This window comes from Streptomyces sp. NPDC013455 (genome assembly GCF_040632975.1).
Lineage (GTDB): Bacteria > Actinomycetota > Actinomycetes > Streptomycetales > Streptomycetaceae > Streptomyces.
The window spans coordinates 220,976-277,738 of record NZ_JBEYCX010000002.1 but is presented as its reverse complement, the minus strand read 5'-3'; the positions used below and the strand labels follow the sequence as shown (position 1 = coordinate 277,738).

The following is a 56,763-nucleotide window of genomic DNA, read 5'->3' as shown; positions in this document are numbered from 1 at the left end:
GCCGGCCCGAGCAGCCGCTCCAGGGCCCGGCGGGTGCGCTGGGGCGCGCCGGGGGCGGCGAAGAGCTGGATCTCCTGGTTGAGCGCCATGTAGAGGCCGACGAGTTCGTAGGCGACCTGCTCCGGCTCCGTGTCGGCCGGGAGCTCGCCCGCGGCCACGGCGATGCTCACGTCCCGGGCGAGCCGGCGCCGCCACACCCGGAAGAGCTGGGCGACCCGGTCGTGCAGCAGGCCGCCGCGGGCGTCGAACTCGACGGAGGCGGTGGTGAAGAGGCAGCCGCCGGGGAAGGTGTCGCGTTCCGTGACGAGGTAGCCGATCCATGCCTCGCAGACGGCCCGCAGCCGGGGCAGGCCGGGCCGCTCGCCCTGCGCCGGCTCCCACACCGCCCGGGAGAAGACCTCCGAGGCGCGCTCCAGGGTGGCCAGCTGGAGCGCCTCCTTGGTGCCGAAGTGACCGAGCACCCCGGCCTTGCTCATCCCCAGGTCGGTGGCGAGGCGCCCGATGCTCAGCCCTTGGAGGCCGTCGACCGAGGCGATCACCATGCCGCGCTCCACGATGCGGTGGCGGGTCCGGCGGGCGCCGGCGACGGAGTTACGTGGGCTCATGGCGCCATCCTAGCGAGCCACCCGCGCATTTAACTTCCGATCGGTCGGTTGCTATATTCCGGGCACTGCTGCCAAGCCAAGGAGAGTCAGCCGTGCAGGGAAGCCACATCGCAGCCCTCGGCCACTACCAGCCGGCCCGGATCCTCACCAATGACGACCTGGCCTCCATGGTGGAGACCAGCGACGAGTGGATCCGCCGCCGCACCGGAATCGCCACGCGCCACATCGCCGCCGACGACGAGTCGGTGACCGACATGGCGGCGACCGCCGCGAGCAAGGCCCTCGCCGGCTCCGGCCTGGAGCCCGCCGACATCGGCCTGGTCACGGTGGCGACCTGCACCTCGATCGACCGCAGCCCCTCGACCGCGGCCCAGGTCGCGGCCCGGCTCGGCATCCCCTCCCCGGTCGCCTTCGACCTCAACAACGCCTGCGCCGGCTTCTGCACCGCCCTCGCCTGCGCGGACCACGCGCTGCGTGCCGGCGCCGCCCGCCACGCGCTGGTCATCGGCGCCGAGAAGATGTCCGACGTCACCGACTGGAGCGACCGCAGCACCTGCGTCCTGCTCGGCGACGGCGCCGGTGCCGCCGTGCTCAGCGCGTCCGGCGACGCGGGCGTCGGCCCGGTCGCCTGGGGTTCCGACCCGACCCGCAGCGACGCCGTCCGCCTGGTCGACGACTGGCACCCGCACTTCGAGCAGGAGGGCCAGGCCGTGTTCCGCTGGGCGACCAGCCAGCTCCCCGCCATCGCCCGGGAAGCCTGCGAGCGGGCCGGGCTGACCCCGGCCGACCTGGCCGCCGTCGTCACGCACCAGGCCAACCTGCGCATCATCGAAGCCGTGGTCCGCCAGCTGGAGCTGCGCGAGGACGTCGTGATCGCCCAGGACGTCACCGACTCCGGCAACACCTCCGCCGCCTCCGTCCCGCTCGCCCTGTCCAAGCTGACGGAGCGGAACGCCATCCCCTCGGGCGCGCCGGTCCTCCTGCTCGCCTTCGGCGGCGGCCTGTCCTGGGCCGGCCAGGTGGTCACCTGCCCCTGACCCGGAGAGCCGGGGCGCATAGCATCCGCTCATGACCAACGTCCTGAATGTCGAGATCGACGCCCTCACCGGCGGCCCCGCCGACCTGGCCCAGTACGCCGGCAAGGCGGTCCTCATCGTGAACGTGGCCTCCAAGTGCGGCCTGACCCCGCAGTACTCGGGGCTGGAGAAGCTCCAGGAGCGGTACGCCGAGCGGGGTTTCACCGTGCTCGGCGTACCCTGCAACCAGTTCCTCGGCCAGGAGCCCGGCACCGCCGAGGAGATTGCCGAGTTCTGCTCGGCGACGTACGGCGTGACCTTCCCGCTCACCGAGAAGGTGGAGGTCAACGGCGCGGGCCGGCACCCGCTGTACGAGCGGCTGACCGGTTTCGCCGACGCCGAGGGCCACTCCGGCGACATCCGCTGGAACTTCGAGAAGTTCCTGATCGGCCGGGACGGGCAGGTCGTCGCGCGGTTCTCGCCGCAGACCGAGCCGGAGTCGGCCGAGGTCGTCGCCGCCATCGAGGCCCAGCTCGGCTGAGCGCGGCTCGACCTTGCCCCTGGGGCAACCGGCAGTGTCCTCCGCGCCGGGCGGGACGGCCCGCCCGGTGACGGAGGGGCGGGCGCGCCGTGGGGGCGCGCCGGCGGAAGGGGCCGACGACGTGAACGAGGACGCGGACGAGGACCTGCTCACCATCGGCGCCTTCGCCGCGCGGTCCCGCCTGTCGGCCAAGGCCCTGCGGCTGTACGACCGGCTCGGCCTGCTGGAGCCGGCCCGGGTCGACGTGTCCAGCGGCTACCGCTACTACCGCGCCGGTCAGGTCGAACGGGCCCGCCTGGTGGCGCTGCTGCGGCAGCTGGACATGCCGCTCGCCCGGATCGCCGAGGTGGTGACGGCCGAGGGGCCCGAGGCCGCCGGCCGGCTCGCCGCCTACTGGGCGGACGTGGAGGCCCGGGTGGCCGGGCAGCGCGCCCTCGCCGAGTACCTCCGTGGACGACTGTCGGGCGGGAGCTGCGCGATGTACGAGAAGTTCACGATCGAGACCGTGGAGGTGCCGGCGCGGGTGGTGATCACCGAGTCGCGGCGCACACTGGCGGACGAACTGCCCACCTGGATCGGGGCGTCCCTGGGCCGCCTGGAGGCGGCCGCCGGGAAGTGCGGCGGGGTCACGGGGGCGCCGTTCGTCGTCTACCACTCCGAGGTCTCGATGGAGAGCGACGGGCCCGCCGAGTCGTGCGTGCCGGTCGCGGACGCCGAGGCGGCCCGGGCGTGGGCCCGGGAGCACGGGCGGGTCTGGGGGACCCGGGTGCGGGAGGAGCCGGCGACCCGGCTGGCCTACACCCGGATCACCAAGGCGCAGGTGGCGCACCCGCAGATCCTGGCCGCGTTCGAGGCGGTGGAGCAGTGGCTGGCCCGGGAGGGGCTGGAGCCGGCGGGGCCCTGCCGGGAGATCTACTTCGCCGACTGGGCCGCGGCGGGAGCCGGGGACCCGGTCTGCGACGTGGCGTTCCCGGTGCGGTAGCCGGACACCGGTGAGCCCTCTCGGCAAGGACGGCGACTGGACGAGAGGGCTCTCCTGGTGGTGCTGTGCAGTGGTGCGGTCAGCGTCAGGGGGAACCCCTCACGCCTTGACCGAGGCCACGAAGGCGTTCCACGCGTCGGCGGGGAAGGCCAGGATCGGGCCGTCGAGGGTCTTGGAGTCGCGGACGGCGAGTTCGGCGGCGGTGGGCGCCTTGATCTCGACGCAGGCGCCGTTGCCCGCGGAATAAGAGGACTTCATCCACGTCTCCGAAGCGCCCTGAATCAGTGCCATGTCCACTCCTGTTGCGAGTTGCGTAGTGCGGTTCACGCCAACCATGTCGTCTGATTGGCGTGATCGACGCTACCGGGCAACTGGTCTCGGTGGAGCGGGTGTTCACTCGACCGGATGGCATATTCCAGGTGGGCCTTCCACGGCAGTGGACCGACGGTGTACGATCCCTCGCCCCCGGCGGATCCGCCTCAGTCCGCGTAGTCTTTCGCCCGTTCGGCGATGAATTGCCGGGACGCCTCCACATTGAGGGACTGTGCCCGCAGATGTTCGTACATCACGGCGTACTTCTGCACGTCCTGCGCCTTCTCCAGGTACAGGTCGCTGGTGACGCCCTCCAGGTACACCACGCTGGAGTCGGCCGCGTCGGCGAACTCCAGGATCGCGTACTGGCCGTTGAGCCCCGGGTGCGCGCCCACCTCGAAGGGCAGCACCTGCACGGTGACGTGCGGCAGCTGCGACATCTCGATCAGGTGCTCCAGCTGCTCGCGCATCACCAGCCGGCTGCCCACCACCCGGCGCAGGGCGGCCTCGTCCAGCACCACCCACAGCCGGAGCGGGTTGTTCTCGGCGGTGATACGTTCCTGTCGCCGCATCCGCACCTGGACGCGCTTCTCGATCTCGTTCGTCGACGTCTCCGGCAACGCGCCCTGCACCAGCGCCTCGGCGTACGCCCGGGTCTGCAGCAGGCCGGTCACCAGCTGGGGTTCGTACACCCGCAGCGACTCGGCGTCGGTCTCCAGCCCGATGTAGACGCTGTACGGGATGTCGCCGAAGGTGTGCCACCACCCCTGCTGCCGGGAGTCCCTGGCCATCTCCATCAGCGAGTCGACGATCCGCTGGTCCTCGACCTCGTACACCCCGCACAGGTCGCGCACATCGCGCTGGCTGATGCTCCTGCGGCCGTTCTCCAGCCTGCTGATCTTCGACTGCGACACGAGCAGCCGCTCCGCCACCTCTTCGGCCGTCATGCCCTTGAGCTCGCGGAGCCTGCGCAGCTCCTGGCCCAGCCGGCGCCGCCTGACGGTGGGATTGACATTGGACGCCACGGGACGCGCACCTCCGGCTGCCTGCCTGTACTTGACACTTTCCGTATCTGCTGTTGAGCAGACTGCCACCAAGGTGCTTTCTACCGCTGGAAAACAAGGGATATGCGGCGCCTCCTCGAACTGTTGCCCGCCGGATCACCCGCCCCGCGGACGCAGTCGAGCGGGGCGGCGGGACCTGGGGTCCCGCCGCCCCGCTCGGACGAGCGACTGCCGAACCGGTTCGTGGGGACCGGTTCAGTGGGCCACGACGCGTGCCATGGAGCCGCGGTGCGGCTGCATCGGAACCGCGCGCGCGGGTTCCGCCCTGGCACCGGCCTGGCCCGGCCGGCCGGCCGCGGCCGGTCCGCGGCGCGGCTGGGCGGCGGCGCCGTTCTGCACGTCCATCACGGCGTGCGCGACGAGCCCGCCCATCGGGTCGTGCCGGATCAGATCCCGCAACCGGGAGCGCGAGGACCGGCCCTCGTTCCCCGGGTACAGGTGCTTGCCGAGCCCGACGGCGTGCGCCAGGGCGGCGAGCGCCGCGGTCCGCGGGTCCGGCGGAACGCCGGTGCGGATCGCGGAATCCAGCCGGGCACGGATCTCCCGGCTGATGGCGGTGTCCGTCGCCTGGTAGCGCGTCGTCGGCAGCACCCCGCACATCTGGCCGGCCACGGCGGCGACCATGCCGCACCGCTCCAGATGCGAGAGATAGGTCTGACGGAGCCCCAGCCGGGGCCCGCCGATCCAGTGCACTGCCCGCACGGGAGCGCCACGCCGTCGCAGCAACTCCAATGCGCAGTCCAGAGTCGGATCTCCTGTCGGCCGTGGCACCACCACGGCGATACGATCCCCGTCTGGGGCTATCCGTCCGGCCAGCGCCAGCTCCACTAGCTGTGCACCGGCCAGACCGAGGTCGAGCGACTGCGGCTGCGCAGTGGTACCCGTGGTCGGGTCCAGTGCGAGCAACAGAAGCTCCTCCGGAAGTGTTCTGCGGCTCCTGCCCATCCATGCCTCCCCGCGTGGATGAATGACAGGGTGACCCCTCTCACATTGGTCTGTCGAGGGTGCGTGACCGGTTCGTGAGGGAACCGGCAGGTATGTCGTTCTCGTCTACCGCAGGGGCCAAGCCCTCACACAGGACACTGGTACATGGTTCGGACAGGGCGCACCCAGGGGCGTGCGACGCATGGAGGAGGCATCGGTGGCGGGCGAGTCCCCCGACAGGTCGAAGCAGCGTGAGGCGTCGGCGGAACCGACGTCGGGGAACGCGGGTTCGGTTCCCGAGGCGCGCGATCCGCGTCTCGCCGTGGCCCGCGAGGAGGATGCCCCGGACAGCGGCGGCACGGACACGGCGACGAAGGTCCTGACGGTACGACCGGCCGACGCCGACCCCGAGGACACCGCCCTGCGCGCGGCGGTCTCGTCATGGGTGCGCGACCCTCACCCCGACACACCCGCAAACACAACGGAGAAGCCGACACCCGACACCGCCGGGGAAACCAGCCCGGCCACGAAGGCCGCCGGGGACGCGAAGGCCGCCGGGCAGACCGGAGCCGACGAGAGCACGAAGACCGACGGGAAGACCGGGTCCGACGCGAAGACCGAGGCCGAAGGGGAGACCGAGGCCGACGCGGAAACAAAGGCGGGCGCGGGCACGGAGACTGACGCCGAGTCCGAAGCCGACACGGACAAGAAGAAGGCCGGCGCGGAGACCGGGGCGGACGCGGCCGCGAAGACCGACGCGGACGCGAAGGCTGACCCGGACGCAAAGGCTGACGCCGAGGACGCCAAGTCCGAGGCCGACGCGGAGGACGCCAAGTCCGAGGCCGACGCGGAGGCTCACACCGAGTCGGAGGCCGACGCGGACGCGAAGGCCGACGCCAAGTCCGACGCGGGCGTGGGCGGAGCCGTGAAGGCCGACGCGAAGGCTGACGCGGAGTCCGCCACCAACGCGACGACTGCGAAGGCCGGCGCGGACGCCAAGGCCGGCGCGGCTCGCAAGGCGGGTGCGGACGCCGGGGCCGGCAAGGCTTCCGGTGCGGGCTCCGAGGCGGGCAAGGCTTCCGGTGCGGGTGCCGGCAAGGCTTCCGGTGCCGGTGCCGGTGCCGGTGCCGGTGCGGGTGCCGGCAAGGCTTCCGGTGCCGGTGCCGGTGCCGGTGCGGGTGCCGGCAAGGCTTCCGGTGCCGGCGCGGAGGCCAAGGCCGGCGCGGCTTCCGAGGTCGGTGCGGACGCCGATGGCGGAGCCGAGGCGGGTGTGGGTGGTGGCCGGTCGGCCGCCGACGGCGAGGACGCCCCTCAGGGGCCACCCACGGCCGACGACGAGACCCGCACGGGTGGTGCGGGTGGGGACGCGGACGCCGAAGGCGAAGCCGAGGCGCGCGGAACCGAACCCCGCGGGGTCGATGAGGCGACCACCGTCTTCAAGGCCATACAGCCCAAGAAGCCCGCCGTGGACCAGCCCACGACCATGCTCAAGCTCGGCGGCAAGCCCAAGCCCCAGCCCGCCGAATCCGCGTCCGAGCCCGAATCCGCGTCCAAGCCCGAGTCCGCGCCCCGGACCGAGACCGCGTCCAAGTCCGAGTCCGCGCCCCGGACCGAGACCGCGTCCAAGTCCGAGTCCGCGCCCCGGACCGAGTCCGCGTCCGAGTCCGAGTCCGAACGCACCAGCAAGTTCGTCGCGCTCAGGGACGACATGCGCCCGGCCGCCAGGCCGACGGGCAAGCCGGCAACCAAGCCGACCGGCGCCCCGGCAGCCAAGCCGGCAGGCGCCCCGGTGGGCGAGCCGGCCGCGCCCGCCGCCGACGCCACCACCGCCCTCCCCCAGATCGGCCCCGAGCGCACCACCCAGCAGCCGGTCCCGCCCAAGCCCCCGCTGGACCTGCTGGCGGAGCTGACGAACACGCCCCCGCCCCCGGAGACCCCGGTCCGCACGGTCGTGCGCCGGATCAAGATCTGGACCCCCCTGGTCCTGCTCCTGGCGATCGTCTTCGCGGTCGTACAGGCGTTCCGCCCGCTGCCGCCCCCCACCCTCGCGCTCACCGCGGAGGACAGCTACACCTTCGACGGCAGGACGAACCTGCCCTGGCCGGGCGAGGGCCAGGGCTGGATCGACGGCGACGGCATCGGCACGGTGGGCAGCTTCGGCAAGCAGACCCCCGTGGCCATCGGCTCGGTCGCCAAGACCATGACCGCGTACATCATCCTCCGGGAGCACCCGCTCAAGCCCGGCGAGGAAGGCCCGAAGATCGAGGTCGACCCGACGGCGGAGAAGGAGGGCGGCTACTACAAGGACGGCGAGTCCACGCTCGACACCGTCAAGGCCGGTGACCACCTCACCGAGAAGCAGGCCCTGTCGGCCGTCCTGATCCCCTCCGCCAACAACATCGCGCGGCTCCTCGCGCGCTGGGACGCGGGCTCGGAGGCGGCGTTCGTCAAGAAGATGAACGCCACCGCCAGGGAACTGGGGATGACCCACACGAAGTACACCGACCCCTCGGGCCTGAAGGAGACCACCGTCTCCACCGCCGAGGACCAGGTGAAGCTCGGCCGCGCGTTCGTGAAGGTGCCGGCCCTGGTGGCCATCAGCAGCGCGGCCAGCTGGACGGACCCCTCCGGCAAGTACTGGAACAACTACAACGAGCTGCCCTTCAAGATCGGCGCCATCGGCATCAAGACCGGCAGCACCACCGCGGCCGGCGGCAACCTGCTCTTCGCCTCCCGCAAGAAGGTCGACGGGCAGACGGTCACCCTCGTGGGCGCGATCCTCGGCCAGCACAAGCCGAAGATCCTGGAGACGGTCAACGCGGTGAGCAAGACCGCGCTGCTCGCCGCCCAGGACGCGCTGACGTCGGAGAAGATCCTGAAGAAGGGCGACGTGGTCGGCTACGTGGACGACGGGCTCGGTGGCCACACCCCGATCGTGATCACGAAGGACGTGACGGTGTCGGGCTGGGCCGGCCTGAAGGTCGAGCTGTCCTTCGCCGCCGGCACCGTGCCGCACACGGCGAAGGCCGGTACCACGGTCGGCACGCTCACCGTGGGTGACGGCACGGCCGGTGCGGTCAAGGTCCCGGTGGCCCTCCAGAAGGATCTGGCGGAGCCCGGTTTCGGCGCCAAGCTGACCCGTCTGGGCTGACCGTCCCGCCCGCCGGCCCACCGCGCACCCCGCTGCCGGAGGCCCCCACCCCGGGGCCCCGCGGCGGGGTGCGTGCTAGCGTCACGAAACGGGGCAGGTCGCCGGTACGGGGACACGGCCGCGAACTGGACGGGAAGCGGCCGGGTACACAGAGGAAAGCGGCCGAGAACAGAAGACGGGACACGGGGAGTGCCTTCAGGTGGCCACAGCGGAGCCGACACACGCCGACGACGCAGATCCGGGCCCGGGCTCGGGTGCGCGAATATGTCTGTCCACGACTGACACGGCGACTCGCGCAGCGCGCGACACGACGGGCGAACCGGCGGGCGGCGCGGACCACCACGCCACCGGCACGGACCACCACGCCACCGGCACGGACCGCGGCGCCACCGGCACGGACCACCGCGCCACCGGCACGGACCGCGGCGCCACCGGCACGGACGGCACGGACGGCCAGGGCGGCGGGACGGACCGCACCGGCGGGCGTTCCCGGCTGTCGGCCGCCGTCGAACCGCTCCGGCAGCGGCTGCTGCGGCATCCCGTGCTGTCCGTGACCGCGCTCGCGGGCGTGCTGCACATCATCTGGTTCTTCACGTTCGCCAACAGCGGCGGCGACCTCGCGGCGCAGGACGCCTGGGCGGAGTTCGTCGGCCGGCACCCGGACTCGGCGTACAACCTCGCCTGGTACGGGGGCATGCACCCGGTGTCGTACAGCGTGGTGTCGCCGTACCTGATGTCGGTCCTCGGCGTCCGTACGACGATGATGATCGCCGGGACGGTGTCGGCGGGCCTGCTGACGCTGGTCCTGATCCGCAGCCGGTCGGTGAAGAACCCGCTGTGGGCCTCGCTCGCCGGGGTCGCGGCGTTGCTGTGCAACGCGATTTCCGGGCGGGTCACCTTCGGCCTCGGCACGATGTTCGCGCTCGGCGCGGTCGCGGCGGTGTTCTGCTGGCCGTACCGGTGGCGGTACAAGCGCTGGGCGAAGGCGCTGGTCGCCGCCCCGCTGGCCGCGCTCGCCACGATGGCCTCGCCGGTGGCGGGACTGTTCACGGGCCTGATCGCGGCCGCGATGTTCCTCCAGAAGCGGCGGCCGGGCGCGTGGGCGCTGGGCCTCGCGCCGTCGGCGGTGGTCGCGGTGTCCGCCTGGCTGTTCCCCTTCTCCGGGACCCAGCCGATGGGCTTCGGCTCGGTGGTCCTGCCGCTGCTGTACGGCCTGCTGTGCCTGTTCCTGGCGCCGAAGGACTGGGTGACGGTCCGCCTGACGGCCGCCGTGTACAGCGTCGCCGTCGTCCTGGTCTGGCTGATCAGCTCGCAGATCGGCTCCAACATCTCGCGGCTGCCGATGCTGTTCGCGGGCGCGGCCCTGGTCGCCGTCCTGCCGTACACGGTGCCGAGGTCCCGCAAGTGGTACGTGACCGTGCTGGCGCTGCTGGGCTTCGCCGGGTGGGTCGGCTTCAAGTCGGTGGACGACATCATCCACACCACGCCGGCCGCCTCCTGGGCCCGGGAGCTCGCCCCGCTCGTCAACGAGCTCCAGAAGGTCGGCGCCGAGAAGGGCCGTGTCGAGGTGGTCCCGGCCCGCTCGCACCGGGAGGCGTCGGCCCTCGCGCCGTACGTCAACCTGGCCCGCGGCTGGAACCGGCAGGCCGACATGGAGCGCAACCCGCTCTTCTACGACGACACGCTCAACTCGGCGAACTACCACGAGTGGCTGCAGCGGTGGGCCGTGCACTTCGTGGTGCTGCCCAAGGACAACCCGGACGGGGACGGCGGCGAGCGGGAACGTGAGCTGCTGCGGCGCGGGATGCCGTACCTGAAGCAGGTCTGGGGCGACGCCAACTGGCAGCTGTTCAAGGTGACCGACCCGGCCCCGCTCGCCGAGCCGAACGCGGTGGTGGAGCGGGCCGAGCAGGGGGAGATGACCCTCCAGGTGCGCAAGGCGGGGCGGATCCTGATCCGCATCCCGTACTCGCCGTGGCTCAGCGTCGTCGACGAGCACGGCAAGAGCCGGCCGTACGAGGAGAGCAAGGCGTGCCTGATGGCGACGCCGGAGGACGTCGACGGCGACAAGTGGACGGTGCTGCACGCGCCGAAGGCCGGGACGTACCGGCTGGCCGCGCCGTACCAGCTGCCCCGCGGTACGCCCTGCCCCGACGAGCTGAAGACGCCCTGACGGCCGGCGCAACGGCCGCACGCAGACGCCTGTGCCCGGCACCGTCCCTCCCGACGGTGCCGGGCACAGGCGTATCCGCCCGGTCGGCCGGGCGAGAGACGCCTACTCCCACCGGTGTTCATGTTCATGAACGTGAGTCATCACAGGAAACGATTTTACGGTGACTTGACCTTCCCGTTGCTTGTCGCGTTCATGTGGACGGACCCACGATCGGGCACATGAACAGTCTCGACTGGGCCGTGCTCATCGGCTACTTCGGTGTGATGGTGGCGATCGGCGTCTGGTCGCACAAGCGCGTGGACAACGTCTCCGACTTCTTCACGGCCGGCGGCAAGATGCCCTGGTGGCTCTCCGGCATCTCGCACCACATGTCGGGCTACAGCGCCGTGATGTTCACCGGCTACGCGGGCATCGCCTACACCTACGGCGTCACCTCCTTCATCACCTGGTCCTTCCCCATCGCGCTCGGCATCGCCATCGGCTCGAAGCTGTTCGCGCCGCGCATCAACCGACTGCGCTCGCGCCTCCACGTGGCCTCCCCGCTCGAGTACCTGAAGAACCGTTACGACCTGCCGACCCAGCAGGCGCTCGCCTGGTCCGGCATGCTGCTGAAGATCGTGGACGTGGGCGCCAAGTGGGCGGCGATCGCCACCCTGCTGTCGGTGTTCACGGGCGTCTCCCTGAACCAGGGCATCCTCATCACCGGCGCGATCACCGCGGTCTACTGCACGATCGGCGGCCTGTGGGCGGACGCGCTGACCGAACTCGGCCAGTTCGTCATCCAGCTGCTGGCCGGCATCTCCATGTTCGTCGCGGTCGTGGTCAAGCTGAACGACAAGGACATCGGTTTCCTCGGCGCCTGGGACGAACCCGCGCTGCACGGCCACGGCAAACCGCTGGTCGGCCCGTACGGCACCGTCTTCCTGCTGGCGTTCCTGTTCATCAAGCTCTTCGAGTACAACGGCGGCATGCTCAACCAGGCCCAGCGCTACATGGCCACCGGCAGCCCGCTCCAGGCCGAGCGCTCGGCCCGGCTCTCGGCGGTCCTCTGGCTCCTGTGGCCGGTGATCCTGTTCTTCCCCATGTGGATGTCCCCGCTCCTCGTCCACGCGCAGAAGCCGGACGGCTCCGACTCCTACGCCCTCATGACCGAACAGCTGCTGCCGCACGGCCTGCTGGGACTCGTCATCGTCGGCTTCTTCTCGCACACCATGGCCATGTGCTCCTCCGACGCCAACGCGATCGCGGCCGTCTTCACGCGGGACGTCGCCCCCGTGCTGTCGGCCAGGGCGCGCGCCTGGGGCGAGCGTTCGGGGCTGATCGCGGCGCGGGTCACCACGGTCGTCTTCCTCGGCCTGTCCATGGCGGTCGCCACCCAGGTCAACTCGCCCGCCTTCAAGGACATCATCACGGTGGTCATCAAGTGGGTGGCGGGACTGATGGGCCCGATCGCGATCCCGATGATGCTCGGCCTGCTCCGCCCGTTCCGCCGCTCCGGCCCGACGGCGGCGCTCACCAGCTGGGCGGCGGGCCTGCTGGCCTTCTGGCTGGTCAACTACCCGATCAGCTGGCGGATCGAGGGCGGCGTGCCGCTGCAGTACCAGGTCTCGATACCGCTCGCCGTCTCCCTGGTCCTGTACGTCGTCATCGGCTACCTGAAGCCGGAGGACACCCCGGAGCGGCTGGCGGTCATCGAGCGGGTGAACACCGACGGGGACGGGGCCGCCGCGCGGGCCGTGCCGGTTGCCGCGAGCGCCGGGGACGACGTGGTGGGAGCGCCGTAGGGGCCGCCGCCGGGGATGCGGGCGGGCGGGCTGCCGGGGCCGGCCGCGCGCTCGCCCCGGCCGCCGCCTCAGGCCCGCGGGTACCTCGCCAGCCATCCGGGCGACGCCCCCGCGGGGCCGTGCAGTGCCGGGCCCTGGGTCATCTCCATCGCGAAGTCGTCGGCCAGTTCGAGCATCGTGGGACGGCCCTCCAGTTCGGCCAGCCAGGCCGGCGGGAGGGCCGTCTCGCCGTGCAGGGCGCCCAGCAGGCCGCCGGTGAGGGCCCCTGCGGCGGCGGACGGGCCGCTCTGGTTCACCGCCAGGCAGAGTCCGTGCCGTACGTCCTCCCCCACCAGCGCGCAGTACACGGACGCGGCCAGCAGCCCGTCCGCCGTGCCGTCGCCGGCCAGTTCCTCCACCCTGGCGGGGGTGGGTATGCCCTGCCGCACGGCGCCGAGGGCGTGCTGCAGGGCGTCGGAGACCGGCTGGTGGCCGGGGCGGACGGCGAGCAGGGCGAGGGCCCGCTGGACGGCGCCGTCCAGGCTCTCGCCCCGGGCCAGCGCGTGCACGATCACGGCGTAGGCGCCCGCCGACAGGCAGGCGATCGGGTGGCCGTGGCTCTGGGCCGCGCACTCCACGGCGAGCTGGACGACCAGTTGGGGTTCCCAGCCGACCAGCAGGCCGAAGGGCGCCGAGCGGGCGACGGCCTCCGGTCCCATCTCCCCCGGGTTCTTCGGGGTCTCCAGCGTGCCCATGGTCTGGTCGCCGAAGCCGATGAGCAGCGGGCGGGTCGGGTCCCGGCGGGCGTAGAGCCACTCCTCCCGGGCCAGCCAGCCGTCGTCCTTGCGGCGCTCGTCGGGCCCCCAGTCCCGCTGGGTGGCCGCCCAGCGCAGGTACGCCCGGTGCAGATCGGTCGGCGGGTGCCAGGCGCCGGTGTCGCGGCGCACCTGGGCGCGTATCAGCCCGTCCACGGTGAACAGGGTCAGCTGGGTGTGGTGCGTGACCGTGCCGCGCCGGCCGTGCCCGAAGGCCAGGTCCAGCAGCCCCTCGCCGCCGTACTCCGCACGGATCTCCTCCAGGGACAGCGGGTCGGCCGGGCCGCCCAGCGCGTCGCCGACCGCGACCCCGAGCAGGGTCCCGCGCACCCGGCTGCGGAAGTCCTGCTGTTCGGCACGGCCCCAGACGGCACCGGATGTCGCGTTCACGAGACCTCCCCAGGGCACCGTCCGTCTGTGCGACGCCCAGCACTGTAATCGACCGGGAACGGTCCGTTCAGGGGGACGAACCGGCCCCCGCGGCTCATTCCCGCCCGGCTGTGAACGCTTCGTACCGGAGCCCGGCCGGCGCGGCCGGACACCCCTACGCTGTCGCGTGACGACCCTGGCACGGAGGGTGAACACATGAAGGACGACGAGGCCGAGGCCGTACTCAAGGCCGTCGGGCGGCAGGTGAAGCTGTGGCGCGAGGCCGCCGGGCTCAAGCAGGGGGAGTTGGGCGAGCGCATCGGGTACGGCGCCGACCTGGTCTCCGCGGTGGAGCGCGCGGTCCGCGTTCCGCAGCCGGAGTTCCTGGACGCGGCGGACGAGGTGCTGGGTGCGGGCGGGAAGCTGTCCGCGATGAAGGAGGACGTGGAGAAGGCCCGGTATCCCAAGCAGGTCCGGGACCTGAAGAAGCTGGAGGACGAGTCCGTGGAGATGGGCGCGTACACCGCGCTTCACATCCATGGCCTGCTGCAGACGCCGGAGTACGCGCAGGCGTTGTACGTGATGCGGAGGCCCGCGTACACGGAGGAGGAGATCGAAGGTCACGTGGCCGCGCGCATGGCGCGCAAGACGGTCTTCGAGCGCGTGCCTCTGGCACAGCTCAGTTTCGTCCAGGAGGAGTCGACGCTGCGCCGGCCCGTGGGCGGCAGGGCCGTACTGCGCAGGCAGCTCGAACACCTCCTGCACGTCGGCCAGATGCGGCACGTGGAGTTGCAGGTCATGCCCACGGATCTGGAGGATCACGCGGGTGTGAGCGGCTCGTTCCGAGTGCTGAAGCTGAGGAACGGCAAGACACTCGCGTACTCGGCAGCGGAGCGGAACAGCCGAGTGATCAGTGAGCCGAGGGAAGTCCAGATCCTGGAAATGCGCTATGGGATGATCCGGGCGCAGGCTCTCTCGCCCCGGGAGTCGATGGCATTCATCGAGAAGGTTCTGGGAGAAGGAACATGACCGCCTCCAAGCTGGCATGGTTCAAGAGCAGTTACAGCGGCAACGACGAGCCCGACTGCGTCGAAGTGGCCATAGCCCCCGCCACCGTCCACATCCGCGACTCCAAGGACAAGGACCGCGCCCACCTGGTCGTGGCCGGTGCCCCGTGGGCGGAGTTCGTCGCCTTCGCGGCCGAAACCGGCTGACGGCGGTGGGGGATCGGGAAGAATTCCGGGCATGACCATGACCCCCACCACCCCCACGAAGCACACCGGCCGCACCCTCGCCGCCGGGGTGCTCACCGGCATACTCGCCCTCTACATCGCGCTCGTCGCGCTCGGGAACATCACCGACTTCGGGACCAACCAGCAGTTCGTCCGGCACGTGCTGGCGATGGACACGACGTTCAAGGACGACGACCTGATGTGGCGGGCGATCACCAGCACCGCGCTCCAGGACACCGCCTACGTCCTGATCATCGCGTGGGAGACGGTCGCGGCCGTCGTGCTGGTGTGGGGCACGTGGCTCTGGGCGCGCCGGGAGCACGACCGTGCCCGGCGGTTCTCCACCTACGGGCTGCTGATGCTGCTGCTGCTCTTCGGCGCCGGGTTCATCGCGATCGGCGGTGAGTGGTTCGCGATGTGGCAGTCCAAGTCGTGGAACGGACTGGACGCGGCGACCCGGATCTTCCTGCTCGCCGGGGTGGCGCTGATCGTCAACCAGCTTCCCCCCGGCCGGCGGGACGCTAGTTGACGACGGTCACCCGCGTGCCCTGGTCGCCGAACGCCCACAGCGCGGCTCCGTCCTCCTTGTGGAGGCGGATGCCGCCGAGCTTCTGGCCGTTCGCCGGGGGCGGGGACGCGCCGTCCAGCGCGTTGGAGAAGGCGACGTTCACCCCGTCCACCTTGGTGAAGTACATCACGTGCTCGATCTCCACCCCGTCCGAGCCCTTGAGGGACTGGGTGCGCAGGGTGACCGAGTAGCGGCCGGGCTGCGGGCTCACCGTGCCCGGCCACACCGTGAACGTGCGGGTCGCCTTGCCGGTCGCGTCCACCAGCCAGACCCGCTTCTCGCCCAGCGAGTACACGATCCGGCGGCCCTCGCCGGAGGCGTCCGGCAGGGTGTGCTCGGCCGGCGCCTTCGGTGTCAGGGTGGCGTGCGGGCTCGCCGACGCCGACGCGCTGGGCCGGGATACGGCGGCCGTGGGATGCGGCCCGTGGTCCGCCTGCACGGCGAGGGCGACGACGGCCGCGGTCGCCCCCGCCGTCAGACCGGTGACCCAGGCCCACGAGGGCAGTCGGGCAGCCACGGGACGCATCTCCTCCGCTACGGGTCCCCCCTTCTCAGCACAGGGGTCGGATCATCGTACTCAGTCCCGGAGAAGGCTCAGTCCAGTACCGGCAGCAGATCCGGCAGGTGCCCGTCGGACGCCTCGGCCGCCCGCCGCCGCTCCTCGGGGACCTCGCCGTACAGCGTGGTCCGCGGCTTCGCGGGGCGGCCGGCCGCCTCCGCCACCGCCACCAGGTCGCGGACGGACTTGTACGAGCCGTAGGAGGAGCCCGCCATCCGGGAGATGGTCTCCTCCATGAGCGTGCCGCCCAGGTCGTTCGCGCCGGAGCGCAGCATCTCCGCCGCACCCTCCGTGCCCAGTTTCACCCAGCTCGTCTGGATGTTGGGGATCCACGGGTGCAGGAGGAGCCGGGCCATCGCCGTCACCGCCCGGTTGTCCCGCGTGGTCGGGCCCGGACGCGCGATCCCCGCCAGGTACACCGGCGCGTTGGTGTGGATGAAGGGCAGGGTCACGAACTCGGTGAAGCCGCCCGTCCGCTGCTGGATGCCGGCCAGGGTGCGCAGGTGGCCGAGCCAGTGGCGGGGCTGGTCCACGTGTCCGTACATCATCGTGGAGGAGGAGCGGATGCCCAGCTCGTGCGCGGTGGTGATCACCTCGGTCCAGGTGGCCGTGGGCAGCTTGCCCTTGGTCAGCACCCAGCGCACCTCGTCGTCCAGGATCTCCGCCGCCGTACCGGGGATGGAGTCGAGGCCCGCCTCCTTGGCGGCCGTCAGCCACTCCCGGATCGACAGGCCCGTCCGGGTCGCGCCGTTCACCACCTCCATCGGCGAGAAGGCGTGCACGTGCATGCCCGGGACGCGCTCCTTGACCGCCCTGGCGATGTCGAAGTACGCCGTGCCCGGCAGGTCCGGGTGGATGCCGCCCTGCATGCACACCTCGACCGCGCCCACGTCCCACGCCTGCTGGGCGCGGTCCGCCACCTGTGCCAGCGAGAGGGTGTAGGCGTCCGCGTCCGTGCGGCGCTGCGCGAAGGCGCAGAACCGGCAGCCGGTGTAGCAGACGTTGGTGAAGTTGATGTTGCGGGTGACGATGTAGGTGACGTCGTCGCCGACCGCCGACCTGCGCACGTCGTCGGCCACCCGGCACAGCGCGTCCAGCGCCGGGCCGTCCGCGTGCAGCAGGGCGAGGGCCTCGGCGTCGGTCAGCCGGGTCGGGTCGTCGGCCGCCGTGCGCAGCGCCTCGCGGACGTCGGCGTCGATGCGCTCGGGGACCATGCCGGGGGCGGCGGCCTCGCGCAGCGCCTCCCAGTCTCCGTACACCTCGTCGAAGTCGGCCCGCCGGTCGGTGGTGCGGCCCTCGGTGTCGACGGCCGTGTGCAGGTCCGTACGGCCGGTGGCGGTGAAGACCTCCTCCGGCTCCTGCCAGGGCCGCCCCGTCACGACCGCGTCCGCACGGGCGAGGCCCGTCCGCGGATCGGCGAGGGCGAAGACGTGCGGGCGCAGCCGCGGGTCCAGCCAGGGCTCCCCGCGGCGGACGAACTCCGGGTACACGCACAGGCGTTCACGCAGGCTGAAGCCGGCCGCCCGGGAACGCTCGGTGAGTTCCTCGATCCGCGGCCAGGGGCGTTCGGGGTTGACGTGGTCGATGGTCAGCGGGGAGACCCCGCCCCAGTCGTCGATACCGGCGCCGATCAGCCGCTCGTACTCGGCGTCGACCAGGTTGGGCGGGGCCTGGAGGCAGGCGCTCGGGCCCATGACGTGCCGGGCGACGGCCACCGTGGCGACCAGCTCGTCCAGTTCCGCGTCGGGCATGCCGCGCATCGCCGTGTCCGGCTTGGCGCGGAAGTTCTGGATGATCAGCTCCTGGATGCCGTGGTAGGCGCGGGCGATCCGGCGCAGGGCGAAGAGCGATTCCGCGCGCTCCTCGTAGGTCTCGCCGATGCCGATGAGCAGGCCGGAGGTGAAGGGCACGGAGGAGCGGCCGGCGTCCTCCAGGACGCGCAGCCGGACCGCCGGTTCCTTGTCCGGGGAGCCGTGGTGCGGGCCGCCGGGCTCGGACCAGAGCCGGGTGGCGGTCGTCTCCAGCATCATGCCCATGCTCGGCGCGACCGGCTTCAGCCGCTGGAAGTCCGTCCACGTCATGACGCCCGGGTTGAGGTGCGGCAGCAGGCCCGTCTCCTCCAGGATGCGGACGGAGACGGCGCGGACGTAGGCGATGGTGTCGTCGTAGCCGTGCGCGTCGAGCCACTCGCGCGCCTCCGGCCAGCGGTCCTCCGGCTTGTCGCCGAGGGTGATCAGGGCTTCCTTGCAGCCGAGGGCGGCACCCTTGCGGGCGATGTCCAGCACCTCGTCGGGGGACATGAACATCCCGTGCCCGGCGCGGCGCAGTCTGCCGGGGACGGTGGCGAAGGTGCAGTAGTGGCACTTGTCCCGGCACAGCCGGGTCAGGGGGATGAAGACGCTCTTGGAGTAGGTGATGACGCCGGGCCTGCCCGCCGCCTCCAGGCCCGCGTCCCGCACCCGGGCGGCGGAGGCGGTGAGGTCGGTCAGGTCCTCACCGCGTGCCTGGAGGAGTACCGCCGCCTCGGCGACGTCCAGGGCGACGCCGTCCCGGGCGCGTTTGAGGGCGCGACGCATGGAGTTCTCGGTAGGGCCGGTTCCGGAGGTCGCGGAAGTCGTCATCTCTTGAGCATACGTTCGCCCTGATCATGGCCGGGGTGTATCGCCCGGCGGAAGCGGAACGCAGGCGTCCGGCACCCGGCGGGGCTCGCCCGCGCACCGCCGTACTCGGTGCCGTGGCCACCATGCCGTCCGCCGCGGCAGCGACTTGACGGCTCGTCAGCCGGGGGTTCCGGGCGACATCGGTGCGAAGACCGTGTGAGGGCCTTGTGCACCACGGGCCCCGCCTTGTGATCGGCGTCTCCCACGGCTGACGCAACCGCCCGGAACAAGGCAAACTGAGCGAGTTGTTCGTGATGCCGAGGGGGACGAACGCATGGACCGTGGGCCGCGAGTACCCGAGCAGCGGCGGGCCGGCTCCGAGGCCACCGCGGGAACCGGCCCGCTGCGCTTCGGCGTGCTCGGTCCGGTGCGGGCCTGGCGCGGCGCGGCGCCGCTCAGCACCGGCTCCCCCCAGCAGCGCGCCCTGCTGGCCGCCCTGCTGCTGCGGGAGGGCCGTACGGCCACGGCGGCGGAGCTGATCGACGCGCTGTGGGGGTCCGAGCCGCCGTCCCAGGCGCTGGCGGCGGTCCGCACGTACGCGTCCCGGCTGCGCAAGGTCCTCGACCCCGGGGTGCTGGTCAGCGAGTCCGGCGGCTACGCCGTGCGCGGGCTGCGCGAGGGCGCCCTGGACGTCGTGGTCGCCCAGGACCTGTCGGCGGAGGCGGAAAAAGCCCGGGGCGCCGGCGACCTGGCCCACGCCCGCACCCTCCTGAACAAGGCCCTCGCGCTCTGGGACGGCGAACCGCTCGCGGGTGTCCCCGGCCCCTACGCCGAGGCGCAGCGGGCCCGGCTGGAGGAGTGGCGCCTCGGCCTGCTGGAGTCCCGCCTGGACCTCGACCTGGAGCAGGGCTGCCACGCCGAGGCGGTCTCGGAACTGACCGCCCTGACGGCCGCCCACCCCCTGCGCGAGCGCCTGCGCGAACTGCTGATGCTGGCGCTGTACCGCAGCGGCCGGCAGGCGGAGGCCCTGGCCGTGTACGCCGACACGCGCCGCCTCCTGGCCGAGGAACTGGGCGTGGACCCCCGCCCCGGCCTGAGCGAACTCCAGCAGCGCATCCTCCGGGCCGACCCGGCGCTGGCGGAGCCCGCGGCCCCGGTGACCGAGCCCGCGGCCGTCGCCGTCCGCCCGGCGCAACTGCCGGCGACCGTGCCCGACTTCACGGGCCGTACCGCCTTCGTGTCGGAACTGAGCGAGGTGCTGTCCTCGGCGTCGGAGGCGGAGGGCCGGGTCATGGCGGTGTCGGCGCTGGCCGGCATCGGAGGCGTCGGCAAGACGACCCTCGCCGTGCACGTGGCCCACCGGGCCCGCGCCTCCTTCCCCGACGGCCAGCTGTACGTCGACCTCCAGGGGGCGGGCCCGCGCCCGGCCGAACCGGAGACCGTCCTGGGCTCCTTCCTGCGCGCCCTGGGCACCGCGGACTCCGCGGTCCCGGACACCCTGGAGGAGCGGGCGGCCCTGTACCGCTCGGTCCTGGACGGCCGGCGGGTCCTGGTGCTGCTGGACAACGCCAAGGACGCGGCCCAGGTACGTCCGCTGCTGCCCGGCACCGAGGGCTGCGCGGCCCTGGTCACCTCACGGGTCCGCATGCTCGACCTGGCCGGCGCCCACCTGGTCGACCTGGACGTGATGTCCCCCGAAGAGGCACTGGCGCTGTTCACGAAGATCGTGGGCGAGGAACGCGTGGCGGCGGAACGGGAGGCCGCCCTGGACGTGGTGGCGGCCTGCGGTTTCCTGCCCCTCGCCATCCGCATCGCGGCCTCCCGCCTGGCGGCCCGCCGCACCTGGACGGTCTCGGTGCTGGCGGCCAAGCTCGCGGACGAGCGCCGGCGGCTGGACGAGCTCCAGGCCGGGGACCTGGCGGTGAAGGCCACCTTCGAACTGGGCTACGGACAGCTGGAGCCGGCCCAGGCCCGCGCGTTCCGCCTGCTGGGGCTGGCGGACGGCCCGGACATCTCCCTGGCGGCGGCCGCCGCCGCCCTGGACCTGCCGGCCGACGACACCGAGGACCTGCTGGAGTCCCTGGTCGACACCTCCCTCCTGGAGTCCGCGGCACCCGGCCGGTACCGCTTCCACGACCTGGTACGCCTGTACGCCCGCGCGTGCGCGGAGCGGGACGAACAGCCGCCGAGCGAGCGCGAGGCGGCGATGTCGCGGCTGCTGGACTTCTACCTGGCGACGGCGGCCGGGGTGTACGCCATCGAGCGGCCCGGGGACCGGCTGGTGGACCACCTGGAGTCCACGGCGTACCCGGGTCTGGCCTTCGACGACCGGGACCTGGCCCGCGACTGGCTGTACGCGGAGGCCACGTCCCTGCTGGCGTGCGTACGGCAGTCGACGTCGTCCCACCGCCTCCGGCGCGCCGTCGACCTGCTGTGGGCGGCCATCGACCTGACCGAGTCGGGCGCCAACTCCAGGGAGTACGAGGCGACCGGCGCCTCCCTCCGCGCCGCCGCACGGGATGCCGCCGACCAGCGCGTGGAGGCGCGCGCGCTCGTCACCCTGGCCAACGGCCACCACCTGACGGGACGGTTCGAGCTCGCCGACGAGGAGGCCAGGGAGGCGCTGCGCCTCGCGGACGCGGCGGGGGACCGCCTCCCCCGCTGCTGGGCGTCCAACATGCTGGGCATCATCGCGCTGTACCACGGCCGGCTGGAGGACGGCGAGGAGCACCTGAGCCGGGCCATCGACAGTTTCCGCGCGTGCGGGGACCGCGCCGGCGAGGCCAGCGCCCTGTGCAACCTCTCCCGCATCCACCTGGCGATGGGCCACACCACGAGCGCGGTGTCCCTGGCCCAGCAGGGCACCGACATGTACGACGCCATGGAGCACGCCTGGAAGGGGGCCAACGGACGCTACGCCCTGGGGCTCGCGCTCACCCAGTGCGGCCGCTACGAGGAGGCCGCCGAGCGTCTCGAGGAGGCGCTCTCGGTGTTCCGGGACAGCCGGCAGCGGCTGTGGGAGGGCATGTCGCTCTTCCGGCTCGCCGAGCTCGACCTGGCGGCCGGGCGCCCGGCGCAGGCCGCGGCGAACGCCGAGACCGCGCTGACCCTGCTGCGGGGTGTGGGCGGCGAGTGGCGGCGCGGGAACGCGCTCACCGTACTGGGCCGCGCGCTGAACGGACTGGGCCAGCGGGGCCGGGCGCAGGTCTGCTGGCAGGAGGCCCTCGCGATCTTCGAGGCCATGGAGGCCGCCGAGGCCGCCGAGGTCAGGGCGCTGCTCAACCACGCCATCGCCTGAGCGGCGCAAGGGCGTTCATCGTTCGTTTATCGCTCCGCGCCACTCTGTTCCTGTCGAACCGTCGCGTCGGGGGGCAGGCGGGTCGGCACGCGGCCGCACCGTAGGGTGTAGCGGCCCGGAGACAACCGTCCGACGGCCCTCGGGGGAGCTGCCGGGCGGTTGTCTTCAGCCCACCGCATCGAGAACTTTCAGGGGAGCGAAGTCATGAGCAACGACAAGACGGCCCAGGCGCCGGTGGCCGCGAGCACCGACGCCGGCGAGATCACCACGCTGAACAGCCACGCCACCATCCAGCCGGTGAAGCTCACCGCCGCCGGGGACGAGGGCATCGCGGAGGCCACGCCGGACAACTCGCACGCCACCGACGAAACGGCCTGACAAGACCTTTCACCGGACGGGGATCGGCCGCGGCGGCGCGGAGGGGGAGCCGTCGCGGCCGAGGTGTGTCCGGGGTCCGGTCACGTCCGCCGCGCCGCAGCTCCCCTTTTCCGCCGGCCGCCCGCACCGACCATCTCCCTGTCAGGGTCATGTCGCTGTGTGGCGGCCTTTGCGCACCCGGCGTAGCGTCTGCCGTGAGAACGGTGCCCGGCACCGCTCCCCCGTGACGACGGCCGCCGTCCGAGGCCCTTCCGTGTGACCGGTACGACGGCCGTCCCCCTCTCCTCACGCGGTCCGCGAGGTCCCCGTGCCCTTCTCCGCGTCCAGCGCGTACACGCACCGGTCCTTGCTGCACGCGTACACCACGCCGTCCCTGACCACCGGGGAGCCGGTGATCTCGCCGCCCGTGGCGAGCTTCCAGCGCAGCCGGCCGTCGTCGGCCTTCAGGGTGTAGAGCAGGTGGTCGGTGGAGCCGAAGTGGATGCGGCCCTCCGCCACGGCGGGCGCGCCCACCACGTCGCCGCCCGCCTGGAAGCGCCACTTGGGGGTGCCGGTGACCGCGTCCAGGGTGTACAGGCCGTTGCCGCTGCCGACGTGCACGTGCCCGGCGGCGACCAGGACCGGCTCGACGGAGGAGCGGGCCTCGGTGGCGATGCGCCAGCGGTCGCGGCCGTCGGTGGCGTCGAGGGCGTAGACCGTGCCGAGGTAGTCCGCGAGGTAGACGCCGCCGCCGGTGACGGCCGGGCCCGGGGTGAAGGCCGGCGGGCACAGGAAGACCGCCGGGGCCTCGAAGTGCCAGCGGACCATGCCGCTCGCCGCCTCGAAGGCGAGGACACGGGTACCGGCGGAGACGTAGACGTACCCGTCGTCGGCGGGGGCGAGCCGCACCGGGACACCGCCGCAGGAGGCCGCGTCACCGATGGGGTACGACCAGCGCTCCTCGCCGGTGCGGGCCTCCAGGGCGCGCAGCCGGGCGTCCTGCCAGACGTAGACCGTGCCGTCGTGCACGACCGGGCCCGCCTCGGGGGACTCGAAGTCGGTCTGGCAGCCGGTGATCTCCCACAGCTTCCGGCCGTTGGCCGCCTCCCACGCCTGGACCCCGCCGCCGCGGGTGCCGGTGACCACGGTGCCGCGGTCGGCCTTGAGCGAGTACACCCAGGCGTCCGTGGACAGCCGCCACAGATCGGTGCCCTCGCGGGCGTCCAGCGCGAACAGGGTGGGACCGTCGGAGGCGTGGATACGGCCGTCCGCCACCGCCATGGACCAGGCGACGTCCCGGGTCTTGAAGCGGCGCCGGCCGGTGGCGACGTCCAGGGCGTGCACCTCGAAGGAGGTGACGTAGACGAGGTCGCCGTCGACGGACGGGGTGCCCCAGACGTCGTTGGACATCCGGAACCGCCAGGGCCGCCAGCCGGCCGGGGCCTCCGGGGGCGCGGGCGGGACGGGCGGTACGGCGGGGTCGGCGCCGGCCACGCCGGGGCGGGGCCGGGACCAGCTGGCCACCAGGCCGGCCTCGGGCGGGGGTGCCTTGACGGCGGCGGCGCGGGCGTCGGCGACACGGGGGCCGGGGCCGATGGGCACCTGGGCGCCGGCCAGCCGGACCGGACCGGTGTCGGGGGCGCCGGCCGGGGCGGGCACCGGCGTCGGGACCGGCGGGTCGTACGGGGGCGGCGGGGGCACGGCCTGCCGGCCGCCGCTGCGCGGGCCGCCGGCCGGGGCCGGGGCGGGCTTGGCGGCGGGGCGTCCGCCACGGCGGGCCTCGATGAGGGCGACCGCCTTCTCCGGCAGCCAGGCGGAGGCGGTGCCGCTGTCGTCGGAGCCGGAGCCGAACAGGTGCGGGGCGAGCTGGGCCTGGAGGTCGGCCGGGGTGGGGCGGCCGGTGGCCTCCATCTGCATGCACGCCTCGATCAGCGGGCGCAGCTCGTCCGGCAGGCCGGTGAGGTCCGGGCCCTCGCGCAGCAGCATGAAGACGGTCTCGACCGGGTTGGCGCCGTGGAAGGGCGGGTGGCCGGTGGCCGCGAAGACGAGGGTGGAGCCGAGGGAGAAGACGTCGCTGGCGCCGGTGACGCTACGGGAGTCCTTGGCCTGCTCGGGAGACATGTAGGCGGGGGTGCCGACGGCGACGTTGGTCATCGTCAGGCGGGTGTTCGAGACGCCGGAGGCGATGCCGAAGTCGATCACCCGGGGGCCGTCCTCGACCACGAGCACGTTGGACGGCTTGAGGTCGCGGTGGACCAGTCCGGCGCCGTGGATCGACTGGAGGGCCTCGGCGACGCCCGCCGCGAGCCAGCGCACGGCCTGGGCCGGGAGCGGCCCGCACTCGTTCACTATCTCTTCCAGCGAGGGCGCGGGGACGTAGGCGGTGGCCAGCCAGGGCACCGCGGCCCTCGGGTCGGCGTCGACCACGGCCGCCGTGTAGAAGCCGGAGACCGCGCGGGCCGCCTCCACCTCGCGGGTGAAGCGGACCCGGAAGAGCTGGTCCTCGGCCAGCTCGGTGCGCACCGTCTTGATCGCCACGCGCCGGCCGGACGCCGAGCGCGCGAGATAGACCAGCCCCATGCCGCCGGCCCCCAGCCGGCCCAGCACCTCGAACGGCCCGATCCGCCGCGGATCGTGCTGCGTCAGCTGATCCACCACTTGCCTGCCACCTCCCCGTACGAGCCGCGCCACTCTCCATATGTACGCGACCGGAGTGCAGCGTCTCACCACCGCACCGCCCTGGCGGCACGCACCCCGATTCTTCCTGGCCGGGCGGCTGGTTGCGAACCCGGTGACACATCGGGGTGTCTCACTCCAAAGCGGACGAATCAGCGCCGCAGCAGAGCGAACGACGCCCCCTGATTGTCGGTGACGACGGCCACCCGTCCGTACGACGTCTCGAAGGGTGGCGCCTGCACCCGCCCGCCGAGCCGCCCCACGGCGCCGAGGGCGTCGTCCAGGTCCGCGACCCGGAAGTGGGCGAGGAAGTGCGGGGGCATCTCCGGGGGGAACACCTCGGTGACCTCCGCGCGGCCGAAGTCCGGCTCGGCTCCGGCGCCGAAGAGGGCGTCGTGGAAGAGGCCGCCGTAGAAGGTGTTGGCCGCGGCGGTGTCCCGGGTGTAGAGCTGGGCCCAGACGAAGGTGTTCGGCTCGTGCCGCCGGCCGAAGCCCCGGTGGGTGCCGGGCTGCCACAGGCCGAACACCGCGCCCTCGGGGTCGGTGGCCAGGGCCGCGGTGCCGAGATCGCCGACCGGGAAGGGCGCGACGACCACCCGGCCGCCGGCCGCCGTGATCCGCCGGCCGAGGGCCTCCGCGTCCGAGGTCGCGAAGGAGACCGTCCAGACCGTGGGCATGCGGCCGTCCGTCTTGGGGGCCAGCGAGGCGACGCGGTCGTCGCCCAGCCGGGCCCACACGGAGGAGCCGTACGCCTCCTCGAAGGACCATCCGAAGAGCTCACCGTAGAACCGCTTGCCCGCCTCGACGTCGGCCAGCTGGGCGTCCACCCAGCAGGGGACGCCCTCCCTGTACACCTCTTCGTCGGCGGATGCCCTGTTTTCGGCCATGCCGTCAAAGTAACCGGGCCGCGCCCACCCCGCAGACCAGGCACACCACCCCCGCCGTCCCCGCGCACCCCATTTGCAGTCGGCCGAATCGCGCTCCGATCACCCCTCGGTAAGCTGACGACATGACAGGACAAGTGCGTACCGTCGACGGCCGCGTGGCCGGCCGGCGTGGGCAGGCGACCCGGCAGAAGCTGCTCGACTGCCTCAGCGAGATGCTCAGCTCCTCCCCCTACCGGGACGTCAAGGTCATCGATGTCGCCCGGAAGGCGGGCACTTCGCCCGCGACCTTCTACCAGTACTTTCCGGACGTCGAGGGCGCCGTCCTGGAGGTCGCCGAGCGGATGGCGGCCGAGGGCGCGGGACTGGCCGAACTCCTGGAAGGACGCACCTGGACCGGCAAGTCGGGCTGGCAGACGGCCCAGGAACTCGTGGACGGGTTCCTGGAGTTCTGGCGCAGCAACGAGGCCATCCTGCGGGTGGTCGACCTGGGCGCGGCCGAAGGGGACAAACGGTTCTACAAGATCCGCATGAAGATCCTGAACTCGGTCAACAACTCCCTCGCCGACTCCATCGCCCAACTCCAGTCCAAGGGCCGGGTCGACAAGGACGTGAACCCGGCGGCGGTGGCCGGTGCGCTGGTCGCGATGCTCGCGGCGGTGGCGGCCCACCAGAAGGGGTTCACCTCCGGGGGTGTGAAGCAGGCCGAACTGAAGCCGAACCTGGCACTGTTGGTCCACCTGGGCGTGACCGGCAAGAAGCCGTCCAAGTAGGCGCGCCCCCCTTTTCTTCCCGCCACTTGAATCCCTTTGACCCCGCAGGGCCCTCACGCCTCTCCAGCCCCTTGAGTCCAAGTCCTGTCTGTCGGACCGCGGTTCACCCGGTGAGCCATCGCCGGTCCCCTCAAGCGGGCAGCGGGCGGTCCCGCACCACGTGCTTCATCACCAGCGTCGACGTCAGCCGCTGCACCCCCGGCAGCGCGGCCAGCCGCTCGTCGTACAGGCGCTGGAAGGCGGCCAGGTCGGCGGTGGCCACCCGGAGCAGATAGTCCGGTTCGCCGAAGAGCCGCTGGGCGTCCAGTACGTGCTCCAGCTCGCTGACCGCCCGTTCGAACTCGGCGACCGTCTCCCGGTCCTCCTGCCGCATGGACACGAAGACCAGCGCCTCGAAGTTCAGCCCCAGCGCCGCCGGGTCCACCACCGCGCGGTAGCCCTGGATGGCGCCGGCCCGCTCCAGCTCCCGCAGCCGCCGGTGGCAGGGCGAGACACTGAGCCGCACGCGGGCGGCCAGCTCCGTGACGGTCAGCCGCCCGTCCTGCTGGAGCTCGGCAAGGATTTTTCGGTCTACGTCGTCCATGAAGTAGATATTTGCGCAGAGTTCGCGATCATGGGCAAACCTCGGGAACACTTTCGGGCCATTCGCGCCTAATCTCCCCAGCATGGACTCCGGGCTGCTCCTCTCCTTCCTCCTCGTCGACCTGCTGCTGGTGTGCGTACCGGGAGCCGACTGGGCGTACGTCGTCACCACCGCCCTGCGCGGAGGGCCGGTGGCGCGCGCGGTGGCGGGTCTGGTCTGCGGCTACGCCCTGCACACCGTCCTGGCGGCGGCGGGCCTCGCGGTCCTGGTGGCGGGTTCGCCCCGGCTGCTGACGGCCCTGACGGTGGCGGGCGCGGGCTACCTGCTCTGGCTCGGCTGGGGCGTGCTGCGCCGCCCGGCGGTCCCGACCGCGGCCGGCAAGGGGGCGGCGGCCGGCGCACCGGCGGACGGCACCCCGGCGCCCGACGGCCGGCTCTTCCTCGGGGGAGCCACGATCAGCGGCCTGAACCCCAAGGGCCTGCTCCTCTACCTCTCCGTCCTCCCGCAGTTCCTCACCCTCCACGGCCACCGCCTCCCCGTCCCCGCCCAGACGGCGGCCCTCGGCCTGCTCCACATGGCCTGCTGCGCGGCCGTCTACCTCACCGTGGGCACCCTCACCCGCACCCTCCTCTCGGCCCGCCCCTCGGCAGCCCGCGCGGTCACCCGCACCTCGGGCGCGGCGATGCTGGGCATCGGCGCGTTCTTGCTGGTGGAACGCCTGGCGATGCTCTAGGAACCACTGATTCGGGCAGATCCCGAGAAGGACCGCCGGGCACGGCGGTGCGGGGAGGGGAGTGAGGAGCGGACCGGCGGTGATACTCGCCCCATGGCACACAAGGATCTTCACGAACTCCTCCGCTCGCTGCGGGTCTGGGACTCCGAGGTCACGGAGCTGCGCCCCTTCGACCCGGAGACCGCCCCGCCCACTCCGCTGCCCCTGTTCACCGGCTGGTTCGCCGAGGCGGTGGCGGCGGGCCAGCCGGAGCCGCACACCATGTCCCTGGCGACCGTGGACGAGGACGGCAGGCCGGACGTACGGATCGTGATGCTGCACGGCGCCGACGCGGACGGCTGGTCCTTCGCCACGCACTCCACGAGCCGCAAGGGACGTGCGCTGAGCGCCCGGCCGTACGCGGCCCTGGCCTTCTACTGGCCGGTGCTGGGCCGCCAGGTGCGGGTACGGGGGCCGGTCACGCAGGCCCCGGCCGAGGAGAGCCAGGCCGATCTGCACGCGCGGTCCACGGGCGCGCTGGCCGCCGCGCTGACCGGCCGGCAGAGCGAGGAGCTGTCCTCCACGGCGGAGTTGCGGCAGGCGTCGGAGGCGGCCTGGCAGCGGGCCCGGGAGAACCCCGGCGAGCCGTCGCCGACCTGGACCCTGTACCGGCTGCGCCCGGAGACCGTGGAGTTCTTCCAGGGGGACGCGGAGCGGCGGCACGTACGGCTGGAATACCGGAGTTCGGGGTTCGGCTGGAGCAGGGCGCTGCTGTGGCCGTGAGGGCCGGCCGGAGGCTGTTCCGCCAGGCGGTCGCGGCGGTCCGGCCGCCGGCGTCCTCCGGGCCGCCCGCCCGCCCGTGAGTCCGCCCACCTGTGAGTCCGCCCAGAATCACCCGTAGATTGTTGACGATTTTGTCGGCACAGCCCTACGTTCGCAAGCACCAGGGCAGTACCCGGCGAGACGAGAGGCAGCACGGTGAAGCACAGGGCAGTGAGGCGGAGGACCGTCGTGATGGGCATCGGCGCCACCGCCGGTGCGGCGGCAGCGGGCGGCATCGCCCTGAACGCACAGGCGTCGGACGGCTCGGCCGCGTCGTCGTCCGCGGACCCGCTGGTGTTCGACCCGGACGCGTACACCAGGCTCACCACGACCGTCACGGACACCAAGGGCACCCAGCACTCCGTGACCTACCACTTCTGGAAGGCGCTCACCTACGTCGCCCACCCGGTCGACGCGACGTACCAGAGCCTGAACGTCAGCGTCCCGGTCGAGATCGACGGCACCGCCGTGGACGCCTCCGACGCGCCGATCCTGTTCGCGAACTCCGTGGGCGGCTACATGCCGTCCTCGGTGGCCGGCGCCACCGGTGTCGGCGGCGGGGGCATGGGCGGCGGGGGCGGCATGCCGGGCGGCACGCCGGGCGGCACGCCCTCCGGCAGCCCCTCGCCGGCCGCGTCCGCCCCGGGCGCCAACGGCAACACCAACGCCACCGGCGGCGCCCTCGCCACCAACCAGCGGCTGGCCCTGGCCGCCGGGTACGTCGTGGTCGAGCCGGGCGCCCGGGGCCGTACGCTCAAGGACACAAGCGGCACGTACTACGGCGTCGCACCCGCCGCGATCGTCGACCTGAAGGCCGCCGTGCGGTACGTGCGGTCCAACAAGGGCCGCATCCCCGGCGACACCGACCGGATCGTCTCCGCGGGCACCAGCGCGGGCGGGGCCCTCTCCGCGCTGCTGGGCGCCTCCGGCGACAGCCCGCTGTACGCCTCCCGCCTGGCGGAGCTGGGCGCCGCCGACGCCTCCGACGCGGTCTTCGCCGTCGGCGCCTGGTGCCCGATCACCGACCTGGAGCACGCCGACGGCGCCTACGAGTGGAACTGGGGCGGCAACGCGACGCAGTCCACCGGCACGACGGTCGACCGGACCGTCTCCGGCCGGCTGCGGGCGCTGTTCGCGGAGTACCAGGCGTCCCTGGGGCTCAAGGGACTCGGCGGCTTCGGCCCGCTCACCGCCCGCAACTACGACGACTACCTCCTCCGGCAGTACCTGGAGCCGTCGGCGACCGCGTACCTCGCCGCGCTGCCGGACGCCGACCGCACGGCGTACCTGGCCGCGCACACCTTCCTCCGCTGGGACGGGAAGAAGGCCGCCTTCTCCTGGGACGGCTTCCTCGCCCACGTCGGCACCCGCAAGAAGACCGCCCCGGCCTTCGACGCCTTCGACCTGTCGACCGGCGAGAACAACCTGTTCGGCGCGGGCACGACCGCGGCCCGCCACTTCACCGAGTACGGCCTGGCGCACGACACCACGGGCACCGGCGGCAAGCGGCTCGACGCCGACGTCCCGGAGCTGCTGCGGCTGATGAACCCGATGTACCACCTGGTGCGCAAGCCCAACCCGCACCGCTCGAAGCACTGGTGGATCCGGCTCGGCACCAAGGACACCGACACCTCGCTGACGGTGTCCGCGAACCTGGCCGCCGCCGCGGCGGGCCTCGGCGACGACGTGAACCACCTCTACTACTGGGACCAGGGACACGGCGCCAACACCGACCCCGGCGACTTCATCGCCTGGATCGCGAAGGTCACCGGCCACCGCACCGGGCGGCGGTAGGAGGCGGGCGCCCCGGGCCCGGCGCGCCTTCTTCACACCCCGGACGCCGTTCCCGTACAGGCGTGACCAATCCGCAACCAATTCCGGTCTTGACCGAGACCCATCAAGCGGGTGGGTGATTACGCTCCCGCTCATGGCCGTCTCCCGTTCCGCCCCCGTGCACCTCTCGCCCACGCCCGCGGACCGCCCGGTCTACGTGATCGGCGCCGGCCCGGGCGGCCTCGCCGTCGCCCAGGCGCTGCGGGCACGGGGCGTACGGGCGGTGGTCCTGGAGAAGTCCGCGGCGGTGGGGGCGTCCTGGCGCCGGCACTACGACCGGCTGCACCTGCACACCACCCGGCGGCTGTCCGCGCTGCCCGGCCTCGCCATGCCCCGGAAGTTCGGGCGCTGGGTGTCCCGGGAGAACGTGGTGCGGTACCTGGAGAAGTACGCCGAGCACCACGAGCTGGAGATCGTCACCGGTGTGGAGGTGCACCGCGTCGAGCGGACCGAGGACGGCACCGGCTGGCTGCTGCGCGCCTCCGGCGGACGGGAGCTGACCGGCAGCGCGGTGGTCGTCGCCACCGGGTACAACCACACCCCGCACCTGCCCGACTGGCCCGGCCGCGAGGGGTACGAGGGCGAGCTGCTGCACGCCGGCGCCTACCGCGACGCCGGGCCGTACCGCGGCCGTGACGTGCTCGTCGTCGGGATCGGCAACACGGGCGCGGAGATCGCCGTGGACCTGGTGGAGGGCGGGGCCGCGCGGGTGCGGCTGGCGGTGCGCACCGTGCCGCACATCCTGCGCCGGTCGACCCTGGGCTGGGCCTCCCAGTACTCGGGCGTGCTGGTCCGGCGGCTGCCGGTCCGGCTCGTGGACCGGCTCGCGGGGCCGCTGGCGCGGCTGAGCACGCCGGACCTGTCCGCGCACGGGCTGCCGCGCCCGGACACCGGCCTGTGCAGCAGGGCGCGGCAGGGCGCCATCCCGGTGCAGGACGTCGGTCTGATCGACGCCGTCCGCGCGGGCTCGGTGGAGATCGTGGCCGCCGTGGAGGGGTTCGAGGACGGGAAGGTGGTCCTCGCCGACGGCGACCGGATCGCGCCCGACGCGGTCATCGCCGCGACCGGGTACGTGCGGGCGCTGGAGGGGCTGGTCGGGCATCTCGGGGTGCTGGACGAGCGGGGCCGGCCGGTGGTGCACGGCGCCCGTACGTCCGCGCGGGCGCCCGGCCTGTACTTCACCGGGTTCACCAACCCGATCAGCGGGATGCTGCGGGAGCTGGCGATCGACGCGGGCAGGATCGGGCGGGCGGTGGCCAAGGCCCTGCGCGCCCGGTAGCCCCCGAGCCCCCGTCCGCGCCCGGGCCCGGCGTCAGGCGACGGCGGGTGCCGGGGCGGCCGGGGCGGCGCGCCGGATGACCAGGGACATCAGGGCCGCCGCGGCGCACAGCGTGCCGGCGGCGTACCAGACGACGTCGTAGGAGCCGAAGACGTCCCGGGCGAGGCCGCCGAGGTAGGCGACGAGCGCGGCGCCGACCTGGTGCGAGGCCAGCACCCAGCCGAAGACGATGGCGCTGTCCTCGCCGTACTGTTCGCGGCACAGGGCCAGCGTGGGTGGCACGGTGGCCACCCAGTCCAGGCCGTAGAAGACGATGAAGAAGACCATCGGCGGATGGACGGCGGGGCCCAGCAGCATCGGCAGGAAGAGCAGGGACAGGCCGCGCAGGGCGTAGTAGACGGCGAGCAGCCGGCGCGGTTCGAAGCGGTCGGTGAACCAGCCGGAGGCGATCGTGCCGACGACGTCGAACACGCCGATGACCGCGAGCAGCGAGGCCGCCGTCGTCACGGGCATGCCGTGGTCGTGCTCGGCGGGCACGAAGTGGGTCTGGACCAGGCCGTTGGTGGAGGCACCGCAGATCGCGAAGGTGCCGGCGAGCAGCCAGAAGGTGCCGGTGCGGACGGCGGAGGAGAGTACACCGAGCGTACGGCGGGCCGCGCCGGTGACGGGCGGCGGCTTCGGCACGAACTCCCGTGCCCCGTACGGCTTCACGCCCACGTCGGCCGGGTGGTCGCGCAGCAGGATCCAGACGAAGGGGACCACGGCGAGCGCGGCCAGCGCGACGGTGACCGCGGCCGGACGCCACGCGTGACGGTCGACGATCCACGACAGCAGCGGCAGGAAGATCAGCTGGCCGGAGGCGGAGGCCGCGGTGAGGATGCCGCTGACCAGGCCGCGCCGCTCGGTGAACCAGCGGTTGGTGACGGTCGCGGCGAAGGCCAGCGCCATGGAACCGCTGCCGAGCCCCACCAGCAGACCCCAGCACAGCCACAGCTGCCAGGCCGCCGTCATCCACACCGTCAGCCCGGAGCCGAGCGCGATCACCGTGAGCGCGCCGGCGACCACCCGGCGGATGCCGAAGCGGTCCATCAGCGCGGCGGCGAAGGGCGCGGTGAGGCCGTACAGCGCGAGGTTGATGGAGACGGCCGCGCCGATCGTGCCGCGCGACCAGCCGAACTCCTGGTGCAGCGGGTCGATGAGCAGGCCGGGCAGGGAGCGGAAGGCCGCGGCGCCGATGATCGTGACGAACGTGACGGCGGCGACGAACCAGGCGCGGTGCACACGGCGACGCCGGGCGGGCGGGGCCTGGACGGGGGCTGCGGCAGGGCTTGTCTGAGTCACGTCGTCCAGCCTCCGGCAGGCGTACCCACGCATCGAGTGGCCCGGAGGACAGCATTCGTTACGATCGGGCCATGACGTCCACCGGGGCCTTCCGGCCGCACCGGGTCGCCGTCCTCGCCATGGACGGCCTGCTCCCCTTCGAACTGGGCATCCCGCACCGGATCTTCGGCCGGCCGCGGGACGCGCACGGGCGGCGCCTGTACGAGGTCGTGACCTGCTCGGTGCGGCCGCCAGGCCCGGTCGAGACGGACGCCGACTTCGCCGTGCACGTCGCCCACGGCCCCGAGACGCTGGCCACGGCCGACACGGTGGTCGTGCCGGCCTCCTACGAGCTGGGCCCCGTCTACGACGAGGGCAGGCTCACCGACGAGCTGGCCGCCGCCCTCGCCCACGTGCGCCCCGGCACCCGGCTCGCCTCCATCTGCACCGGCGTCTACGTGCTGGCCGCCGCCGGCCGCCTGGACGGCCGCCCGGCGACCACGCACTGGGCGGACGCCGAGCGGTTCCAGCGGATGTTCCCGAAGGTACGGGTGGACGCGGACGTGCTGTTCATCGACGACGGCGACGTGCTGACCTCGGCCGGCGTGGCCGCCGGGATCGACCTGTGCCTGCACATGGTCCGCCGCGACTTCGGTACGGCGGTCGCCAACGAGGTCGCCCGGAGAACCGTGGTACCGCCCCACCGCGACGGCGGCCAGGCCCAGTACATCCACCGCCCGGTCCCCGACCCGCAGCTGTCCACGACGACCGCCGCCCGCGCCTGGGCGCTGGGCCGGCTGCACGAGCCGATCCAACTGCGCGACATGGCCGCGCAGGAGGCCATGTCGGTGCGCACCTTCACCCGCCGCTTCCGCGAGGAGGTCGGCATCAGTCCCGGCCAGTGGCTCACCCAGCAGCGCGTGGAACGCGCCCGGCACCTGCTGGAGTCCACCGACCTGACGATGGACCAGGTGGCCCGGGAAGCGGGCTTCGGCACGGCCCAGTCGATGCGCCAGCACCTACAGGCGGCGCTCGGGGTCACGCCCACCGCGTACCGGCGGACCTTCCGGACCGGCGGGGGTGGCGAGCACCCCGGGCGGGTCGGCGCGCTGCGCTGACCGGCCGGCGTGTCTCTCGCCCCACCAGCCGACCGCCGTCAGCAGCAGGGTCAGGGCGACCCCGGCCAGGATCGCCGTGGAGGGCGCGGCGAGCGGCAGCAGGGCGCCCGCGAGGGAGCCGGTCGCGGCGTAACCGGCGCCGACGGCGGCGTACATGACGGAGTAGCCGGCGGCCAGGGCGCCCGGCGGGAGCACCTCGCGCAGGGACAGGTTGCGGGTGAGCATCGCGCCCGACTGGAGCAGTCCGGCCACGGCCAGCGCGACCGCCATCGCCCAGGCGGCCGGTACCACGGCGACCACGGTCACCGCGGCCGCCGTCCCCGTGATCAGGACCGCGCTGCGGGTGGCGAGCCGGCCCGGCCAGGGGCGCAGGCCGTAGACGAAGGCGCCGACGGCCGAGGCCACCGACATCGCCGTGAGCAGCGGGCCCGCCCAGCCGGGGCCGGTGCCGCGCTGTTCGAGCAGGGCGGGCAGGACCAGTTCGGCGAGGGCCAGCAGGGACAGTCCGGCCGCGCCCGTGACGTACACCGGCCAGGCGCGCGCGAGCACGCGCGCCCGGGAGGCGCCCCGCCCGTGCCGCCCGCCCTGCCCGTCCGCCGTCCAGCCGGCCGGCAGGAGCCACAGACCGGCGGCGGACGACGCCATCAGGGCGGCCTAGAGCAGCAGGGGCAGGTACGGGCCGGCGCCGAGGGCGAGGCCCGTGACGGCGGCCGGGGAGACGGCCCACACGCCGAAGGTGAGCATCGACTCGAAGGAGAGCGCCTGGGTCACCGCGCGTTCGGGGACCAGCGAGGTGAGCAGGGAGCGCAGCCCGCCGGGCGCCGCCGCGGGAGCGGCCCCGGCGAGGAAGGCGAACGCGGCGAGCAGCGCACCGGGCGCGCCGGGGAGCGCGCCGAGGCCCGCGAAGCCGGCGGCGCCGGCGAGGAGACCGGCGGCCAGCTGCGGGCGGGCCCGTCCGGGGTCCAGGCGCATGCCCAGCACGGGGGCACCGGCGATCTCGCCGATGACGTAGGCGGCGGCGAGGGCCGCGCCCAGCGAGTAGCCGCCGGGGCGCTCGCGGACCAGGAAGACCAGGGCCAGCGGGGCCATGGCCACCGGCATGCGGGCGCCGACGGCGACCAGGGCCCAGGTCAGGACCTGCCGGGAAGCGACATCGCGGTAGCTCATGCGTCGACGGTAGGGGGCGCCGCCGACAATCGCCGACCCGCTTTCCGCAGCCTGTGGACAACTTCTCGCCACCCCGGCCGGCGGGTTCGGAAGGCGAGCACCGCCCGCGTTCGAGGAGCTGTGGCTGCCGGTGCACGCCCCGCACCGGTCGAGTGGGGCATCCTCCGGGGGCGGGACGGGACGGGACGGGACGGAGATGCCGAGAGTTTGTCCACAGCCTGTGGAGAGACGAGGCGATACGCGTCCCGCTGCCGGCGAAGACCGGGCCGTTCCCGGGCCGTTCCCGGGCACGACGGGGACAGCGGTGGGAGCGGCGGCAGCGGCGGCAGCGGTGGCGATCCTGTGACGGCCCCGGAGGCGGGTGCGGCCGGCGGCGCGCGCCGCCCCCCACCGTCACGCGTGCGCGCCGCCCTCCGCTGCGACCCACACTCGGCGAGGGACACGCCACCCGGGCCCTCGCCGTCCCCTCGCGGCGAATCGACGCCCACCAGACTGATCAGCGGCCCGGGGAACGTCAACGCCGGTGCCGGTACGGGTGGTGACACCGCGCTCGCGCAGGGGCGCACGGCCGGCGCACCGGCGGAGCGGACCGCTACACCGCTTCGAAGGCGAAGTCCTCGTACGCGGCCGGCCCGCCCCCGTACGCCGTCGCCGCGCCCTGCCGGGGCTGCGAGCAGCGGTCCAGCTCGCACCAGATGCTCTTGCCGGCGTCCTCGGGGCTCCAGCCCCAGCGGTCGGCGAGACAGTCCACGAGGGCCAGACCCCGGCCGCCGGTGGCGTCACTGCCGGCGCAACGGGGCACGGGCGCACGGGAGCTGGCGTCGGCCACCTCCACCCGAACCGTGGCCGACGTGCCGCTCCCGGCCGCCGGCCCCGGCAGGCAGAGCCGCAGCACCGCCGGCCGGCCCGTGTGCACCACGGCGTTGGTCACCAGCTCCGAGACGAGCAGGATCAGGGTCTCGGCCAGCGGCTCGTCGGCCGTTATCCCCGACCCCGCGAGCCGCGAGCGGGCCCACCTCCTGGCTCGCCCCACCTCCGCGGGGTCGGGCCGGATCTCCAGCTGCACTTGAAGCACCTGCACCGCTCACACCATCCGAACCGGCGGATCCATGGCCCCGTGCCGCCCGACCGCCACGGCGTCAGCCGCGGCGACGGTCACGACGAGGGCCACGATCGTAGCCATTCTCTGCATGGCCAGAACAACGGCCAGAGCAGGGGTCACGGAACGTGACTCCCTTGCGACACAGCATGGTTGACGTACAGTCACCCCAACAAGCGCTTCGGGCATATTCCCGCGTGAAGGAGTACGCGTGAGGCATACTGTGCGACGCGCATGCCGGGGAGTCGAACAGGCGGGGTCGAGGACCCCGATCGCCCTGCGAGCTGCGGTGCGCACCGCACGGCCCGGCACCGCCCCAGGGGCACCGCCGGCTCGGCTCGTACGCGCGGCCACTCGCATCCCACACAAGGTACCGGAGCGGACACCCGACTCCAGGCCGTGACGAGTCTCACGAAGGACACAACCCGGTATCGACGCTCCGTGATTCCGGTACGCCACGATCCGCGACATCGAAGGCCAAGGCTTTCCGGGCATCACGGTCCAGAACGCCCCGGGCGACTCGGCCGGCCCGGCACGGCGGCGGGCCACCGGGCGGCGGCGACCTCGGCGGGGTCGGCCGTGAGGCGGCGGCGTGGACGGCGGCGCGCGCGGTCCCGGCCCGCACCAGCGGGTCCACGCGGAGGTCCAGGACGGCCCGCGAGGCGCCGATCGGCCGCCCGAACTGCTCACGCGCCCGGGCGTGTTGTGCGGCCGGCTCGCACATCCGTCCGGCCGTGCCCGGTGCGTACGAGCCGTGCGAGCGTTCCTCACGCAGCGCTCAGCGACCGCCGGCCACCGACTGCGCCGAGGCGTGCAGCAGCAGGTCGCGCAGTGCCCTTGCGGTGTCCGACGGCTCGGCCGGGGTGAGCACGACCTGGTCGACGGTGGTCGAAGGGCCGGTGAGGGGGATGACGCGCAGACCGGGCGGCTGGTGGTCGAGCGCCGATCCGACGGTGATGCCGATGCCCGTACCCGCGGCGACGTGAGCGGCGATGGCGTGCACGCTGTCGGCGGTCCTGATGATGCGCAGGTCGGCCCCGCCGATTCGGAAGGCGGACAGCAGGCGGTCGCAGAGACCGCTGTTGATCTGGTGCGGCCAGGTCAGCAGGCCCGTGGTGGACAGTTCGGCCGCGCTCAGCTCGGTGTGCCCGGCCAGCGGGTGGGCCGCGGGCACCAGCGCCATGAACCTCTCGGTGGACAGCACCCGCGCCGTCACGCCGGTGACGCCGCCGGTGGCCCAGCCGATGCCCAGCCCGATCGTCTCCGCTCGGTGCACGGACACACCCGCGTCCTGGCCGAGCACCTCGCCGACGGGGCACGGACGGTGCCGGGCGCCCGGGTGCACCTGGTCGAGATCCGGGCCGAGGACGTCACCGCGGGCCGCTGGTACGACGCCGAGGTGCTGGCGCTGCTCGACCGCTCCGACGCGATCGTCCTCGGCTGCCCCACGCTGATGGGCAGCGTGTCGGCGGTGTTCAAGGCGTTCATGGAAGCGGTGTTCACACCGTTCACGACGCAGGCGTGGAAGGACAAGCTGGCCGGCGGGTTCACCATGTCCGCCTCGCAGAGCGGTGACAAGCTGGCGGTGCTGGAGCAACTGGCCGTCTTCGCCGCGCAGCTGGGCATGCAGTGGATCGGCGTGGGCGACATGCCGGGCAACAACTGGAGCGGCGGCGACCGCGACGACGTGAACCGGCTGGGCTCTTGGCTGGGTCTGATGAGCCAGAGCCACGCCGACCTCGGCCCGGAGCACGCCGGTTCGCGCGGCGACCTGGTCACCGCGCGGCGGTACGGCGAGCGCATCGCCCGGCTGACCCAGCGCTGGGTCAACGCGGTGCCGTACGAGACGCCCCGGATGACCGAGCACGAGGCCCGCGCCCTGTCCGCGTCCGTCAAGCACGAGTTGGCGCCGGCCGCCGCCGAGTGACCTCGCACGAGCCACTTCTGCAAGACGTCACGGAGCCGGTCGCGGTTGTCCGACTCCGGGACCATTCGCCAGGACCGTAAATCCATCCCTGGGTGCAGAAATCCTGTCTTCCTGGTGGATTCGCCCAAGTCGCGCGTACGCGAGGGTGGGTGCCTTCCCAGTCACCCACCCAAGGACTCTCCTTCCGTGCGAAGCAGTCGAACAGCCCCCTTGCTGGCGGCCAGTGCCGTCGCCCTCCTGGTTCCCGCGCTCGCCCCGGCCACGGCGTCCGCCGCCGAGGACTCCCGGAACCAGTACTTCCAGCAGAAGCCGGCGTGGCACCGCTGCGACAGATCGGCGCCGGCCTCCTTCCAGTGCGCCACGATCAAGGTCCCGCTCGACTACAGCCGGCCGGACGGCAAGAAGATCGACCTCGCGATATCGAGGATCAAGGCGAGCAACAGGACGGAGCGCCGCGGTGTGCTCCTGCTCAACCCGGGCGGCCCGGGCGGTACGGGCGTCGACATGCCGCTCTACCTGGCCGGGGAACTGCCCAAGTCCGTGCGGGCCAAGTACGACCTCGTCGGCTTCGACCCCCGGGGCGTCGGACAGAGCTCCCCCGTCGGCTGCGGCCTGACCTCCGGCGAGCAGAACTGGGACCGGCCGTACAAGCCGCAGACGTTCGCCAAGGACGTGAAGTGGGCCCGGACCGTCGCCGACAAGTGCAACGCCAGGCAGGGCACCAAACTCCGCCACATCACCACCCGCAACACCGCCCGGGACATGGACACGCTCCGCGCGGTGCTCGGCGAGAAGAAGATCTCCTACCTCGGCTACTCGTACGGCACCTACCTCGGCGCGGTCTACACGCAGATGTTCCCCCAGCGCGCCGACCGGTTCGTGCTGGACAGCGCCGTCGACCCCGCCCGCATCTGGCGCGGCATGATCCAGGTCTGGGCGGAGGGCAGCGAGCCCGCCTTCACCCGGTGGACCGAGTGGACCGCCGAGCGCAACGCGAAGTACCGGCTGGGCGCCACGCCCGAGGCGGTCCGCAAGACCTTCTACGACCTGGTCGCCCAGGCCGACCGCTCGCCGATCGACCCGGACGGCATGCGGCTGACCGGTGACGACATCCGATCCGGCGGCCGGGCCGTCTTCTTCAGCGTGCGGGACGCCGCCGAGTGGGTCGTCGAGCTGAAGAAGGCCGCCGCGGGCCGGCCCTCGTCCCTCACCGGCCGGCCCAGGCCCGTGCCGGTTCCGCCGTCGTTCGGCCGTGCCACGCCCGAGGACAACGGCGACGCCGCGTTCTGGTCCGTGCTGTGCGCCGACACGCGCGACTGGCCGCGCGATCCCGAGCAGTACCGCAGCGACGCGATCCGGGACAAGGCCCGCTACCCGCTGTACGGCGACTTCGCCTCCAACATCAAGCCCTGCGCCTTCTGGAAGCAGACCGGCGGCGAGAAGGCCACCAGGATCGACAACAAGGTCGGCGCGCTGATCCTCCAGAACGAGTGGGACTCCCAGACGCCGCTGACCAGCGGCCAGGGCCTGCGCCGCGTCATGAAGGGCGCGAAGATGGTCACGGTCGCCGGGGGCGTCGGACACGGCGTCTACGGCACCAAGTCGTGCGCCGACAAGACGGCCACCACCTACCTGACCACCGGCAGGCTGCCGGCGAAGGACATCACCTGCCAGGCCCCGCCCGCGGCGGGAGAGCGCAGTGGCGTCAGCCCGCTGCCGCTGCCGGCGGCTCCGGGCCTGCCGGCCCGGCCCGGCCGCTTCTGAGCCGGCGAACTCCCCGTGGGGCCCGCCGTCCGGCAGGCCCCACGACCAGCCGGGGACGCCGTCCGGCAGGCCCCACCACGGGCCGGGGACGCCGTCCGGCAGGCCCCCCACGGGCCGGGGGCGCCGTCCGGGCGGCCGCGCCGCTCACATCCGGCTGAGGTTCGCCGCCGCGTACAGCACGTCCCTGATCGCCTGCCGGTCGCCGTCCTGGCCCGCCGCCGCGTCCTCCGGGGACACGTGGCCCGCGGCCAGCCGGCAGAACTCCACGCCGTCCAGGGCCACATGGGCCACCTCGAACTCCGTGGAGCCCACCGCGGCGGGTGAGTCCAGCGGGATCAGCCACTCCCCGCCGGCCGCGCCCTCGATCTCCAGGCGCAGGCTGCGGCCGGGCGCACCGGCCGGGACCAGGTGCGGTGTCCGGCCGCCCGGCCCGGACAGGCCCGCGCGGCGGCGTGCCGCGAGGGCCGTCGGCAGCAGCCGCGCCGCGAGCTCGATCATCTGGTTGAGGTGACGCGGCGCCGGCGGCTCGTAGGGGTAGTCCACCGCCTCCGCGATGTCCTCGGCGTGCGCCCAGCACTCGAAGGCGCGGTCCAGCATCGCGTCGTGCAGCGGAAGGGCGAAGTCGCCGTAGGACACCTCCAGTCCGCCCGCCCGGCTGCCGGTGAAGGACGCCGTGCGCACCAGGCCGTGGCTCTGCTCCCGCCAGGGGCCGCGCACGGGGTGAGCCGCGGCGGCGGTGCCCCCGCCCGCGGGGCCGGGCAGGTCCGGCGGGGCGTGCGAGGCCCGCCAGAACGCCTCGGTGCGGCCGGCCGGGTCCATGGCGCCCGGTTCGGCTCCGCCCGCCCCGGCCAGCGGATCGTCCAGGCCGAGCGCCACGGCCACCAGTCCGTCCACCGCCAGCAGGTGCGCGATCACCCCGGCGACGGTCGTGTCACGGCCGGTCGCGGTGTCGCCCTCGAACCACCGCAGCCGGACCGGCGCGTGCCACTCCGCGTCACCGAAGTCCTGGAGCAGCGCGTCCAGTCGCGCGGTCTCGGCGTCGTACGGCGCCGCCCAGCCGGGCACCGGGATGCGCGGCGGCCGGCGGGTCAGACAGCCGTTGAGGACCCGGGTACGCAGCCCGGGATCCAGGTCCAGGCTCTCCGGCTGGTGCAGCAGGCCGACCGCCTCGCGCAGCCGGCGGGCCTCGTCGGCGCAGCCGCCGCAGCCGCCCAGGTGTTCCTCCACGGCCGCCGCCTCCGCCGCCGAGCAGGCGGCCAGCGCCCAGGCGCCGAGCAGCGACTTCAGGACATCGTGGGACAGGTCGAGCGGCACGGGTGCGAGGTCCCCCAGGTCGGCGAGGTCGGGCAGCGGGAGCCCGCTGTCCTCCACGGAGGCGCGGGGCGTCGGGATGCGCGGCGAGGGCGCCGGGCCGGACGCGCCGGGGCCGCACGCGGCGTCGCCCGCACCGCCGCCCCGCCCGGAACCGGCCGCCCCGCCGGGCCCGTCGGACCCCTCGGGTCTCTCGCGCCGGCTCGCCCCGCTCACACCGCACCCCGGTATCCCGGCGGTGTCCCGGTGTCGTGGGCGGTGGACAGCAGCTGGAGGCCGAGGCGGAGCCTGCGGCGGGCCTCGTCCTCGGTGACACCGAGGTCGGCCGCGGTCTGGCGGTAGTCCCGGCGCTGGAAGTAGGCGAGGTCCAGGGCGGCGCGCAGCGGGGCCGGCATGGAGTTGACGATGTAGTCGGCGCGGGCGGCGACCGAGGCGCGGCGGACCGTGCTCTCCAGCTCCTCCCGCCGCGGCTGTTCCCGTTCCTCCCGGTCGCGCAGCCGCTGCACGGCGAGCCGGTGGGTGACGGCGGCGAGCCAGGAGCGCAGCGGGCCCTGCCTGGCGTCGTAGCTCTCGGGGTGCTCCCAGACGTGCGTGAAGACCTCGCGGGTGACGCCGTCGGCGGCCTGCTCGTCGCCGAGGACGCGGTGGGCGAGGCTGTGCACGAGGGAGGCGAACCGGTCGTACAGCTCGCCCAGGGCGGCCGCCTCACCGCGGGCGAGGCGCTGCTGCATCTTGCGGTCCCAGCGGGGCGGTACGTCCGTCCTGGCCATGCGGCCCCCTCCCCTCGTCGTGTCCGGCCCGTCCAGCCTGTCGGTCCTGCCCACTCGAAATGTAGTCGGCACGTCTGACAACGCACGCCCCTTTGGGACAAAGTGCGCCCCCCGCGACGCCGCAGGTGATAGTGCCCCCTTCACACAAACTCCACACGAGACGCGTGCACCTCTGATCGAACACGACCGATAGTGACCGAAACAAGCCCCTCGTTGATCGCCCGCCGTTTGTGGGGTCACGTTTCAGGGAACGGCCGCTGGGCAGCCGCGCGGAATGAAACGTAGGAACTGCTTCCGTTTCCGGGCGGTTCCGCGAGATCCGGCGAGCGGAGGGGCAAGGCCGTGGCATTCAACGTGACCGGCGTCGAACAGGGCGGGTGGGCCGTGCTCCGGGTGTCCGGGGAACTGGATCTGATGACGTCGCCGCTGCTGCGCCAGCGGGTGCACGACGTCGTTGCCGAGGGCCACCACAGCCTCGTCGTGGACCTCTCCGACGTGTTCTTCTGCGATTCCAGCGGGGTCGGCGTCCTGATCGCGGCCCGCCGGCTGATCCGGTCCTGCCAGGGGCGGCTGCGGCTGATCCTGCCGGACCGGGGCGCCGACGACGGCTCGCACGTCAACCGGGTCCTCGGCGCGCTCGGCGTCCGCCGCCTCTTCGACGTCCGCCCCGACCTCGACTCGGCGACCACGGACGAGGCGGGTCCGCTCTCCGCCTGAGTGTCCGTCACGGCCGCGCGACTTCGCCCCACAGTTGTCGCGGAATTCCCCCGGTCTTGGCACAATCGTCGGTTTCCCGCCGCCCGACGGCCCCCCGCGTCGTACGCTCCGTGCCAGGCCAACCCCACGGACAGCCGAAACCCTCACGTACGACCCTCACGTAAGGCGGCCCGAACACACATGGTCAGCACCGAGTACGAGCGCAGGATCGCCGCCCGGTTCGCCACCTTCGACCAGGACGGCAACGGCTACATCGACCGCGAGGACTTCAGCGCCGCGGCCAAGGCCCTGCTCACCGAGTTCGCCGTCCCCGCGCGCTCCGTCAAGGGACAGGCCCTGTACGCCGGCGCGGAGGCGTTCTGGCAGGGCATGGCCGGCATCGCCGACCGGGACGGCGACCAGCGCATCACCCGCGAGGAGTTCGTCACCGGCGCGGTCAAGCGGCTGCGCGACAACCCGGACCGCTTCGCGGAGATCGCCCGCCCCTTTCTGCACGCGGCCCTGGCGGTGGCGGACACGGACGGGGACGGGCGCGTCAGCGTCCCCGACACCGCGCGCGTGCTCCGGGTCCTGCACGTGCCGGAGGCCGTCGCCCAGGCGAGCGCGGCGGCCCTCGACGCCGACGGCGACGGCAGCATCGCCGAACCGGACATCGTGCCGGCCTTCGCCCGCTACTTCACGGTGACCGAGCAGTGACCGGGCGGGCGTGACCGCCCGGCCTCCTCAGGGGAAGACCACCGTCCGCCGGCCGTTCAGCAGGATGCGGCGCTCCGCGTGCCACTTCACCGCTCGTGCCAGTGCCTGGCACTCCACGTCCCGGCCGATGGCCACCAGCTGGTCCGGCGTCACGCCGTGGCCCACCCGCTCGACCTCCTGCTCGATGATCGGGCCCTCGTCCAGGTCCGCGGTGACGTAGTGCGCGGTCGCCCCGATCAGCTTCACGCCCCGGGCGTGCGCCTGGTGGTACGGCTTGGCGCCCTTGAAGCTCGGCAGGAAGGAGTGGTGGATGTTGATGATCCGGCCGCTGAGCCGCTTGCACAGGTCGTCGGAGAGGACCTGCATGTAGCGGGCGAGGACGACCAGTTCGACCCGCTCCTCGCGGACGATCTCCAGCAGCTTCGCCTCGGCCTCGGACTTGGTCTCCCTCGTCACCGGGATGTGGTGGAAGGGGATGTTGTAGGAGCCCACCAGTTCTTCGAAGTCGGTGTGGTTCGACACCACGCTCACGATCTCCACCGGCAGCGCCCCGGTCCGCGCCCGGAACAGCAGGTCGTTCAGGCAGTGCCCGAACTTGCTGACCATCAGCACGATGCGCATCTTCTGGTCGGCCCGGTTGATCTGCCAGTCCATGTGGAAGGAGTCGCCGATCGCGGCGAAGCTCGCCCGCAGCTTCTCCACCGTCACCGGCGCCTCGGCCGAGAAGTGGACACGCATGAAGAACAGTCCCGTGTCGTGGTCACCGAACTGCTGGCTGTCCTCGATGTTGCAGCCGGTCATGAACAGGTAGCTGGACACGGCGTGCACGATGCCCTGCTTGTCCGGGCAGGAAAGGGTGAGGACGTACTGGTCGGCCGGTGCGGCGGCGGAAGGGGCGGACTGATCGGTCATGCACTGTATGGTTTCACACCGCCCACCCGGCGCGGGCCGCCGTCCCGCTACGCGGACCGCGTCAGGATGCGCAGCACGTCCAGGCTCTTCGGCGGGGCGTCCGGGTCCTCCCCGTCGCTCGCCGCCATCCGCACGTGCGCGTCCCGGGCCGCCCGCACCGCGTCCGGCCAGCCCGGGTGCTCCAGGTACGTCGCGACGGGCGCGTCCGGACCGACCTGGTGCATGATCCGCAGCACCCGCAGCACCGCCGTGTCGACGAGTGCCGCCTCCTGCGAGTCCCGGAATATGGTGCCGACGTACTTCTCGGCCGACCAGTTGTCCAGCCAGGTGTCCTCCACCAGCCGGTACACGGCGTCCGTGACGTCGCCGTAGCCGTCCGTGCCGGCCAGCCAGACGTCCCGCTGGAACACCGGGTCGGAGAGCATGTGCAGCGCCGAGCGCACATGACTGCGCCACCGCCACCACGGCATGTCGTTCAGGGGCATGCCGCCCATGGTGGAGGAGCGACGGCCGCGACGGGAAGAGTTCTCCGAACCTTGCACGGTCATCGATCGTACGTTCCTCGCCCCACCGGTCTCACCGGCCCCTGTAATTCACCCCCGCGTCACCCTTCGTCCACCGAGGGTCACTCCCAGGTTAGTGGTGTGAGGGAATCGTGCGTGTGCATGACCGGCAGGCGACGCACCGCTCTCCCCGCCCCTCCCCCGCCCCTCCGCCCCGTCGTCAGAGCAGGCGCCCTCGCCACGGGTGCCCTGGCCCTCTGTGCGTCGCTCACCGCCGCATGCGGGGTCATCCCCGGTGCCACGGGGGGCTCCGGGGATGACCCGATCACCGTGATGACCTGGGCGCCGCAGGACACCGACGCGACCAACAAACCGGGCATGCCCGCGATGGCCCGCGCCTACGCCAAGTGGATCAACGCCCACGGCGGCATCAACGGCCGCAGGCTCTCCGTGCTGACCTGCAACGACCACAACGACAGCGTGGGGGCGGCGAAGTGCGCCCGGCGCGCGGCGGCCGAGAACGTGGTCGCGGTCGTCGGCTCCTACAGCCAGTTCGGCGACTCCTACCTCGCCCCGCTGGAGGGCGCCGGCATCCCCTACATCGGCGGCTACGGCGTCACCAACGACGAGTTCACCGGCTCCATGTCCTATCCGGTCAACGGCGGGCAGCCCGCGCTCCTGGCCGGCCTCGGCAAGGCCCTCGCCGCCGGCTGCGGCAACGTCACCCTGGTCCGTCCCGACAGCATCGCCGGCGACCAGCTGCCCGCGATGCTCGACTCCGGGCTGAAGGCCGGCGGGCACGCGGACGCCGGCGACCAGCTCGCGGCCGAGGACGCCACCGAGTACGGCAGCCAGGCCGAGCAGGCCCTGCGCCACGCGACCGAGGGCGGGGACACGGACAGGAAGGGCTGTGTGGTGCCCGCGCTCGGGGACCGCACGGACACCTTCATGGACTCCTTCCGGCGGGCCCGCGGAAGTTTCCCGGAGGTGCGCACCGCGACCGTGATCGGCAGCGTCGACCAGACGGTGATCAACGCCACCGGCGGGGCTTCGGGGCCGTACGAGGGGGCGTACATCACCGGCTGGTACCCGGTCGCCTCCGACCCCCGCTGGGACCCGATGAAGAAGGTGATCAACGAGGCGGCCTTCGGCGACAACCGCATCGACCCCGCGGACGCCGGTGTGCAGACCACGTGGATCGCCTACACCGTGCTCAAGGCGGTCCTGGAGAAGATCGGCGACGGCGAGGTGAGCGCCGACACCGTGCGGCACACCCTCGACGACGGCCTGCGGGTCTCCACCGGCGGCCTCACCCCGACCCTGCACTGGCCCTACGAGGGCAAGCTCTCCGCGGTCGGCTTCCCGCGGCTGGTCAACGCCGACGTCACGCTCCAGGTGGTCCGGGGCGGCGAGCTGGTCGCGGCGAGCAAGGGCACCGGCGGCAGCGACGGGACCGCCGACATGACCTCGACCCTGGAGAAGGCCGAGGTGCCGTGACGGGTCCCGGCACCGGGACCCGCCGCGGCGGTCAGAGCTGGGTGGGCTGGCGCTGGGTCAGGCCGTACTGCTTCGCGATCGCGTTCCACAGCGCCGCCGCCTTCGTCTTCTGCGCGCTCGCCGTGCCGCTCTCCCGGTTGCCGGCCTGGGTCTCCCCGGTGGTGCGGGCCCGACCCTTGCGGCACACCTTGCGGCTCTTGGCCTGGTCGGCCCAGGCCGCGTAGTGGTTGTCGGCCGCGGCGGACGCCTGCCACGCCTTCGTCAGGGCGTCCCGCAGCTGGCCCTGGGCGTGCAGCTTGTCCGTGGAGAGCTCACCGAGCCGGGTGACCAGCTGGGCGCGCTGCTTGGCCGCGTCGCGCAGGTTCGAGGCGGCCTCGTCGAGGTTGTCGCACCCCTTGATGTCGCCCACCGCCTGGATCACCGAGGCCCGGCTGCTGCCGCTGTCCGCGAGCAGCTCGTCCAGCTCGACGGCCTGCTGCCGGGCGGGGTCGGCGCTGGGCGAGGCGGAGTCCTGGGTGGCCGGGGACGCGGCGGCGACCGTCTTGCCCTTGTCCTCACCGCCCGGCTCCGCGCCGCCGCCACCGCTGAGCAGCGCGCCGGCGCCGACACCGATCACGACGAGGCCCACGCCGACGGCGGCGATCAGCGGCACCCTCGACCGGCCCGAGCGCCGGCCGCCGCCGTCCGGCTCCCGCTCGTACGACGACTGCGCCGAGCGGTACGCCGACGGGGCCGGGTCGGGGTAGGCGTCCTGGACGCGCGGCAGCTGCTGGGTGGTCCCGGCCGGGGCGTCGTCGCCCGCGGGGCCGCCGCGGAAGAGGCTGTCGAACTCGGCGGGCGGCTGCCGGTCCGCGCCCTGCGCCTGGCCGGTGTAGGGCGGGATGTACTGGGTGGCCTCCGCGTCGGAGGACGCGGGCGCGGCCTGCCGGGGCACCTGCCCGAAGTAGCGCGTCTCCTCGCTCCCGGACTCCGGGGGCAGTGCCCCGGGAGCCACCGGCGCGATGTACTGCGTGGCGGCGTCGTGTCCGCCGCCCGCCGGGACCGGCGGGATGTACTGCGTCGCGCCGTCGGCCGGGCCGGCCTGCACGGGCGGCAGGTACTGGGTGGCGCCGTCGTCCGCGGGACCGGCGGTGACCGGCGGGATGTACTGGGTCGCGCCGTCCGCCGCCGGAGGCAGCGGGGCGCCCGCGGCCGGGTACGCCGGCGGCAGCGGCGCGGCGGCGGCCGGGGCGGACTGCGCCGGGTAGGGCTGGGGCTGCTGCTGGTACTGCTGGTACGGGTCCGGGGCGCCGTACCCGTGCTGCTGGGCCGCGCCGTGGGCACCGGCGCCGGGCTGGGCGCCGTACTGCGCCCCCTGGCCGGGGACCTGGCCGCCGTACGACGGGGCCGTGGCGCCCTCGGGCGGCAGGGGGCCGGGGTCCGCGGCGGCCGGCGGCTGCCCGGGGGCGGTCCACTGCGGGGCCGGGGACCATCCCTGGCCCGTACCGGGATCCTGCTGCGCGTGCCCGGGGCCCCAGGAGCCGCCCCAGGACTGCCCGCCGGCCGGGGCGGCGGGCGTCGCGGTCATGCCCGGCAGCAGGGGCTCGCCTCCGTCGGAGGGCAGCACGATGCCTTCGCGCGCGGGCCGCGCCGAGGGCTCCTCGCCCTGTCCACTCTGCGTCACCGGGACTCCTACCAATGGGGGACCTTGTGAATCGTCGGCTCACGCTACCGGGTCCCCCGAGCCGCGTGCCACGCAGCTCAGAACACGACTTCCTTCCCTGTGACAGCGGTAACAAAAGCATCCGCTACCGGCCGTTCACGGCACCCGGCGCATCCCCGGGTGCCGTTCGCCGCCCGTTCACGCCCCCGGGGGGCAGGTGTTCACGCGGCCTGCTGAAGATCGAGGCGCGCCCCGAACTCCCGCACCACCGCCTCGTCCCGGAAGGGGGCCAGGCGCTGCTGGAGATCGTCCAGGTACTCCGCGCCCCGGTTGGAGCGGAGCGTCTCCAGCAGCTCCACCGCCTTCAGGCCGGTGCTGCACGCCTGTTCCACCTCGCGCTGCTGCACCTGGGCCGTGGCGAGCAGCACGTAGCCGATGGCGCGCCGGCGGGCCCGGGACTGCGGGTGCCCGGCCAGTGCCTGCTCGGCGTACCGCGCCGCCTGCTCGGGCTGCCCGAGGTCGCGGTGGCAGTGCGCCAGCTCGTCGGCGAGGTACGCCTCGTCGAAGTGCCTGATCCACACGGGGTCGTGGTCCGCGGAGCCGTCCGCCCGCTCCATCGCCGCCAGCGCCCGTCCGCCGGCCGCCTGCGCCGCGCGGTCATCGCCGAGCAGCGCGTGCCCCCGCGCCTCGGCCGCGTGGAACATCGCCTCCGCGCGCGGGGTCACCTGCCCGCGCGCGCCCTCCTGTGCCGCCCGCGCCAACTGGGCGATCTCGCGCGGGTTCCCGAGCTGCGCGGCGAGGTGGCTCATGGATGCGGCGAGGACGTACCCGCCGTACCCGCGGTCCCCGGCGGCCTGCGCCAGCCGCAGCGACTGGATGTAGTACCGCTGGGCCAGGCCCGGTTGGCCGGTGTCGACGGCCATGTACCCGGCCAGCTCCGTCAACCGGGCCACGGCGGCGAAGAGTTCCCGGCCGACCGCCTCCCGGTAGGAGCCCGCGAGCAGCCCGGAGACGACGCTGTTGAGGTAGTGCACGACGACCGGGCGCACGTGCCCGCTCCCGTACTGGTGGTCGAGGTCCACCAGCGCCTGGGTCATGGACCGTACGGCCGCCACGTCGGACTGGCCCACGCGCGGGCCCGCCTGCCGGGCCACCTGGGCGTCCGGCGCCGAGATCAGCCAGTCGCGGCTGGGCTCGACCAGCGCGGAGGCGGCGACGGAGGAGCCGGACAGGAAGTCCCGCCGGCCCACGTCGCTGCGCCACAGCTCGCAGACCTGCTCGATGGCCCCCAGTACCGTCGGCGAGAACTGGAGGCCGACCCCCGAGGCGAGGTTCTTGCCGTTGGCCATGCCGATCTCGTCGATCGTGACCGTACGGCCGAGCTTGCGCCCGAGCGCCTCGGCGATGATCGCCGGGGCCCGGCCCCGCGGCTGCTGACCGCGCAGCCAGCGGGCCACGGACGTCTTGTCGTAGCGCAGGTCGAGGCCGTGCTCGGCGCCGCACATGTTGACCCGCCGGGCCAGCCCGGCGTTCGAGCACCCCGCTTCCTGGATGAGTGCTTGCAGCCGTTCGTTCGGCTGCCTCGCCACAAGAGGCCTTGCGGCCATGAGCTACCCCCTGCGTTGCGATCCCCTGAGCATGAAGTTCCGGTGGAGCCTGATGTTCCGGCCGGGAAGATCACTGCCCAGCTGACATACCGTCAATGCGTGACATGTGCGGTTTGCCGGGGTGTAGACGGTTGCCCCCGTCCCTGGCTACCCACCTCACGCCCCGCCTCCTCCCGCGCGCCCCCGCCCGTGCACCCATGCGCCCCGACTGCGGAATCGATGCTCCTCCCCCGCGCGCGCTACGGCCGTAACTCCAGGTGGGCGCGGGAGTTGAGTGGAGCGTGGAAGAGACGATCGCGGGCGCCCCGAACACTCAGATTGCCGGTCACATCCCGCAGCAGCGCGGGGAATCGCTGCTGGAGACCGCCGTACGCTACGCCGAGGAGCGGCACTGGGACGTGTTCCCGGGCACCTGGCTGGAAGCGGTCGACGGGATGCAGCGCTGCTCGTGCGGTGACGCCTCCTGCCCTGCGCCGGGTGCGCACCCCGCGCGCCCCGACTGGGCGACCCAGGCGACCGGCAGTGCGACCGTCGCGCGCCGGATGTGGCAGAAGCAGCCGACGGCGTCGATCCTGCTGCCGACGGGACGGACCTTCGACGCGCTGTCCGTCCGGGAGAGCGCCGGCTTCCTGGCCCTGGCCCGCATGGAGCGCATGGAGCTGACGCTCGGGCCGGTGACGCTCACCCCGGACCGGCGGATGCACTTCTTCGTGCTGCCGGGTGCGTCCGCGAAGGTGCCGGAGCTGGTGCGCAAGCTGGGGTGGTCGCTGACCTCACTGGATCTGTCGGCGCTGGGCGAGGGTGCGTACGTGGCCGCGCCGCCCACCCGGTTCGGGTCCCGCGGCGCGGTCCAGTGGGCCTGCCGGCCGACCCCGGCGAACCGGTGGCTGCCGGACGCGGAGGAACTGATCTCCCCGCTCGCCTACGCGTGCGGCCGGGACCGCTGAGCCGGGACCGCTGAGCCGGGACCGCTGAGCCGGGACCGCTGAGCCGGGGCCCGGCGGGTGACGTCGGCGTCAGTCGGCGAGGACCCGGGTCAGGAAGGGTTCGACGGCCGCGCGCCAGGATTCCGGATGGTCGTAGTGGGCGAGGTGACCGGCGTCGGGGACCTCGGCGTAGACGCCGCGGGGCAGGACCCGGACCATCTCCTGGGCCTCGGCGCGGCCCAGTTCGCCGTCGAGACCCCGGACGACGAGCGTGGGGCACCGCACCTGGGCCAGGTCGTCCCAGTGGGCGTCGTGCACCCAGGTCTCGCGGGAGCTGAGCATCTGCTCCGGATCGAAGACGGGGCGCCAGCCGTCCTCGCACTCGTGCATCACTTCGGCGAAGAACGCACCGCGCGCGGGGCTGGGCCGCTCCACCCAGGGGTCGTCCTCGCCGAACCACTTGCGGACGTCGGCGAGGCTGGCGAAGGGGACGGGCCAGGAGCGGAACCAGGCGGCCCACTCGCGCTGCGAAGCCGCGCCGAGCGCGGAGGCCCGCATGTCGCAGATGATCAGGCCGCGCACCAGGTCGGGGCGCTTGGCGGCGAGCTGCCAGGCGGTCAGCGCGCCCATGGCGTGGCCGATGAGCAGGACGGGGGCGAGGCCGAGCTGCTCGACGGCGGCCTCGGCGTCCTCGACGTACGCCTCGCGGGTGTAGGCGGCCCGTGGGGATTTGTCGCTGCGGCCGTGGCCGCGCTGGTCCAGCGCCACGGCGCGCCGGCGCCCGGCGAGCCAGCGGGCGGTGGCCGCCCAGTGGGAGGCGCGGCCCATCAGGCCGTGCAGTAACAACACGCCCGGAGCGCCCGGATCAGGCTGCGCCCGCGCCCCGCCGGGTCCCGGCTCCGCGTCCCGTTTCGGCGGGTCGGCGAACTCCCAGGCGGCCAGGCGCACCCCGTCCGCTCCCGTCACATCGATACGCCGTGCCATCGGCCTGGAACCCCCCAGCTCCGCCTGCCTCGTCGTCCAGCTGCGTCAGGCTATCGAATACCTATTCGAAAATTGCGTTCCCGCGGACAACACCCCTCATTTGAGTGACACCTCCCAAGGAATGATCAGCGCACCCGAGGGGATCTTCTCAGCGGGAGGCGGACCGCTCGGGGAAAAACGGTCCGAGGGGACGACCCTGAGAGCTCGGGGCTCCGGGTCAGCAAGGGGAGGACAGGCCCCGGCGCCGCACGGCGCCGGGGCCCTCTCGCCTCTCAGCGCTTGGCCACGAACACGTGCGAGGCGACGTCCGCCTCCAGCTCGGCCGCCTCACCGCCGCTGCCCACGAGCACACCACCCGGCGACTCCGTCACGCTCACCACGGAACCGGGCTGCACACCCGCCCGCCGCAGCGTGTACATCAGCTGCGCGTCCGTCTGGATCGGCTCGCCGATGCGGCGCACGACGACCGTCTTGCCGTCCGTGCCCGCGTCCAGGTCGGCCAGCGACACCATGCCCTCGTCCAGGAACGGATCGGCCCCGTCCTTCTCGCCGAGCTCCTCCAGACCCGGGATCGGGTTGCCGTACGGCGACTCGGTGGGGTGCCGCAGCAGCTCCAGCACGCGCCGCTCGACGGCCTCGCTCATCACGTGCTCCCAGCGACACGCCTCCGCGTGCACCTGCTCCCACTCCAGCCCGATCACGTCCACGAGCAGACACTCGGCCAGACGGTGCTTGCGCATCACGCGCGTCGCCAGCCGGCGCCCCTCGTCGGTGAGCTCCAGGTGCCGGTCGCTGGCCACGGAGACCAGACCGTCACGCTCCATCCGCGCCACCGTCTGGCTCACCGTCGGCCCGCTCTGGTCCAACCGCTCCGCGATGCGGGCGCGCATGGGGACGACGCCTTCCTCTTCGAGTTCGAGGATGGTGCGGAGGTACATCTCCGTGGTGTCGATCAGTCCGGACATACGTGCCCCTCGGTTACCTCTGCCGGCAAGCCCGGCCGCTGCGCTGGCCCTGAGCTCAATTCTGCCGGATCCCACTGACAAGCGGGCGGTACCGGGGAAACGGGGCCGCCCTCGCGCAGCACCCGCACCGGACCCGTCCGGCCGGCACCGGTGGCCGGGAACCCACGGCCGTATTGACACCGCACTGGTCCAGACCGCACGGTGATCCGCGACACAGACGCTGCGAAGGGGCACCGCATGAGCGACGGCACGCCTGCCGACCTGTTCTTCGACGCCGCCATCGGCCTGCTCCAGCGGGTCCGCGAGGAGGAGGCCGAGGCGATCGCCGCGGCCGGCGCCCTGCTCGCCGACACCGTCGCGGCCGGCGGCCGCCTGTTCGCGTTCGGCGCCGGGCACTCCTCGCTCGCCGCCCAGGACGTCGTCTACCGCGCCGGCGGCCTGGCCCTGATGAACCTGCTCACCGTCCCCGGCGTCGTCGGCGTCGACGTCACCCCGGCCACCCTCGGCTCCGCCCTCGAACGGGTGGACGGCCTCGCGAGCGCCGTGCTCGACACCTCGCCGCTGCGCGCCGGCGACGCCCTCGTGATCGTCTCCCTCTCCGGCCGCAACGCGCTGCCCGTGGAGATGGCCCAGGGCGCCCGCGCCCGCGGCGTGCGGGTCATCGGCGTGACCTCGGTGGCCTACGCCGCCGAGACGGCCTCCCGGCACGCCTCCGGCACCTTCCTCAAGGACCACTGCGACATCGTCCTGGACTCCAAGATCGCCGTCGGCGACGCGGAACTGACCCTCGACACCATCCCCGCCCCCTTCGCCCCCGCCTCCACCGTGGTCACCGCCGCCCTGATGCAGGCCGTGACGGCGACCGCCGCCGCCGACCTCGCCGACCGCGGCATCGAGCCCCCGCTGCTGCGCTCGGGCAACGTCGACGGCGGACACGAGTGGAACGGCCGGGTGCTGACCGAGTACGGCGACCGGATCTTCTACCACCACTGAAACCGCCGTTTCGGCGCCGGGCCCCGGGCCCCCTCGCGGACCACCCTCCGCGCGCGGGGAACCGCCCTACTCCGCCGGCCGCTCCCGCACCGCCTCCGCCAGATCCAGGGCCGCCGCGATCCGTACGGCCACGTCCTCCGCGTACGCCGTGTCGGAGCGTTCGAAGCGGCTGCGGCCGGCGGTGCGCAGGAAGGTCACCACGCCCAGGGTCCGCCCCCGGCTGCGCAGCGCCGCGCAGAGCGCGTGCACCACGTCGCCGGGCCACTGCCGCTCCCGCGCCCACTCCCGCGCCCGCTCCGCCGGAACCGCCCCGGCGTCCGCCCGCACGGTCCCGGACCGCTGCGCGCACTGGAGCGCCGGATGCCCCTCCTCGTAGGGCACCGGCAGCCCGGCGGCGCCCGTGAGCAGGCTCGGCCCCGGCACGCCGGCCGGCGTGGCGGCGAGCCGTACCAGCCGGACCGGGTCCGCGGCCTCCTCGCCGCCCGCGCGCGGCGCGCCCGCCACCCGGTCGATCAGCGCGTGGTCGGCGAAACCGGCCAGCGCGTAGTCCAGGTGGACGGTGGCCGCCTCCGCCGGGTCCTCGCACTCGGCGGCGGCACGTGCCGCGCGGTGCAGCTGGTTGGTGCGGAACCGCAGCGAAGCCGCCTCCTGCTCGCCCTGCTTGGCCTCGGTGACGTCCAGGAACAGCCAGCCGACGCCGAGCGGCACCGGCTCCTCCGCGAGCGGCGAGGCCAGCCGCAGGAACCCGCTCCGCCAGCAGCGCCGCTTCTCGCCCTCGGGCACGCGCAGGGTCACCCACATCTCGGCGGGCGCGGGCGGCGCGCCCTCGGCCAGGACGTGGGTGAGCGCGGCCTCCAGCTCCTCCACGCCCTGCGCGAGCAGCTCGCCCAGCGGCCGGCCCAGGACCGAGGTGCGCCCCACGCCCAGCGCCCGCGCCGCGTGCGCGTTCACGACGGCGGGCCGCAGGTCCGCGTCGACCAGCACCACGCCCCAGGACGCGTCCTCGAACAGCGCCTCGCTCAGCGCGATCGAGCGCTCCAGGTCGATCTGCGCGTGCACCTCGCTGAACGCGCAGTACACCCCCGCCGGCTTCCCCTCGGGCCCGCGCACCGCGGCGGACTGCGTGCGGACGAGGACCCGCCCGCCGTCCTTCGTGACGAGCGCGAACTCGTGCACCTGGCGCCCCGGCGCGTGCATCGCCGACATCAGCCGGGCCTGCACCTCCTCGGCGTCGGCGCTGCGCACCGCCCACCCGGCGAAGCCGTGCCGCCCCACGGCCTCGGCGGCCGTCCAGCCGAGGATCCGCTCCGCCTCACGGTTCCAGTGGGTCACGACCCCGTCGGCGTCGAAGGCGCACAGGGCCGCGTCCATGCCGTCCAGCAGCGCGGCGAGCAGATCGGAGCCGCCCGGCTCACCGGGCCCGTCCGGCCCCAGCTCGTCGGTGGTCCCACTCCGCCGCGAAGCACTCACCTGGACCCCCTGGAAGCTGCGTCCGCGCACGTAGGCGCTCGGTTCGCTCACTGGCCTTCATTCAACTGGAACGTGACGCAGCACACATCCTGTTCCCGCAAGATTGCGTGAATCCATGCCCCGGGCCGCCCGGCGGAAACCGCAGGTGCTCCCCCGCGCCGCGCCGCCGCCGTGCCGGACCCGGAAAAAAACAGTTGAACCCCCGCGGCCGGGGTTCCTAGGGTGGCGGTACACGAGAAGGGAGGTGGTTCGGCAGATGTATGGAAACCGGACGCGTGAGGTGGCTGCGGGCTAGCGGCCCGTCACCACGTCAAGTGCGGTGCCGGACCAGCGCGCGACAGATGCGCGCAGCCGGCCCAATCCCAAGCAGTCACCCGACCCGCAGGCTGCCGGTACGTCCGGCCGGCTCCTCCTGGAGGAACCCAGCCTGCGGGTCGTCTGCGTTCCCGGGCCCGTGGGTCACGGGCTGAGGCGCTCGACCGTCCAGGTGCCGTCCGGCCGGGAGACGTAGCGCAGGCGGTCGTGCAGGCGGTTGCGCCGGCCCTGCCAGAACTCGATCGTCTCCGGGGCGACGCGGAAGCCGCCCCAGTGCGGGGGCACCGGGACCTGTTCGTCCTCGGGGTAGCGGGCCTCCAGTTCGGCGTAGGCCGCGTCCACCTCGGAACGGGAGGCGATCACCGTGGACTGGGCACTGGCCCAGGCCCCCAGCTGGGAACCGTGCGGGCGGGTGCGGAAGTAGGCGGCGGTCTCGTCGCGGCCGGTGCGGCGGGCGGTGCCGGTGACGATGACCTGGCGGGCCAGCGGGTGCCAGGGGAAGAGCAGCGAGACGTGCGGGTTCTCCGCGAGGTCCCGGGCCTTGCGGGAGCCGTAGTTGGTGTAGAAGACGAAGCCGTCGGTGTCGAACTGCTTCATCAGCACCGTGCGCGAGCTGGGGCGGCCCGTGGCGTCCGCCGTGGAGACGACCATCGCGTTGGGCTCGTAGAGCGTGCCGTGCAGGGCCGCCCGGGCCGCGTCCTCGAACCAGCGCGCGAACTGGTCCATCGGGTGCAGGGCGAGGTCCTCCGCGGCGAGGCCGTCGGCCGTGTACTGCTTGCGCATGGCGGCGGGATCGAGGACGGGGTCCAGGAGCGGGTCGCGGTCGGTCACGCGGTCATCTTGCCGTATCGAACGGGTATGGCACCGGGTGCAGGCAGCTCTCCCCAACCGCGGCACCGGGAGTTATCGTGCTGCTTCCCTTGCGGTTGGGTTGACCACGGGTGACCACCGGCCGAGCGGGGCATCACCCGTGGTGACCGCCGCCCACACATCACGAGGAGCCGCCTGATGTCCGATTTCGTACCCGGACTCGAGGGAGTCGTCGCGTTCGAGACGGAGATCGCCGAACCGGACAAGGAGGGCGGCGCCCTGCGCTACCGGGGCGTCGACATCGAGGACCTGGTCGGTCACGTCTCGTTCGGGAACGTGTGGGGGCTGCTGGTCGACGG

Annotated in this window: 48 protein-coding genes and 2 pseudogenes (2 of these 50 only partly in view); 25 read left to right on the top strand and 25 right to left on the bottom strand. The window is 73.3% G+C overall.

The window, feature by feature from the left end:
- Positions 1-605, bottom strand: the 5' portion of a protein-coding gene (locus ABZ576_RS05380; protein ID WP_360736030.1) for a TetR/AcrR family transcriptional regulator. The gene continues 10 nt to the left of window position 1, outside the view; only the first 605 of its 615 coding nucleotides appear in the window; its start codon is at positions 603-605; its stop codon lies beyond the left edge, outside the window.
- 92 nt (positions 606-697) lie between these two features.
- Between ABZ576_RS05380 and ABZ576_RS05375 the strand changes: the two genes are divergently transcribed.
- The 3 genes from ABZ576_RS05375 (at position 698) to ABZ576_RS05365 (ending at position 3,144) form a co-directional block, all read left to right on the top strand.
- Entirely contained in the window at positions 698-1,642 is a 945-nt protein-coding gene (locus ABZ576_RS05375) for a beta-ketoacyl-ACP synthase III (protein WP_360736028.1), read from the top strand.
- Positions 1,643-1,673: 31 nt separating this feature from the next.
- Positions 1,674-2,162 (top strand): glutathione peroxidase, encoded by a 489-nt coding sequence (locus ABZ576_RS05370; RefSeq protein ID WP_360736027.1) that lies wholly within the window; start codon positions 1,674-1,676, stop codon positions 2,160-2,162.
- Between the two features lie 121 nt (positions 2,163-2,283).
- On the top strand, positions 2,284-3,144 hold the full coding sequence (locus ABZ576_RS05365; RefSeq protein WP_360736025.1) for a MerR family transcriptional regulator: 861 nt from the start codon (positions 2,284-2,286) through the stop codon (positions 3,142-3,144).
- Between the two features lie 99 nt (positions 3,145-3,243).
- Here ABZ576_RS05365 and ABZ576_RS05360 read toward each other — a convergent pair whose 3' ends face one another.
- From ABZ576_RS05360 to ABZ576_RS05350, 3 genes are all read right to left on the bottom strand, one after another.
- Positions 3,244-3,435, bottom strand: a complete 192-nt coding sequence (locus ABZ576_RS05360; protein ID WP_360736024.1) for a DUF397 domain-containing protein — start codon at positions 3,433-3,435, stop codon at positions 3,244-3,246.
- Between the two features lie 188 nt (positions 3,436-3,623).
- Positions 3,624-4,481 carry a helix-turn-helix transcriptional regulator gene (locus ABZ576_RS05355; RefSeq protein ID WP_360736021.1) on the bottom strand — a complete coding sequence of 286 codons (858 nt, stop codon included), beginning with the start codon at positions 4,479-4,481 and terminating at the stop codon, positions 3,624-3,626.
- A 234-nt stretch (positions 4,482-4,715) separates the two neighbouring features.
- Positions 4,716-5,465 carry a GPP34 family phosphoprotein gene (locus ABZ576_RS05350; protein ID WP_360736019.1) on the bottom strand — a complete coding sequence of 250 codons (750 nt, stop codon included), beginning with the start codon at positions 5,463-5,465 and terminating at the stop codon, positions 4,716-4,718.
- 181 nt (positions 5,466-5,646) lie between these two features.
- Here ABZ576_RS05350 and ABZ576_RS05345 point away from each other — a divergent pair, with 181 nt between their 5' ends.
- The 3 genes from ABZ576_RS05345 to ABZ576_RS05335 all read left to right on the top strand — a co-directional run bounded on the left by ABZ576_RS05345 (position 5,647) and on the right by ABZ576_RS05335 (position 12,552).
- Complete coding sequence (locus ABZ576_RS05345) at positions 5,647-8,595, top strand: D-alanyl-D-alanine carboxypeptidase (RefSeq protein WP_360736016.1); 2,949 nt, start codon at positions 5,647-5,649, stop codon at positions 8,593-8,595.
- Between the two features lie 199 nt (positions 8,596-8,794).
- Positions 8,795-10,768 (top strand): MFS transporter, encoded by a 1,974-nt coding sequence (locus tag ABZ576_RS05340; RefSeq protein WP_360736013.1) that lies wholly within the window; start codon positions 8,795-8,797, stop codon positions 10,766-10,768.
- Positions 10,769-10,986: 218 nt separating this feature from the next.
- Positions 10,987-12,552, top strand: coding sequence for a sodium:solute symporter family protein (locus ABZ576_RS05335; RefSeq protein ID WP_360736011.1), 1,566 nt, complete (start codon positions 10,987-10,989; stop codon positions 12,550-12,552).
- A 68-nt stretch (positions 12,553-12,620) separates the two neighbouring features.
- Here ABZ576_RS05335 and ABZ576_RS05330 read toward each other — a convergent pair whose 3' ends face one another.
- Positions 12,621-13,736, bottom strand: a complete 1,116-nt coding sequence (locus ABZ576_RS05330) for an ADP-ribosylglycohydrolase family protein (protein ID WP_360736009.1) — start codon at positions 13,734-13,736, stop codon at positions 12,621-12,623.
- Between the two features lie 195 nt (positions 13,737-13,931).
- Between ABZ576_RS05330 and ABZ576_RS05325 the strand changes: the two genes are divergently transcribed.
- The 3 genes from ABZ576_RS05325 to ABZ576_RS05315 are packed head-to-tail and all read left to right on the top strand — an operon-like array spanning position 13,932 to position 15,476.
- Positions 13,932-14,744, top strand: coding sequence for a helix-turn-helix transcriptional regulator (locus tag ABZ576_RS05325; protein ID WP_360736006.1), 813 nt, complete (start codon positions 13,932-13,934; stop codon positions 14,742-14,744).
- Positions 14,741-14,929 carry a DUF397 domain-containing protein gene (locus ABZ576_RS05320; protein WP_360736004.1) on the top strand — a complete coding sequence of 63 codons (189 nt, stop codon included), beginning with the start codon at positions 14,741-14,743 and terminating at the stop codon, positions 14,927-14,929. Before ABZ576_RS05325 ends, ABZ576_RS05320 begins: the two co-directional genes overlap by 4 nt.
- A gap of 37 nt (positions 14,930-14,966) precedes the next feature.
- Positions 14,967-15,476, top strand: coding sequence for a DUF2165 domain-containing protein (locus ABZ576_RS05315; protein WP_360736659.1), 510 nt, complete (start codon positions 14,967-14,969; stop codon positions 15,474-15,476).
- Here ABZ576_RS05315 and ABZ576_RS05310 read toward each other — a convergent pair.
- Together ABZ576_RS05310 and ABZ576_RS05305 are read right to left on the bottom strand one after the other, a co-directional pair.
- Positions 15,469-16,041: a hypothetical protein gene (locus tag ABZ576_RS05310; RefSeq protein WP_360736001.1), complete on the bottom strand. Its 573-nt coding sequence runs from the start codon at positions 16,039-16,041 to the stop codon at positions 15,469-15,471. The genes ABZ576_RS05315 and ABZ576_RS05310 overlap by 8 nt on opposite strands.
- Positions 16,042-16,109: 68 nt before the next feature.
- The gene (locus ABZ576_RS05305; protein ID WP_360735999.1) at positions 16,110-18,695 is read right to left on the bottom strand and encodes a bifunctional FO biosynthesis protein CofGH; all 2,586 of its coding nucleotides are present in this window, start codon (positions 18,693-18,695) and stop codon (positions 16,110-16,112) included.
- A gap of 313 nt (positions 18,696-19,008) precedes the next feature.
- Between ABZ576_RS05305 and ABZ576_RS05300 the strand changes: the two genes are divergently transcribed.
- Together ABZ576_RS05300 and ABZ576_RS05295 are read left to right on the top strand one after the other, a co-directional pair.
- Positions 19,009-21,972, top strand: coding sequence for a BTAD domain-containing putative transcriptional regulator (locus tag ABZ576_RS05300; RefSeq protein WP_360735997.1), 2,964 nt, complete (start codon positions 19,009-19,011; stop codon positions 21,970-21,972).
- A gap of 204 nt (positions 21,973-22,176) precedes the next feature.
- Positions 22,177-22,350, top strand: a complete 174-nt coding sequence (locus ABZ576_RS05295; protein ID WP_360735994.1) for a hypothetical protein — start codon at positions 22,177-22,179, stop codon at positions 22,348-22,350.
- 285 nt (positions 22,351-22,635) lie between these two features.
- Here the strand turns inward: ABZ576_RS05295 and ABZ576_RS05290 are convergent, their stop codons facing one another.
- Together ABZ576_RS05290 and ABZ576_RS05285 are read right to left on the bottom strand one after the other, a co-directional pair.
- The gene (locus tag ABZ576_RS05290) at positions 22,636-24,987 is read right to left on the bottom strand and encodes a serine/threonine-protein kinase (RefSeq protein WP_360735991.1); all 2,352 of its coding nucleotides are present in this window, start codon (positions 24,985-24,987) and stop codon (positions 22,636-22,638) included.
- A gap of 170 nt (positions 24,988-25,157) precedes the next feature.
- Entirely contained in the window at positions 25,158-25,892 is a 735-nt protein-coding gene (locus tag ABZ576_RS05285) for a VOC family protein (RefSeq protein WP_360735989.1), read from the bottom strand.
- A gap of 122 nt (positions 25,893-26,014) precedes the next feature.
- Here ABZ576_RS05285 and ABZ576_RS05280 point away from each other — a divergent pair, with 122 nt between their 5' ends.
- On the top strand, positions 26,015-26,662 hold the full coding sequence (locus ABZ576_RS05280; RefSeq protein WP_360735986.1) for a TetR family transcriptional regulator: 648 nt from the start codon (positions 26,015-26,017) through the stop codon (positions 26,660-26,662).
- A 130-nt stretch (positions 26,663-26,792) separates the two neighbouring features.
- Here the strand turns inward: ABZ576_RS05280 and ABZ576_RS05275 are convergent, their stop codons facing one another.
- Positions 26,793-27,245 (bottom strand): Lrp/AsnC family transcriptional regulator, encoded by a 453-nt coding sequence (locus tag ABZ576_RS05275; protein WP_360735983.1) that lies wholly within the window; start codon positions 27,243-27,245, stop codon positions 26,793-26,795.
- Between the two features lie 82 nt (positions 27,246-27,327).
- On the opposite strand from ABZ576_RS05275, the gene ABZ576_RS05270 reads away from it, so the two are divergent.
- The 4 genes from ABZ576_RS05270 (at position 27,328) to ABZ576_RS05255 (ending at position 31,891) form a co-directional block, all read left to right on the top strand.
- Positions 27,328-27,978, top strand: a complete 651-nt coding sequence (locus ABZ576_RS05270; protein ID WP_360735981.1) for a LysE family translocator — start codon at positions 27,328-27,330, stop codon at positions 27,976-27,978.
- A 93-nt stretch (positions 27,979-28,071) separates the two neighbouring features.
- Positions 28,072-28,740 (top strand): pyridoxal 5'-phosphate synthase, encoded by a 669-nt coding sequence (locus ABZ576_RS05265; RefSeq protein ID WP_360735979.1) that lies wholly within the window; start codon positions 28,072-28,074, stop codon positions 28,738-28,740.
- 231 nt (positions 28,741-28,971) lie between these two features.
- Positions 28,972-30,573 carry a subtype B tannase gene (locus ABZ576_RS05260; RefSeq protein ID WP_360735976.1) on the top strand — a complete coding sequence of 534 codons (1,602 nt, stop codon included), beginning with the start codon at positions 28,972-28,974 and terminating at the stop codon, positions 30,571-30,573.
- A gap of 133 nt (positions 30,574-30,706) precedes the next feature.
- Positions 30,707-31,891 carry an NAD(P)/FAD-dependent oxidoreductase gene (locus tag ABZ576_RS05255; RefSeq protein WP_360735974.1) on the top strand — a complete coding sequence of 395 codons (1,185 nt, stop codon included), beginning with the start codon at positions 30,707-30,709 and terminating at the stop codon, positions 31,889-31,891.
- A gap of 33 nt (positions 31,892-31,924) precedes the next feature.
- Here ABZ576_RS05255 and ABZ576_RS05250 read toward each other — a convergent pair whose 3' ends face one another.
- Positions 31,925-33,232 (bottom strand): MFS transporter, encoded by a 1,308-nt coding sequence (locus ABZ576_RS05250; RefSeq protein WP_360735972.1) that lies wholly within the window; start codon positions 33,230-33,232, stop codon positions 31,925-31,927.
- 71 nt (positions 33,233-33,303) lie between these two features.
- Here ABZ576_RS05250 and ABZ576_RS05245 point away from each other — a divergent pair, with 71 nt between their 5' ends.
- On the top strand, positions 33,304-34,329 hold the full coding sequence (locus ABZ576_RS05245) for a helix-turn-helix domain-containing protein (protein ID WP_360735969.1): 1,026 nt from the start codon (positions 33,304-33,306) through the stop codon (positions 34,327-34,329).
- On the opposite strand, the pseudogene ABZ576_RS05240 reads toward ABZ576_RS05245, so the two are convergent.
- From ABZ576_RS05240 to ABZ576_RS05225, 4 genes and pseudogenes are all read right to left on the bottom strand, one after another.
- Positions 34,231-35,496: pseudogene (locus tag ABZ576_RS05240) on the bottom strand (MFS transporter). The gene ABZ576_RS05245 and the pseudogene ABZ576_RS05240 overlap by 99 nt on opposite strands.
- A 592-nt stretch (positions 35,497-36,088) precedes the next feature.
- Positions 36,089-36,562 (bottom strand): ATP-binding protein, encoded by a 474-nt coding sequence (locus tag ABZ576_RS05235; RefSeq protein WP_360736656.1) that lies wholly within the window; start codon positions 36,560-36,562, stop codon positions 36,089-36,091.
- Positions 36,563-37,143: 581 nt separating this feature from the next.
- Positions 37,144-37,334 (bottom strand): annotated as a pseudogene (locus ABZ576_RS05230) (acyl-CoA dehydrogenase family protein); the annotation flags it as partial.
- Positions 37,335-37,373: 39 nt separating this feature from the next.
- On the bottom strand, positions 37,374-37,877 hold the full coding sequence (locus ABZ576_RS05225) for a LysR substrate-binding domain-containing protein (protein ID WP_360735967.1): 504 nt from the start codon (positions 37,875-37,877) through the stop codon (positions 37,374-37,376).
- Between ABZ576_RS05225 and ABZ576_RS05220 the strand changes: the two genes are divergently transcribed.
- Together ABZ576_RS05220 and ABZ576_RS05215 are read left to right on the top strand one after the other, a co-directional pair.
- Positions 37,866-38,522 (top strand): flavodoxin family protein, encoded by a 657-nt coding sequence (locus ABZ576_RS05220; RefSeq protein WP_360735964.1) that lies wholly within the window; start codon positions 37,866-37,868, stop codon positions 38,520-38,522. The genes ABZ576_RS05225 and ABZ576_RS05220 overlap by 12 nt on opposite strands.
- A gap of 186 nt (positions 38,523-38,708) precedes the next feature.
- Complete coding sequence (locus tag ABZ576_RS05215) at positions 38,709-40,286, top strand: alpha/beta hydrolase (protein WP_360735962.1); 1,578 nt, start codon at positions 38,709-38,711, stop codon at positions 40,284-40,286.
- A gap of 144 nt (positions 40,287-40,430) precedes the next feature.
- On the opposite strand, the gene ABZ576_RS05210 is transcribed toward ABZ576_RS05215, so the two are convergent.
- Together ABZ576_RS05210 and ABZ576_RS05205 are read right to left on the bottom strand one after the other, a co-directional pair.
- Entirely contained in the window at positions 40,431-41,813 is a 1,383-nt protein-coding gene (locus ABZ576_RS05210; RefSeq protein ID WP_360735960.1) for a zf-HC2 domain-containing protein, read from the bottom strand.
- Entirely contained in the window at positions 41,810-42,367 is a 558-nt protein-coding gene (locus ABZ576_RS05205; protein ID WP_360735958.1) for a sigma-70 family RNA polymerase sigma factor, read from the bottom strand. The genes ABZ576_RS05210 and ABZ576_RS05205 overlap by 4 nt, the downstream gene beginning before the upstream one ends.
- Before the next feature lie 342 nt (positions 42,368-42,709).
- Here ABZ576_RS05205 and ABZ576_RS05200 point away from each other — a divergent pair, with 342 nt between their 5' ends.
- Positions 42,710-43,084, top strand: a complete 375-nt coding sequence (locus ABZ576_RS05200) for an STAS domain-containing protein (protein WP_360735955.1) — start codon at positions 42,710-42,712, stop codon at positions 43,082-43,084.
- A gap of 180 nt (positions 43,085-43,264) precedes the next feature.
- Positions 43,265-43,780, top strand: coding sequence for an EF-hand domain-containing protein (locus tag ABZ576_RS05195; protein ID WP_360735953.1), 516 nt, complete (start codon positions 43,265-43,267; stop codon positions 43,778-43,780).
- Positions 43,781-43,807: 27 nt separating this feature from the next.
- Here ABZ576_RS05195 and purU read toward each other — a convergent pair whose 3' ends face one another.
- Together purU and ABZ576_RS05185 are read right to left on the bottom strand one after the other, a co-directional pair.
- Complete coding sequence (purU, locus tag ABZ576_RS05190; protein WP_360735950.1) at positions 43,808-44,692, bottom strand: formyltetrahydrofolate deformylase; 885 nt, start codon at positions 44,690-44,692, stop codon at positions 43,808-43,810.
- Positions 44,693-44,739: 47 nt separating this feature from the next.
- Positions 44,740-45,240, bottom strand: a complete 501-nt coding sequence (locus ABZ576_RS05185; protein WP_360735948.1) for a hypothetical protein — start codon at positions 45,238-45,240, stop codon at positions 44,740-44,742.
- Between the two features lie 117 nt (positions 45,241-45,357).
- On the opposite strand from ABZ576_RS05185, the gene ABZ576_RS05180 reads away from it, so the two are divergent.
- On the top strand, positions 45,358-46,692 hold the full coding sequence (locus ABZ576_RS05180) for an ABC transporter substrate-binding protein (RefSeq protein WP_360735946.1): 1,335 nt from the start codon (positions 45,358-45,360) through the stop codon (positions 46,690-46,692).
- 31 nt (positions 46,693-46,723) lie between these two features.
- Here ABZ576_RS05180 and ABZ576_RS05175 read toward each other — a convergent pair whose 3' ends face one another.
- Positions 46,724-48,355, bottom strand: a complete 1,632-nt coding sequence (locus ABZ576_RS05175) for a hypothetical protein (RefSeq protein WP_360735943.1) — start codon at positions 48,353-48,355, stop codon at positions 46,724-46,726.
- Positions 48,356-48,555: 200 nt separating this feature from the next.
- On the bottom strand, positions 48,556-49,941 hold the full coding sequence (locus ABZ576_RS05170) for a transcriptional regulator (protein WP_360735940.1): 1,386 nt from the start codon (positions 49,939-49,941) through the stop codon (positions 48,556-48,558).
- A gap of 281 nt (positions 49,942-50,222) precedes the next feature.
- Here ABZ576_RS05170 and ABZ576_RS05165 point away from each other — a divergent pair, with 281 nt between their 5' ends.
- Complete coding sequence (locus tag ABZ576_RS05165; RefSeq protein WP_360735938.1) at positions 50,223-50,888, top strand: bifunctional DNA primase/polymerase; 666 nt, start codon at positions 50,223-50,225, stop codon at positions 50,886-50,888.
- 69 nt (positions 50,889-50,957) lie between these two features.
- Here the strand turns inward: ABZ576_RS05165 and ABZ576_RS05160 are convergent, their stop codons facing one another.
- Together ABZ576_RS05160 and ABZ576_RS05155 are read right to left on the bottom strand one after the other, a co-directional pair.
- On the bottom strand, positions 50,958-51,851 hold the full coding sequence (locus ABZ576_RS05160; protein ID WP_360735936.1) for an alpha/beta hydrolase: 894 nt from the start codon (positions 51,849-51,851) through the stop codon (positions 50,958-50,960).
- Between the two features lie 272 nt (positions 51,852-52,123).
- A complete protein-coding gene (locus ABZ576_RS05155; protein WP_318202859.1) occupies positions 52,124-52,816 on the bottom strand; it encodes a metal-dependent transcriptional regulator in 693 nt (230 codons plus the stop codon).
- Positions 52,817-53,053: 237 nt separating this feature from the next.
- Between ABZ576_RS05155 and ABZ576_RS05150 the strand changes: the two genes are divergently transcribed.
- Positions 53,054-53,809 carry an SIS domain-containing protein gene (locus tag ABZ576_RS05150; RefSeq protein WP_360735933.1) on the top strand — a complete coding sequence of 252 codons (756 nt, stop codon included), beginning with the start codon at positions 53,054-53,056 and terminating at the stop codon, positions 53,807-53,809.
- Positions 53,810-53,875: 66 nt separating this feature from the next.
- Here the strand turns inward: ABZ576_RS05150 and ABZ576_RS05145 are convergent, their stop codons facing one another.
- Positions 53,876-55,279, bottom strand: a complete 1,404-nt coding sequence (locus ABZ576_RS05145; protein WP_360736653.1) for a PAS domain-containing protein — start codon at positions 55,277-55,279, stop codon at positions 53,876-53,878.
- 459 nt (positions 55,280-55,738) lie between these two features.
- The gene (pdxH, locus tag ABZ576_RS05140; RefSeq protein ID WP_360735930.1) at positions 55,739-56,425 is read right to left on the bottom strand and encodes a pyridoxamine 5'-phosphate oxidase; all 687 of its coding nucleotides are present in this window, start codon (positions 56,423-56,425) and stop codon (positions 55,739-55,741) included.
- 177 nt (positions 56,426-56,602) lie between these two features.
- Here pdxH and ABZ576_RS05135 point away from each other — a divergent pair, with 177 nt between their 5' ends.
- Positions 56,603-56,763: the 5' portion of a citrate synthase 2 gene (locus ABZ576_RS05135; RefSeq protein WP_360735928.1), read on the top strand. It continues 940 nt past the right edge of the window; the window shows 161 of its 1,101 coding nt (coding positions 1-161); its start codon is at positions 56,603-56,605; its stop codon lies off the right edge, out of view.

Bases quoted from the DNA above. Each gene is read 5' to 3' on its own strand.
- ABZ576_RS05305 (WP_360735999.1), bottom strand. From the start codon at position 18,695: ATGACGACTTCCGCGACCTCCGGAACCGGCCCTACCGAGAACTCCATG.
- ABZ576_RS05265 (WP_360735979.1), top strand. From the start codon at position 28,072: ATGGCACACAAGGATCTTCACGAACTCCTCCGCTCGCTGCGGGTCTGG.
- ABZ576_RS05205 (WP_360735958.1), bottom strand. From the start codon at position 42,367: ATGGCCAGGACGGACGTACCGCCCCGCTGGGACCGCAAGATGCAGCAG.
- ABZ576_RS05245 (WP_360735969.1), top strand. From the start codon at position 33,304: ATGACGTCCACCGGGGCCTTCCGGCCGCACCGGGTCGCCGTCCTCGCC.
- ABZ576_RS05275 (WP_360735983.1), bottom strand. From the start codon at position 27,245: ATGGACGACGTAGACCGAAAAATCCTTGCCGAGCTCCAGCAGGACGGG.
- purU (WP_360735950.1), bottom strand. From the start codon at position 44,692: ATGACCGATCAGTCCGCCCCTTCCGCCGCCGCACCGGCCGACCAGTAC.
- ABZ576_RS05195 (WP_360735953.1), top strand. From the start codon at position 43,265: ATGGTCAGCACCGAGTACGAGCGCAGGATCGCCGCCCGGTTCGCCACC.
- ABZ576_RS05315 (WP_360736659.1), top strand. From the start codon at position 14,967: ATGACCCCCACCACCCCCACGAAGCACACCGGCCGCACCCTCGCCGCC.
- ABZ576_RS05360 (WP_360736024.1), bottom strand. From the start codon at position 3,435: ATGGCACTGATTCAGGGCGCTTCGGAGACGTGGATGAAGTCCTCTTAT.
- ABZ576_RS05320 (WP_360736004.1), top strand. From the start codon at position 14,741: ATGACCGCCTCCAAGCTGGCATGGTTCAAGAGCAGTTACAGCGGCAAC.
- ABZ576_RS05270 (WP_360735981.1), top strand. From the start codon at position 27,328: ATGGACTCCGGGCTGCTCCTCTCCTTCCTCCTCGTCGACCTGCTGCTG.
- ABZ576_RS05150 (WP_360735933.1), top strand. From the start codon at position 53,054: ATGAGCGACGGCACGCCTGCCGACCTGTTCTTCGACGCCGCCATCGGC.
- ABZ576_RS05310 (WP_360736001.1), bottom strand. From the start codon at position 16,041: ATGCGTCCCGTGGCTGCCCGACTGCCCTCGTGGGCCTGGGTCACCGGT.
- ABZ576_RS05300 (WP_360735997.1), top strand. From the start codon at position 19,009: ATGGACCGTGGGCCGCGAGTACCCGAGCAGCGGCGGGCCGGCTCCGAG.
- ABZ576_RS05285 (WP_360735989.1), bottom strand. From the start codon at position 25,892: ATGGCCGAAAACAGGGCATCCGCCGACGAAGAGGTGTACAGGGAGGGC.
- ABZ576_RS05170 (WP_360735940.1), bottom strand. From the start codon at position 49,941: ATGGCCGCAAGGCCTCTTGTGGCGAGGCAGCCGAACGAACGGCTGCAA.
- ABZ576_RS05185 (WP_360735948.1), bottom strand. From the start codon at position 45,240: ATGACCGTGCAAGGTTCGGAGAACTCTTCCCGTCGCGGCCGTCGCTCC.
- ABZ576_RS05260 (WP_360735976.1), top strand. From the start codon at position 28,972: ATGGGCATCGGCGCCACCGCCGGTGCGGCGGCAGCGGGCGGCATCGCC.
- ABZ576_RS05280 (WP_360735986.1), top strand. From the start codon at position 26,015: ATGACAGGACAAGTGCGTACCGTCGACGGCCGCGTGGCCGGCCGGCGT.
- ABZ576_RS05350 (WP_360736019.1), bottom strand. From the start codon at position 5,465: ATGGGCAGGAGCCGCAGAACACTTCCGGAGGAGCTTCTGTTGCTCGCA.
- ABZ576_RS05370 (WP_360736027.1), top strand. From the start codon at position 1,674: ATGACCAACGTCCTGAATGTCGAGATCGACGCCCTCACCGGCGGCCCC.
- ABZ576_RS05325 (WP_360736006.1), top strand. From the start codon at position 13,932: ATGAAGGACGACGAGGCCGAGGCCGTACTCAAGGCCGTCGGGCGGCAG.
- ABZ576_RS05155 (WP_318202859.1), bottom strand. From the start codon at position 52,816: ATGTCCGGACTGATCGACACCACGGAGATGTACCTCCGCACCATCCTC.
- ABZ576_RS05295 (WP_360735994.1), top strand. From the start codon at position 22,177: ATGAGCAACGACAAGACGGCCCAGGCGCCGGTGGCCGCGAGCACCGAC.
- ABZ576_RS05160 (WP_360735936.1), bottom strand. From the start codon at position 51,851: ATGGCACGGCGTATCGATGTGACGGGAGCGGACGGGGTGCGCCTGGCC.
- ABZ576_RS05345 (WP_360736016.1), top strand. From the start codon at position 5,647: ATGGAGGAGGCATCGGTGGCGGGCGAGTCCCCCGACAGGTCGAAGCAG.
- ABZ576_RS05180 (WP_360735946.1), top strand. From the start codon at position 45,358: ATGACCGGCAGGCGACGCACCGCTCTCCCCGCCCCTCCCCCGCCCCTC.
- ABZ576_RS05255 (WP_360735974.1), top strand. From the start codon at position 30,707: ATGGCCGTCTCCCGTTCCGCCCCCGTGCACCTCTCGCCCACGCCCGCG.
- ABZ576_RS05335 (WP_360736011.1), top strand. From the start codon at position 10,987: ATGAACAGTCTCGACTGGGCCGTGCTCATCGGCTACTTCGGTGTGATG.